This is a genomic window from Streptomyces nanhaiensis (genome assembly GCF_046614825.1).
GTDB classification, from domain to species: Bacteria; Actinomycetota; Actinomycetes; order Streptomycetales; family Streptomycetaceae; genus Streptomyces; species Streptomyces radiopugnans.
On the sequence record NZ_JBKJFM010000020.1, the window covers coordinates 1 to 55,511 of the forward strand.

Annotated in this window: 47 protein-coding genes and 2 tRNA genes; 28 read left to right on the top strand and 21 right to left on the bottom strand. The window is 70.5% G+C overall.

The genetic code is table 11. The annotated features are described in order from the left end of the window. Positions 1 to 383: DUF6597 domain-containing transcriptional factor (locus tag ACLIYP_RS07900; RefSeq protein ID WP_412712427.1), on the bottom strand; the 383-nt coding region annotated here is incomplete at its 3' end. A 208-nt stretch (positions 384 to 591) separates the two neighbouring features. Here ACLIYP_RS07900 and ACLIYP_RS07905 point away from each other — a divergent pair. Then, complete coding sequence (locus tag ACLIYP_RS07905) at positions 592 to 1,158, top strand: dihydrofolate reductase family protein (RefSeq protein ID WP_412712428.1); 567 nt, start codon at positions 592 to 594, stop codon at positions 1,156 to 1,158. Positions 1,159 to 1,428: 270 nt separating this feature from the next. Here the strand turns inward: ACLIYP_RS07905 and dnaB are convergent, their stop codons facing one another. Then, complete coding sequence (gene dnaB / locus ACLIYP_RS07910) at positions 1,429 to 2,916, bottom strand: replicative DNA helicase (protein ID WP_412712429.1); 1,488 nt, start codon at positions 2,914 to 2,916, stop codon at positions 1,429 to 1,431. A gap of 452 nt (positions 2,917 to 3,368) precedes the next feature. Here dnaB and ACLIYP_RS07915 point away from each other — a divergent pair, with 452 nt between their 5' ends. Beyond that, a complete protein-coding gene (locus ACLIYP_RS07915; RefSeq protein WP_412712430.1) occupies positions 3,369 to 4,715 on the top strand; it encodes an MATE family efflux transporter in 1,347 nt (448 codons plus the stop codon). A gap of 187 nt (positions 4,716 to 4,902) precedes the next feature. Here ACLIYP_RS07915 and rplI read toward each other — a convergent pair whose 3' ends face one another. The 4 genes from rplI to rpsF form a co-directional block, all read right to left on the bottom strand. Then, positions 4,903 to 5,349: a 50S ribosomal protein L9 gene (gene rplI, locus ACLIYP_RS07920; RefSeq protein WP_093657171.1), complete on the bottom strand. Its 447-nt coding sequence runs from the start codon at positions 5,347 to 5,349 to the stop codon at positions 4,903 to 4,905. Positions 5,350 to 5,367: 18 nt separating this feature from the next. Beyond that, positions 5,368 to 5,604: a 30S ribosomal protein S18 gene (gene rpsR, locus ACLIYP_RS07925; protein WP_027765513.1), complete on the bottom strand. Its 237-nt coding sequence runs from the start codon at positions 5,602 to 5,604 to the stop codon at positions 5,368 to 5,370. Between the two features lie 71 nt (positions 5,605 to 5,675). Beyond that, positions 5,676 to 6,134, bottom strand: a complete 459-nt coding sequence (locus ACLIYP_RS07930) for a single-stranded DNA-binding protein (RefSeq protein ID WP_412712431.1) — start codon at positions 6,132 to 6,134, stop codon at positions 5,676 to 5,678. A 110-nt stretch (positions 6,135 to 6,244) separates the two neighbouring features. Further along, entirely contained in the window at positions 6,245 to 6,535 is a 291-nt protein-coding gene (rpsF, locus tag ACLIYP_RS07935; RefSeq protein WP_093657167.1) for a 30S ribosomal protein S6, read from the bottom strand. A gap of 387 nt (positions 6,536 to 6,922) precedes the next feature. On the opposite strand from rpsF, the gene ACLIYP_RS07940 reads away from it, so the two are divergent. The 3 genes from ACLIYP_RS07940 (at position 6,923) to ACLIYP_RS07950 (ending at position 9,615) form a co-directional block, all read left to right on the top strand. Beyond that, positions 6,923 to 7,225: a hypothetical protein gene (locus ACLIYP_RS07940; protein WP_412712432.1), complete on the top strand. Its 303-nt coding sequence runs from the start codon at positions 6,923 to 6,925 to the stop codon at positions 7,223 to 7,225. A gap of 146 nt (positions 7,226 to 7,371) precedes the next feature. Further along, on the top strand, positions 7,372 to 8,490 hold the full coding sequence (locus ACLIYP_RS07945; RefSeq protein WP_412712433.1) for a lipid II:glycine glycyltransferase FemX: 1,119 nt from the start codon (positions 7,372 to 7,374) through the stop codon (positions 8,488 to 8,490). Positions 8,491 to 8,583: 93 nt separating this feature from the next. Continuing rightward, a complete protein-coding gene (locus ACLIYP_RS07950) occupies positions 8,584 to 9,615 on the top strand; it encodes an alanine racemase (RefSeq protein WP_412712434.1) in 1,032 nt (343 codons plus the stop codon). Positions 9,616 to 9,814: 199 nt separating this feature from the next. Here the strand turns inward: ACLIYP_RS07950 and ACLIYP_RS07955 are convergent, their stop codons facing one another. Both ACLIYP_RS07955 and ACLIYP_RS07960 read right to left on the bottom strand, forming a co-directional pair. Then, entirely contained in the window at positions 9,815 to 10,897 is a 1,083-nt protein-coding gene (locus tag ACLIYP_RS07955) for an inositol-3-phosphate synthase (RefSeq protein ID WP_412712435.1), read from the bottom strand. 75 nt (positions 10,898 to 10,972) lie between these two features. Next, positions 10,973 to 11,584, bottom strand: a complete 612-nt coding sequence (locus tag ACLIYP_RS07960) for a PadR family transcriptional regulator (RefSeq protein WP_093657156.1) — start codon at positions 11,582 to 11,584, stop codon at positions 10,973 to 10,975. A 450-nt stretch (positions 11,585 to 12,034) separates the two neighbouring features. Between ACLIYP_RS07960 and ACLIYP_RS07965 the strand changes: the two genes are divergently transcribed. From ACLIYP_RS07965 to ACLIYP_RS07975, 3 genes are all read left to right on the top strand, one after another. After that, positions 12,035 to 14,680 (top strand): transglycosylase domain-containing protein, encoded by a 2,646-nt coding sequence (locus ACLIYP_RS07965; protein WP_412712436.1) that lies wholly within the window; start codon positions 12,035 to 12,037, stop codon positions 14,678 to 14,680. A gap of 222 nt (positions 14,681 to 14,902) precedes the next feature. Beyond that, on the top strand, positions 14,903 to 16,384 hold the full coding sequence (locus ACLIYP_RS07970; protein WP_412712437.1) for a glycosyltransferase family 87 protein: 1,482 nt from the start codon (positions 14,903 to 14,905) through the stop codon (positions 16,382 to 16,384). A 132-nt stretch (positions 16,385 to 16,516) separates the two neighbouring features. Then, positions 16,517 to 17,866: an MFS transporter gene (locus tag ACLIYP_RS07975; RefSeq protein WP_412712438.1), complete on the top strand. Its 1,350-nt coding sequence runs from the start codon at positions 16,517 to 16,519 to the stop codon at positions 17,864 to 17,866. On the opposite strand, the gene ACLIYP_RS07980 is transcribed toward ACLIYP_RS07975, so the two are convergent. Further along, on the bottom strand, positions 17,838 to 19,322 hold the full coding sequence (locus ACLIYP_RS07980; RefSeq protein ID WP_412712439.1) for a CCA tRNA nucleotidyltransferase: 1,485 nt from the start codon (positions 19,320 to 19,322) through the stop codon (positions 17,838 to 17,840). The two genes, ACLIYP_RS07975 and ACLIYP_RS07980, sit on opposite strands and share 29 nt — an antisense overlap. A 225-nt stretch (positions 19,323 to 19,547) precedes the next feature. Here ACLIYP_RS07980 and ACLIYP_RS07985 point away from each other — a divergent pair, with 225 nt between their 5' ends. From ACLIYP_RS07985 to trxA, 7 genes are all read left to right on the top strand, one after another. Continuing rightward, complete coding sequence (locus ACLIYP_RS07985; RefSeq protein WP_412712440.1) at positions 19,548 to 21,959, top strand: DUF6049 family protein; 2,412 nt, start codon at positions 19,548 to 19,550, stop codon at positions 21,957 to 21,959. 55 nt (positions 21,960 to 22,014) lie between these two features. Beyond that, a complete protein-coding gene (gene murJ / locus ACLIYP_RS07990; protein ID WP_412712441.1) occupies positions 22,015 to 24,270 on the top strand; it encodes a murein biosynthesis integral membrane protein MurJ in 2,256 nt (751 codons plus the stop codon). 130 nt (positions 24,271 to 24,400) lie between these two features. After that, entirely contained in the window at positions 24,401 to 26,158 is a 1,758-nt protein-coding gene (locus ACLIYP_RS07995) for a protein kinase family protein (protein ID WP_412712442.1), read from the top strand. A gap of 55 nt (positions 26,159 to 26,213) precedes the next feature. Further along, entirely contained in the window at positions 26,214 to 26,945 is a 732-nt protein-coding gene (gene sigM / locus ACLIYP_RS08000; RefSeq protein WP_412712458.1) for an RNA polymerase sigma factor SigM, read from the top strand. Beyond that, positions 26,942 to 27,910, top strand: coding sequence for an anti-sigma factor family protein (locus ACLIYP_RS08005; RefSeq protein ID WP_412712443.1), 969 nt, complete (start codon positions 26,942 to 26,944; stop codon positions 27,908 to 27,910). The genes sigM and ACLIYP_RS08005 overlap by 4 nt, the downstream gene beginning before the upstream one ends. A 128-nt stretch (positions 27,911 to 28,038) precedes the next feature. Further along, positions 28,039 to 29,040: a thioredoxin-disulfide reductase gene (gene trxB / locus ACLIYP_RS08010; protein ID WP_412712444.1), complete on the top strand. Its 1,002-nt coding sequence runs from the start codon at positions 28,039 to 28,041 to the stop codon at positions 29,038 to 29,040. A 36-nt stretch (positions 29,041 to 29,076) separates the two neighbouring features. Continuing rightward, entirely contained in the window at positions 29,077 to 29,406 is a 330-nt protein-coding gene (gene trxA / locus ACLIYP_RS08015) for a thioredoxin (protein WP_101253988.1), read from the top strand. Between the two features lie 66 nt (positions 29,407 to 29,472). Here trxA and ACLIYP_RS08020 read toward each other — a convergent pair whose 3' ends face one another. The 9 genes from ACLIYP_RS08020 to rpmH all read right to left on the bottom strand — a co-directional run bounded on the left by ACLIYP_RS08020 (position 29,473) and on the right by rpmH (position 35,786). Continuing rightward, positions 29,473 to 30,090, bottom strand: coding sequence for a GNAT family N-acetyltransferase (locus ACLIYP_RS08020; RefSeq protein WP_412712445.1), 618 nt, complete (start codon positions 30,088 to 30,090; stop codon positions 29,473 to 29,475). Between the two features lie 65 nt (positions 30,091 to 30,155). After that, on the bottom strand, positions 30,156 to 31,268 hold the full coding sequence (locus ACLIYP_RS08025; protein WP_412712446.1) for a ParB/RepB/Spo0J family partition protein: 1,113 nt from the start codon (positions 31,266 to 31,268) through the stop codon (positions 30,156 to 30,158). After that, positions 31,265 to 32,338 (bottom strand): ParA family protein, encoded by a 1,074-nt coding sequence (locus tag ACLIYP_RS08030; RefSeq protein WP_412712447.1) that lies wholly within the window; start codon positions 32,336 to 32,338, stop codon positions 31,265 to 31,267. The genes ACLIYP_RS08025 and ACLIYP_RS08030 overlap by 4 nt, the downstream gene beginning before the upstream one ends. 250 nt (positions 32,339 to 32,588) lie before the next feature. Next, entirely contained in the window at positions 32,589 to 33,320 is a 732-nt protein-coding gene (gene rsmG, locus ACLIYP_RS08035) for a 16S rRNA (guanine(527)-N(7))-methyltransferase RsmG (protein ID WP_093657133.1), read from the bottom strand. Further along, a complete protein-coding gene (locus tag ACLIYP_RS08040; RefSeq protein WP_093657131.1) occupies positions 33,317 to 33,814 on the bottom strand; it encodes a Jag family protein in 498 nt (165 codons plus the stop codon). Before ACLIYP_RS08040 ends, rsmG begins: the two co-directional genes overlap by 4 nt. Before the next feature lie 11 nt (positions 33,815 to 33,825). Continuing rightward, on the bottom strand, positions 33,826 to 34,926 hold the full coding sequence (gene yidC / locus ACLIYP_RS08045; RefSeq protein ID WP_412697485.1) for a membrane protein insertase YidC: 1,101 nt from the start codon (positions 34,924 to 34,926) through the stop codon (positions 33,826 to 33,828). A gap of 12 nt (positions 34,927 to 34,938) precedes the next feature. Beyond that, complete coding sequence (gene yidD, locus ACLIYP_RS08050; RefSeq protein ID WP_093657129.1) at positions 34,939 to 35,226, bottom strand: membrane protein insertion efficiency factor YidD; 288 nt, start codon at positions 35,224 to 35,226, stop codon at positions 34,939 to 34,941. Next, positions 35,223 to 35,615, bottom strand: a complete 393-nt coding sequence (gene rnpA, locus ACLIYP_RS08055) for a ribonuclease P protein component (RefSeq protein ID WP_412697482.1) — start codon at positions 35,613 to 35,615, stop codon at positions 35,223 to 35,225. The genes yidD and rnpA overlap by 4 nt, the downstream gene beginning before the upstream one ends. A 33-nt stretch (positions 35,616 to 35,648) precedes the next feature. Next, positions 35,649 to 35,786, bottom strand: a complete 138-nt coding sequence (gene rpmH, locus ACLIYP_RS08060) for a 50S ribosomal protein L34 (RefSeq protein WP_003956500.1) — start codon at positions 35,784 to 35,786, stop codon at positions 35,649 to 35,651. 379 nt (positions 35,787 to 36,165) lie between these two features. Between rpmH and dnaA the strand changes: the two genes are divergently transcribed. From dnaA to ACLIYP_RS08120, 12 genes are all read left to right on the top strand, one after another. Continuing rightward, positions 36,166 to 37,992 carry a chromosomal replication initiator protein DnaA gene (dnaA, locus tag ACLIYP_RS08065; RefSeq protein WP_412712448.1) on the top strand — a complete coding sequence of 609 codons (1,827 nt, stop codon included), beginning with the start codon at positions 36,166 to 36,168 and terminating at the stop codon, positions 37,990 to 37,992. Positions 37,993 to 38,889: 897 nt separating this feature from the next. Beyond that, entirely contained in the window at positions 38,890 to 40,020 is a 1,131-nt protein-coding gene (dnaN, locus tag ACLIYP_RS08070) for a DNA polymerase III subunit beta (RefSeq protein ID WP_394635540.1), read from the top strand. A 211-nt stretch (positions 40,021 to 40,231) separates the two neighbouring features. Then, positions 40,232 to 41,167, top strand: a complete 936-nt coding sequence (gene gnd, locus ACLIYP_RS08075) for a phosphogluconate dehydrogenase (NAD(+)-dependent, decarboxylating) (protein ID WP_412712449.1) — start codon at positions 40,232 to 40,234, stop codon at positions 41,165 to 41,167. A 20-nt stretch (positions 41,168 to 41,187) separates the two neighbouring features. After that, positions 41,188 to 42,309: a DNA replication/repair protein RecF gene (gene recF, locus ACLIYP_RS08080; RefSeq protein WP_412712450.1), complete on the top strand. Its 1,122-nt coding sequence runs from the start codon at positions 41,188 to 41,190 to the stop codon at positions 42,307 to 42,309. Between the two features lie 41 nt (positions 42,310 to 42,350). Further along, a complete protein-coding gene (locus ACLIYP_RS08085; RefSeq protein ID WP_410537601.1) occupies positions 42,351 to 42,875 on the top strand; it encodes a DciA family protein in 525 nt (174 codons plus the stop codon). 369 nt (positions 42,876 to 43,244) lie between these two features. Continuing rightward, positions 43,245 to 45,341 carry a DNA topoisomerase (ATP-hydrolyzing) subunit B gene (gene gyrB, locus ACLIYP_RS08090; RefSeq protein ID WP_412712451.1) on the top strand — a complete coding sequence of 699 codons (2,097 nt, stop codon included), beginning with the start codon at positions 43,245 to 43,247 and terminating at the stop codon, positions 45,339 to 45,341. Between the two features lie 38 nt (positions 45,342 to 45,379). Beyond that, the gene (gene gyrA, locus ACLIYP_RS08095; protein ID WP_412712452.1) at positions 45,380 to 48,034 is read left to right on the top strand and encodes a DNA gyrase subunit A; all 2,655 of its coding nucleotides are present in this window, start codon (positions 45,380 to 45,382) and stop codon (positions 48,032 to 48,034) included. A 7-nt stretch (positions 48,035 to 48,041) separates the two neighbouring features. Next, complete coding sequence (locus ACLIYP_RS08100) at positions 48,042 to 48,719, top strand: DUF3566 domain-containing protein (protein ID WP_412712453.1); 678 nt, start codon at positions 48,042 to 48,044, stop codon at positions 48,717 to 48,719. A gap of 93 nt (positions 48,720 to 48,812) precedes the next feature. Then, positions 48,813 to 48,886: transfer RNA gene (locus tag ACLIYP_RS08105), tRNA-Ile, on the top strand. Between the two features lie 194 nt (positions 48,887 to 49,080). Next, entirely contained in the window at positions 49,081 to 49,215 is a 135-nt protein-coding gene (locus ACLIYP_RS08110; protein ID WP_217655894.1) for a DLW-39 family protein, read from the top strand. A 184-nt stretch (positions 49,216 to 49,399) separates the two neighbouring features. Continuing rightward, positions 49,400 to 51,403, top strand: coding sequence for a vWA domain-containing protein (locus tag ACLIYP_RS08115; protein WP_412712454.1), 2,004 nt, complete (start codon positions 49,400 to 49,402; stop codon positions 51,401 to 51,403). A gap of 20 nt (positions 51,404 to 51,423) precedes the next feature. Continuing rightward, positions 51,424 to 52,716: a hypothetical protein gene (locus ACLIYP_RS08120; RefSeq protein WP_412712455.1), complete on the top strand. Its 1,293-nt coding sequence runs from the start codon at positions 51,424 to 51,426 to the stop codon at positions 52,714 to 52,716. 42 nt (positions 52,717 to 52,758) lie between these two features. Here the strand turns inward: ACLIYP_RS08120 and ACLIYP_RS08125 are convergent, their stop codons facing one another. Together ACLIYP_RS08125 and ACLIYP_RS08130 are read right to left on the bottom strand one after the other, a co-directional pair. Further along, positions 52,759 to 54,177, bottom strand: coding sequence for a serine/threonine-protein kinase (locus ACLIYP_RS08125; protein ID WP_412712456.1), 1,419 nt, complete (start codon positions 54,175 to 54,177; stop codon positions 52,759 to 52,761). Between the two features lie 62 nt (positions 54,178 to 54,239). Then, complete coding sequence (locus ACLIYP_RS08130; protein ID WP_093657109.1) at positions 54,240 to 54,791, bottom strand: helix-turn-helix domain-containing protein; 552 nt, start codon at positions 54,789 to 54,791, stop codon at positions 54,240 to 54,242. Positions 54,792 to 54,919: 128 nt separating this feature from the next. On the opposite strand from ACLIYP_RS08130, the gene ACLIYP_RS08135 reads away from it, so the two are divergent. Beyond that, positions 54,920 to 54,992, top strand: a tRNA-Ala gene (locus tag ACLIYP_RS08135). A 135-nt stretch (positions 54,993 to 55,127) separates the two neighbouring features. Here the strand turns inward: ACLIYP_RS08135 and ACLIYP_RS08140 are convergent. Then, a partial coding sequence (locus ACLIYP_RS08140) for a DUF5324 family protein (RefSeq protein WP_412712457.1) occupies positions 55,128 to 55,511 on the bottom strand: 384 nt, incomplete at its 5' end.

The following is a 55,511-nucleotide window of genomic DNA, read 5'->3' on the forward strand; positions in this document are numbered from 1 at the left end:
ACCGCGGCCGCCTCCTCCAGCACCGCGGCCCCGTCCCGCGCCCCGGCCCATGCCCCGGCCACACGCTCGGCCAGCTCCCGCGCCTCGCGCCCCGGCCAGAGCGCCTCCAGCGGCACCCGCGCGTCGCGCAGCTCGCACGCCGGCACACCCAGGACGCGCGGCCCGGTGCCGGGCGGGAACCGCAACCCCACACAGCCGGTCCCAGGCGGATCGTCGGTCAGATGGGCTCCGGTGTCCGGCCCGGCCACCAGCAGCCCGCCGCCCGTCCAGATCAGGTCCATGCACCCGTCCGGCAGCACCCGCACCCGGTGCGTGCGCGCAGGGGCCTCCCGGCGCCACACCACCGTGCCGGCCACCCGCCGCGACCCCCGCTCCTCGTACATCTGCCGGCCTCCCACCGTGCCCGTACCCGTGCCCGTGCCCCGCCCGGCGGACGGACGCCTCACAGACCCGGCACCGGCGGCAGCGGGCCGAGTACACCACGCCGAGCCCCGAGCACGAGGACCACCGGCGAGCCCGGACCGCGCACCGATGAGTTTCCCGCGCCACGCTGGTCCACACGCCGGACACCCACGGACGGAAGGCCGGACCATGCGGAAACTGATCTACGCCATGAACCTGACCCTGGACGGCTACATCGCCGCGGCCGGTGACGACATCGGCTGGAGCGGACCGCCGAGCCACGAGCTGTTCCAGTGGTGGCTCGACCACGAGCAGGCCAGTGCCCTGTCGCTGTACGGGCGCAAGCTGTGGGAGACGATGAGCTCCTACTGGCCGACCGGCGACCAGCAGCCCGACGCCACCCCGGCCGAGATCGAGTTCGCGCGGAACTGGCGGGACACGCCGAAGGTGGTGTTCTCCTCGACGATCGACAAGGTCGGCTGGAACACCCGCCTGGTCACCGGCGACGCGATCGCCGAGATCACCCGGCTCAAGGCCGAGGACGGCGGCCCGATGAACATCGGCGGCGCGACGCTCGCCGGGGCGGCCATGCGCGCCGGGCTGATCGACGAGTACGTGATCGCCGCCCACCCGGTCCTGGTGGGCGGCGGCACGCCGTTCTTCACCGCGCTGGACAACTGGGTGAACCTGAACCTGATGGAGACGCGGACGTTTCCCGGCGGCGTGGTCATGACCAGGTACGAGACGAGGCGCTGAGCAGCTTCCCGCTGCCTCACGGCCTGGACGGGTGTTTCCTCTCACCGTCTCGGCGGTCTCCCCCACCGCACACCCCCCGGGCCCACGGGCGACGCCCCGTGAGCCCGGGGGTGTCAGCGGGCTTCCACCAGGGCACCGGCATCAGAGCCCGATCACCCGTACGTGTGGGCGGCTTGACCTGCCGGTCTCGGATTCGTGCCGGATATGCCGTCGCGTGGCCGTCGCTCGTGGGATTCGGCCGCGAAATCCGGGACCTCACACCAAGTCCGGTCAGGTCTGGGCCATGTCCACGAAGCGCGAGTAGTGCCCCTGGAAGGCCACGGTGATCGTCGCCGTCGGGCCGTTGCGGTGCTTGGCCACGATCAGGTCCGCCTCACCCGCCCGCGGCGACTCCTTCTCGTAGGCGTCCTCGCGGTGCAGCAGGATGACCATGTCCGCGTCCTGTTCGATCGAGCCCGACTCGCGGAGGTCCGAGACCATCGGCTTCTTGTCCGTGCGCTGCTCGGGGCCGCGGTTGAGCTGGGAGAGCGCGATCACCGGCACCTCCAGCTCCTTGGCCAGCAGCTTGAGGTTCCGGGACATCTCCGAGACCTCCTGCTGACGGCTCTCGGGACGGCGCGAACCGCCCGACTGCATCAGCTGGAGGTAGTCGATGACGACCAGCCGCAGGTCGTTGCGCTGCTTCAGGCGGCGGCACTTGGCGCGGATCTCCATCATCGTCAGGTTCGGCGAGTCGTCGATGTACAGCGGTGCGCCCGTGACCTCGGGCATCTGGCGCGCCAGCCGGTTCCAGTCCTCGTCCGTCATGCTGCCCGACCGCATGTGGTGCAGCGCCACCCGCGCCTCGGCGGACAGCAGGCGCATCGCGATCTCGTTGCGGCCCATCTCCAGCGAGAAGATCACGCTGGGCAGGTTGTGCTTGATCGAGCAGGCCCGGGCGAAGTCCAGGGCAAGGGTCGACTTGCCCATCGCGGGCCTGGCCGCGATGACGATCATCTGGCCCGGGTGGAGGCCGTTCGTCAGCGAGTCCAGGTCGGTGAAGCCCGTCGGCACGCCCGACATCTGGCCGCTGCGCGAGCCGATCGCCTCGATCTCGTCGAGCGCGCCCTCCATGATGTCGGCGAGCGGGAGGTAGTCCTCCGAGGTGCGCTGCTCGGTGACGGCGTAGATCTCCGCCTGGGCCGAGTTGACGATCTCGTCCACGTCGCCGTCGGCCGCGTACCCCATCTGCGTGATGCGGGTGCCCGCCTCGACCAGGCGGCGCAGGACGGCGCGCTCGTGGACGATCTCCGCGTAGTACTGGGCGTTGGCCGCGGTGGGGACGGCCTGGACCAGGGAGTGCAGATAACCGGGGCCGCCGACCTTGGCGATCTCGCCGCGTCTGGTCAGCTCGGCGGCGACGGTGATGGGGTCGGCCGGCTCGCCCTTGGCGTAGAGGTCGAGGACGGCCTGGTAGATCGTCTCGTGGGCCGGGCGGTAGAAGTCCTTGCCCTGGAGGGTCTCCACCACGTCCGCGATGGCGTCCTTGGACAGCAGCATGCCGCCGAGGACGGACTTCTCGGCGTCGAGGTCCTGCGGGGGGAGGCGGTCGAAGCCGCCCACCGGGCCCGAGGGCCAGGTGTCGGCGCCGCGGTCGTGGCGCTCGCCGTCCGCGGCCGCGTCACGGCTGCGGCGGGAGACGGGGAGGTGGTCCCCCGGGCCGGGGGCCCCGGTGGCGTATCCGGGTGCCGGGCTGTCGACGTGTTCGGACTGCGTCACCCCGCCACCTCCCTCCCGTTCCTCACGACCCGCGCCCCTCTTTCCTACGGCACGGCTCTGACACTGGGCTCGCCCGCTCTCCGGTCCGCGGCACGGCTGCGGACCGGGCGAAGAAGAGGGGAACAGCGGGCGGGCGCCGGACAACGGTAGGGCTACGGAAGCCTCCAGCCAATCCAGTTATCCACAGGGCGTGTGGATGAACGACCGCATCCTGTGGAGAACTCGGCGAATCCTGTGCACGGGGCGGGGGACAGCCCTGTGGAGAAGTCGGCCAGCCGACTTTTACACAGGCTCTGAGCTGCTGTTTTCTCGTCCACCGGCTGTGCAGGAGAAAAAGTTCGCGACTCGCGTCAAGATCACGACAAACGGCGCAGAGGATCTCACCCCAGGTGAGGAATGGTAATGGTCACACATCTATTGCAACTATTACTTGTGGATGTTTGGATCGGATCATGACACACGCTCCCCCGCCCGCCGGACGCACCGCGGCCCGCCGCCACGACCGCGAGATCATCGCGCTGGCGCTCCCCGCCTTCGGCGCGCTCGTCGCGGAGCCCCTGTTCGTCATGGCCGACAGCGCGATCGTGGGTCATCTGGGCACCCCTCAGCTCGCCGGACTCGGCGTCGCGGCCACCCTGCTGACGACCGGGGTGAACGTCTTCGTCTTCCTCGCCTACGCCACCACCGCCGCCGTCGCGCGCCGCGTCGGGGCCGGCGACCTGCCCGCCGCCATCCGGCAGGGCATGGACGGGATCTGGCTGGCCCTGCTGCTCGGCGCGGTGGTGGTGGCCGCCGTGCTGCCCACCGCGCCCGCGCTCGTCGACCTGTTCGGGACGTCCGCGACCGCGGCGCCGTACGCGGTGACGTACCTGCGGATCAGCGCGCTGGGCATCCCGGCGATGCTCGTGGTCCTGGCCGCCACCGGTGTGCTGCGCGGACTGCAGGACACCCGGACCCCGCTGTACGTGGCCGTCGGCGGCTTCTCCGTCAACGTCGTGCTCAACTTCGCCCTGGTGTACGGAGCCGGACTGGGCATCGCCGGCTCGGCCTGGGGCACGGTGATCGCGCAGTGCGCGATGGCGGCCGTCTACCTGGTGGTGGTCGTCAGGGGCGCCCGGCGGCACGGGGCCTCGCTGCGGCCGGACGCCGCCGGGATCCGGGCCGGCGGCCGGGCCGGTGCGCCGCTGCTGGTCCGCACCCTGTCGCTGCGCGCCGTGCTGGTGCTGGCGACCGCCGTCGCGGCGCGGCTGGGGGACGTCGAGGTGGCCGCGCACCAGATCACGCTGACCGTCTGGTCGCTGCTGGCCTTCGCCCTGGACGCCATCGCCATCGCCGGACAGGCGATCATCGGCCGCTACCTGGGCGCGGGGGACGCGGCGGGGGCACGGGCCGCGTGCCGGCGGATGGTGCAGTGGGGAGCCGCCTCCGGGGTGGTGCTGGGGCTGCTGGTGGTCGCGGCGCGTCCGCTGCTGCTGCCGCTGTTCACGACGGACACCGCCGTGCACGACAGGCTGACGCCCGCGCTGCTGGTGGTTGCGGTGACCTCGCCGATCGCGGGGGTGGTCTTCGTGCTGGACGGAGTGCTGATGGGCGCCGGCGACGGACCGTACCTGGCGTGGGCGGCGCTGGCGACGCTGGTGGTGTTCGCCCCGGCGGCGCTGGCGGTCCCGGCGCTGGGCGGAGGCCTGACCGCGCTGTGGTGGGCGGTCGCCGGACTGATGATGGGGATGCGGCTGGTCACCCTGTGGCTGCGGGCCCGCTCCGGCCGCTGGGTCGTCACCGGGGCGGTGCGCGCCTGAGGGGCACGCCGTGTGCGGCGGCTCCGCCGGGCCGGTCGGCTCCGTCGCGCCGGTCGGCTCCACCGGACACGGCACAGGGCCGCGGCCCCCTCGCGGGGACCGCGGCCCTGTTCAACGGCTGCGTACCGGCCGTACGCCGGCTGTGCGCCACCGCCGTACGGCCGGGGCCGTACCGCCGCGGGTGCCGTCAGGCGGCGCCGACCTCGACGCCGATCTTGGCGACGACCTCGGGGTGCAGACGCACCGAGACCCGGTGCGAGCCCAGGGTCTTGATCGGGGTGTCCAGCTCGATGCGGCGCTTGTCGACGTCCGGACCGCCCGCGGCCTTCACCGCCGAGGCGACGTCGGCCGGGGTGACGGAGCCGAACAGGCGGCCCTGGTCGCCGGCGCGGACCTTCAGGCGCACGGTGACGCCCTCCAGCTTGCCCTTGATCTCGTTGGCCTGCTCGATCGTGGCGATCTCGCGGATCTTGCGGGCGCGGCGGATCTGCTCGACGTCCTTCTCCCCGCCCTTGGTCCAGCGGATGGCGAATCCGCGGGGGAGCAGGTAGTTGCGGGCGTACCCGTCCTTCACCTCGACGATGTCGCCGGCGTTGCCGAGACCCGAGACCTCGTTGGTCAGGATGATCTTCATGAGTCGGTCATCCTTCCCTTATCGAGCGGTCGAGGTGTAGGGCAGCAGCGCCATCTCACGGCTGTTCTTCACGGCCGTGGCGACGTCACGCTGGTGCTGGGTGCAGTTGCCGGTGACGCGACGGGCACGGATCTTGCCGCGGTCGGAGATGAACTTCCGCAGCAGGTTCGTGTCCTTGTAGTCGACGTACTTGATCTTTTCCTTGCAGAACACGCAAACCTTCTTCTTCGGCTTGCGAGCAGGCGGCTTCGCCATTGTCTCTCTCCGTTTGGTTCAAGAAGTCTGTGCCTGTGAGCGCAGCCCTTCCCGGAACCCCTGGGGGTACCTCAGAAGGGGGGCTCGTCCGAGTAGCCGCCGCCGGAACCGCCGGAGCCACCGCCCCAGCCGCCACCGCCGCCGCCCTGCTGGCCGCCGCCGCGGCCGGTGGTCTTGGTGACCTTGGCCGTGGCGTTGCGCAGGCTGGCGCCGACCTCGTCGACGTCCAGCTCGTAGACCGTGCGCTTGATGCCCTCGCGGTCCTCGTAAGAGCGCTGCTTGAGCCGGCCCTGCACGATGACGCGGGTGCCCCGGGTGAGGGACTCGGCGACGTTCTCCGCCGCCTGCCGCCACACCGAGCAGGTCAGGAACAGGCTCTCGCCGTCCTTCCACTCGTTGGTCTGGCGGTCGAAGGTGCGGGGGGTGGACGCGACGCGGAACTTCGCGACCGCCGCACCGGAGGGGGTGAAGCGCAGCTCGGGGTCGTCGACCAGATTGCCGACGACCGTGATGACGGTCTCGCCTGCCATGGGTGAACCTCTCGGCGGGGTGCTGCTGGCTGCTGGTGATGCTGTGGTGCCGGTGCTTCCGGAGTGCCGGAGGCGCTACCGGTTCCCTGCGATCCGCTGAGCGGGAGCGCTCAGTGGGTCTCGGGGCGGAGGACCTTGGTCCGCAGAACCGACTCGTTCAGGTTCATCTGACGGTCGAGCTCCTTGACGACCGCGGGCTCGGCCCGCAGGTCGATGACCGAGTAGATGCCCTCGGGCTTCTTCTTGATCTCGTACGAGAGACGACGACGGCCCCAGGTGTCGACCTTCTCGACCTTCCCCTCGCCCTCGCGGACGACGGAAAGGAAGCTCTCGATCAGCGGGGAGACAGCGCGCTCCTCGAGATCGGGGTCGAGGATGACCATCACCTCGTAGTGACGCATGTGGAACCCACCTCCTCTGGACTCGGCGGCCACGGTCGTTCCGTGGCAGGAGGGTCGTGATGCGTGAGCAACGGTATCGGCCGGCACTGACAGTCCCGGTCCGTTCCCCGGAAAGTCCCCGGTCCGTTCCCGGATCCGGTCGCCGCCGGGGCAGACACCGCGCAGACGGTACAGAGTACCCGCACCGCCACTCGGGTTGAAATCCGGCGCCCGCTCGCCGCAACCTGGACACAGGGGACGTGATACGCGTCACCTGCCGCACCCCCGCGAGTCCGGCGGATGCGGCTCATCCGCCCTGTCCGGAGAAGCGGACGGGCCGAGCGGCCCCGGAGGGGCCACGGCAGCCCGCGGACCCGGCGGTCCGGACGGTCCCGCAGGAGGTTCCCCATGGCACAGGCGGTACGGAGGAGCCCGGTCTCCTCCCTCCTCAACACCGACGGCCGGCGGCACCCGGTCGAGAACCGGTTCGTCGCCGTGACCGCGGTGCTCGGTGTGGTCGCGTTCGTCACCGGCTTCTTCTCCGGTCTCAGCCTGCTCGCCTCCTGGGCCGGGCTGCTGGGGATCGTGTCCGGCGGCTGGGGGCAGATGATCTCCGCGACCACGGGCGAGCGGTTCGCGCTGGTCGTCAGCATGGGCTCGGCGGCGGTCGGCTTCTACCTGGGGATGTCGAACGGCGGGCTGTTCGGCTGACCCCCCGCCCGACGGGCGGGGCGCGGCGAGCCGCGGCGGGCCCCGCCCCGGCTCGCCGCGGCCCCGTACTGGCACGTCCGGGGCGCGTGCCTGCGCAGTAGGCTTCCGGCCAGACCCTGCGAAGTACGCCGGAGGAGCGCCCCGTAATGAGCCTGACCCTGAGGACGATCAGTCGCGAGCAGCACCTGGCGTATATCCGGAGCCTGCCATCGGCCAGCCACATGCAGGTCCCCGCGTGGGCGGACGTGAAGGCCGAGTGGGGCGCGGAGAACCTGGGCTGGTTCGACGCGAGCGGCGAACTGGTCGGGGCGGGCCTGGTGCTGTACCGCCAGCTGCCGAAGGTCAAACGCTATCTGGCCTACCTGCCCGAGGGGCCGGTGATCAACTGGTTCGCGCCGAACCTGGAGGAGTGGCTGCGCCCGATGCTGGCGCATCTGAAGGCCAAGGGCGCGTTCTCGGTGAAGATGGGCCCGCCCGTGGTGATCCGGCGCTGGGACGCCTCCGCGATCAAGGCCGGCATCCAGAACCCGGACGTGAAGCGGCTGCGCGACGTCGAGGCCACCCACATCGAGCCGCGCGCCTTCGAGGTGGCCGACCGGCTGCGCCGGATGGGCTGGCAGCAGGGCGAGGACGGCGGCGCCGGCTTCGGCGACGTCCAGCCGCGCTACGTCTTCCAGGTGCCGCTGGAGAACCGCTCGCTGGACGAGGTGCACAAGGGCTTCAACCAGCTGTGGCGGCGCAACATCAAGAAGGCCGAGAAGGCCGGCGTCGAGGTCGTGCAGGGCGGTTACGACGACCTTCCGGTGTGGCAGGAGCTGTACGAGGTGACGGCCGAGCGCGACCGCTTCCGGCCGCGCCCCCTCGGCTACTTCCAGCGCATGTGGAAGGCGCTGAACTCCGAGGACCCCAACCGGATGCGGCTGTACTTCGCCAAGCACGAGGGCGAGGCGGTGGCCGCGGCGACCATGCTGATCGTGGGCGGGCACGTGTGGTACTCCTACGGCGCCTCGGCCAACCACAAGCGCGAGGTGCGCCCCTCGAACGCCATGCAGTGGCGGATGCTGCAGGACGCGTACGCGCTCGGGGCGAGCGTGTACGACCTGCGCGGCATCAGCGACTCCCTGGACGACTCCGACCACCTCTTCGGCCTGATCCAGTTCAAGGTGGGCACCGGCGGCCAGGCCGCCGAGTACCTCGGCGAGTGGGACTTTCCGCTCAATAAGCTGCTGCACAAGGCGCTCGACATCTACATGTCGCGCCGCTGACGCCCTGCTCCACGCACGTCCGGCGGGAGTCGGCGGGACGGAAGACGGCCCGCCGGCGCACGCCGGGACCGATGAGAAAGGTTCCGTACGGCCATGGCGCTCTCCCTCTACGTCGACACCGAACGCTGGCGGGCGCACCAGCAGACGGTGCTCCGGCAGTTCCCGGGACTGGTCCCGGTCTGCAAGGGCAACGGGTACGGCTTCGGCCACGAGCGGCTGGCCGAGGAGGTGACCCGCTTCGGCTCGGACGTCATCGCCGTGGGCACGACGTACGAGGCCGCCCGGATGAAGGACTGGTTCAGCGGGGACCTGCTGGTGCTCACCCCGTTCCGCCGCGGTGAGGAGCCGGTGCCGCTTCCGGACCGGGCGATCCGCACGGTCTCCTCGGTCGACGGGGTGAACGCGCTGGTCGGAGCCCGTGTCGTCATCGAGGTGATGAGCTCGATGAAGCGGCACGGGGTGATGGAGGAGGACCTGGGCAAGCTGCGCGCCTCGATCGAGGACGTACGGCTGGAGGGCTTCGCGATCCACCTGCCGCTGGACCGCACCGACGGCACGGACGCGGTGGACGAGGTCATCGGCTGGATGGACCGGCTGCGGGCGGCCCGCCTGCCGCTGGAGACGATGTTCGTCAGCCATCTGAAGCCTCAGGAGTTCGCGCTGCTCCAGCAGCAGTTCCCGCAGACCCGCTTCCGGGCCCGGATCGGCACGCGGCTGTGGCTGGGCGACCACGACGCGACCCGGTACCGGGGCTCGGTGCTGGACGTCACGCGGGTGGTGCGGGGCGACCGCTTCGGCTACCGGCAGCAGAAGGCGCCGGGCGACGGCTGGCTGGTGGTGGTGGCCGGCGGCACCTCGCACGGGGTGGGCCTGGAGGCGCCGAAGGCCATGCACGGGATGACCTCGCGGGCCAAGGGCGTGGCGCGGGCCGGGCTGGCGACGGTGAACCGCAACCTCTCGCCCTTCGTGTGGGACGGCAAGCAGCGCTGGTTCGCCGAGCCGCCGCACATGCAGGTGTCGATCCTGTTCGTGCCGGAGGAGGCCGCGGAGCCGAGGGTGGGCGACGAGCTGACGGCGATCCTGCGGCACACGACGACGCAGTACGACCGGCTGGTCGACAACTGAGCGGACACGCGCGGCGGCCGGCGCCGGACCGCCCGGCCGTACGCGGCGCCGTACGACGGCCGCATCACGGCGAGGGGCCCGGACACGAAACCGTGTCCGGGCCCCTCGCCGTGATGCGCTGCCGGATGCGTCCCGGCCGTCCGGCACCGTGTCCACCGGATGCGTCCCGGGTGCCTCCCGGCGCTCTCCGGGTGGATTCCTAGCGCTCCACCTCGCCGTTGATGAACTTCTCCACGTTCTCCCGGGCCTGGTCGTCGAAGTACTGGACCGGCGGGGACTTCATGAAGTAGGAGGAGGCCGAGAGGATCGGCCCGCCGACACCGCGGTCCTTGGCGATCTTCGCGGCGCGCAGGGCGTCGATGATGACACCGGCGGAGTTCGGGGAGTCCCAGACCTCCAGCTTGTACTCCAGGTTCAGCGGGACGTCGCCGAACGCGCGGCCCTCCAGGCGGACGTAGGCCCACTTGCGGTCGTCCAGCCAGGCCACGTAGTCCGACGGGCCGATGTGGACGTTGTCCTCGCCCAGGTCCCGGTCGGGGATCTGGGAGGTGACGGCCTGGGTCTTGGAGATCTTCTTGGACTCCAGGCGCTCGCGCTCGAGCATGTTCTTGAAGTCCATGTTGCCGCCGACGTTGAGCTGCATCGTGCGGTCGAGGACGACGCCGCGGTCCTCGAAGAGCTTGGCCAGCACGCGATGCGTGATGGTCGCGCCCACCTGGGACTTGATGTCGTCGCCGACGATCGGGACACCGGCCTCGGCGAACTTGTTCGCCCACTCCTCGGTGCCGGCGATGAAGACCGGCAGGGCGTTGACGAAGGCGACACGCGCGTCGATGGCGCACTGCGCGTAGTACTTCGCGGCGTCCTCGGAGCCCACCGGGAGGTAGCACACCAGGACGTCGACCTCGCGGTCCTTGAGGACCTGCACGACGTCGACCGGCTCCTCGGCCGACTCCTCGATGGTCTGGCGGTAGTACTTGCCCAGGCCGTCGAGGGTGTGGCCGCGCTGGACGGTCACGCCGGTGGTGGGCACGTCGCAGATCTTGATGGTGTTGTTCTCACTGGCGCCGATGGCGTCGGCGAGGTCCAGGCCCACCTTCTTGGCGTCCACGTCGAACGCGGCCACGAACTCGATGTCCGAGATGTGGTAGTCGCCGAACTGCACGTGCATCAGACCCGGCACGCGGCTCTTCGGGTCGGCGTCCTTGTAGTACTCGACGCCCTGCACCAGCGAGGCGGCGCAGTTGCCCACGCCGACGATGGCTACGCGAACCGAACCCATTGGCGGTTGCTCCCTGTGTTTGTTCCGTGTCGTTTCCGACGGTGGTCTTGGTGCCTGCCCGCTCGGTGCGGACCTTCACGCGGTGTCATCGGACGGATCGGGCGGGGTCTCCCCCCGATGCTGATCACGCCCCGCCCGCTCGCTCTCGATGAGTTCGTTGAGCCAGCGGACCTCGCGCTCCACGGACTCCATGCCGTGTCGCTGCAGTTCGAGGGTGTAGTCGTCCAGCCTCTCCCGGGTGCGGGCCAGGGCGGTGCGCATCTTGGCGAGGCGCTCCTCCAGGCGGCTGCGGCGGCCCTCCAGCACCCGCATCCGCACATCGCGCGAGGTCTGGCCGAAGAAGGCGAAGCGAACGCCGAAGCCCTCGTCCTCCCAGGTGTCCGGCCCGGTCTGGGAGAGGAGCTCCTCGAAGCGCTCCTTCCCTTCGGCCGTGAGCCGGTAGACGATCTTGGCCCGGCGGCCCGCGAGCGGTGCCGCGAGGGAGTCCTCGGGCTCGTCGCCGGGCTCCTCCGCCAGCCATCCGCGCTGGACCAGCGTCTTCAGGCAGGGGTAGAGGGAGCCGTAGCTGAAGGCCCGGAAGACGCCCAGCGAGGTGTTGAGCCGTTTACGCAGCTCGTAACCGTGCATGGGTGACTCACGGAGCAGTCCGAGGACGGCGAACTCCAGGATTCCCGAGCGTCTGCCCATCGCCGTCACTCCTTCCGCCGGTGTCCGCCGGCCGGCCCGTCCCCGGGCGGCCGCCTCGGGCTCGTGCCCCGTCGTCCTGTGCCATTGTCTCTCGCCGATGTATCGAGTCGATACATCGGGGTGATAGCGAAGACGATAGAGCGCCTTCGGATGCGCGACAAGGGGGGGTGGGCGCGGGAGAGAGTGAGCGGTTTCACATCGCTCCTTCACTACAGCTCAGTAGCCCCTGTTTCTCCCGAATGCCGGAGATGGGGTTTTTGGGGCTGCGTAGTCTGTCCGCTGTGCAGAAGGCGACCGGGAACCAACGAGGCGTCGGACGCGTCCTCGTCCCGGGTGCAGTGCGGCCAGTTCTGGGAACGTGGGCGGGCCGCACTTCGGGGGACTGGAAGTACCTGGAAGTACACTGCCGCCTTCCGGCGCGAGCGCCTGCCCGAGGAGTAGCTGTTCCACATGAGCGAGCACCGTCGTAAGCCACCGCAGTCACGTGGCCGGCGCGCCGCACAGCCGCCGTCAGGCGGTCGGCGCGCCGCACAGTCGTATGGCTCCACCGCCTCCCACGGCATGTCCTCGGACCGCCCCCACGGCGGCCGGGCCGAGGCGCGGCGCGCGGCACAGCGCGCCGGTGCCGGCGGCGGCAGACGCCGGGCGGCCGACTCCGCCGGGGACGTCACGGTCGTCGGCCGGAGGCGGGGGCGCTACGAGCCCGAGAAGAAGCGCCTCATCGACTACCCCAGGTCCGGCAAGTACGGCTGGCGGCGCTGGACGCCGTCCTGGAAGCTGGTCACCGGCCTTGCCCTGGCCTTCATGGGGATGCTGATCGGCCTCGGCGGACTGGCGCTGGCCATGGTGGAGGTGCCGGACGAGAAGAACGCCCTGGCCCTCCAGCAGAACAACGTCTACTACTGGGACGACGGCACGGTCATGGCCAGGGCCGGCAAGACCAACCGGCAGAACATCAAGATAGAGGATGTCCCCGAGTCGATGCAGCAGGCGGTCGTCGCCGCCGAGAACGCCACCTTCTGGGAGGACAAGGGCGTCGACCCGATCGGTATCGGCCGGGCGGTGTTCAACATGGCCACGGGCGGTGACACCCAGGGCGGCTCGACCATCACCCAGCAGTTCGTCAAGAACACCTATCTGAGCCAGGACCAGACCATCACCCGCAAGGCGCGGGAGCTGTTCATCTCCATCAAGGTCAACGCCCAGATGGATAAGCAGGACATCCTTCAGGGGTACCTCAACACCAGCTACTACGGACGTGGTGCGCACGGTCTCCAAGCCGCCGCCCAGGCGTACTTCGAGAAGGACGCCGAGAAGCTCACGCCCGCCGAGAGCGCGCTGCTCACCACCGTCCTCAAGGGCGCCGACCTGTACGACCCGGCCGGCGGTCTGGGCCCCAACTCCTCCCCCAAGGAGAACCGCGAACGCGCTGTGAAGCGCTGGAACTGGGTGATGGACCGGCAGGTCGATCTCAAGCTGATGAGCCAGAGCGAGCGGGACGGATACGAGTTCCCCAAGATCGCTCCGCGCAAGGCACAGGCCGGGCTCAACGGGCAGACCGGCTATCTGGCCGCCCTCGCCGAGGCCGAGGTCAAGAAGACCCTGGGCCTCAGCAAGCAGCAGTTCGACCAGGGCGGCTACCAGATCTACACGACCTTCGACAAGAAGAAGACCGCCGCGATGGAGAAGGCGGTCAACAAGATCACCAAGCAGTACATCGATCCCGAGGGAAGCCCCAGGACCGACAAGTTCGTCCAGTTCGGCGCCGCCTCGGTGGAGCCCGGCACGGGCAAGGTCGTCGCCATCTACGGCGGTCCGGGCTTCGACAAGGGCCACTTCACCAACAACGCGGACACCCTCGGTGTCCCGGTCGGTTCGACATGGAAGCCGTTCGTGCTGGCCGCGGCCATGGAGCACGGCACCTACAGGAGCGACGGCGTGGGCATCGCGCCGAGCAGCGAGTACAACGGCGACAACAAGCTGAAGGTCAAGCAGCAGGACGGCACCGACTACCTGGACAAGGAGGGCAACCCCTTCTACCAGGTGAACGACGCCGACAAGGACCACGGTTACGTCACCCTGCGCCGAGCCATGGAGGTCTCCGCCAACACGCCGTTCGTCCAGCTCGGCATGGACGTGGGCATGAGCAAGGTCCGGGACATGGCGGCGAGCGCGGGCATCGAGAAGGACAGCTTCGACCCGAACCTCAACCCGTCCTTCGCGCTGGGCACCTCCACCCCGGGCGCCATCGAGATGGCCAACTCCTATGCGACCTTCGCCGCCTCGGGGACCCATGTCGACACCTACACGGTGAAGAAGGTGGAGCACGAGGGCGATGAGAAGCCCGGCTTCGAGAAGCCCCAGAAGGAGACGGCGATGGACTCCGACATCGCCGACAACATCACCGACGTGCTGCGCGGCGTCATCGAGAAGCAGCACGGCACGGGCACCAGGGCACAGGGGCTGGGCCGTCCCGCGGCGGGCAAGACCGGTACGACCGACAAGAACAAGTCCGCCTGGTGGGTGGGGTACACCCCGCAGCTGTCCACCGCGGTCACGCTGTTCCGCACGGACCCGGACGAGGGCACCCTGCTGTCGATGAACGGTACGGGCGGCTTCGAATCCATCCACGGTGGCCGGCTGCCCACCGAGGTGTGGACGGCATACATGAAGACCGCCCTCAAGGGGGTGCCGGTGAAGGACTTCCCCGAGGCCGGTCCGATCGGCAAGAAGATCGACCAGGTCGGCGCCCCGTCTCCGACGCCGTCGCCGTCGGAGAGCGAGGAGCCCGAGCCGTCGCCGTCGGAGAGCGAGGAGCCCGAGCCCAGCACGGAGCCGTCTCCGTCCCAGGAGACTCCGTCCGGGCCTCCGTCGAACACCTGCCGTCCCAACGACTGGTTCTGTGACGACACCGGGGGTACCGACACCGGAGGCACGGACACAGGAGGCACGGACACCGGCGGAACCGACACCGGAGGCACGGACACCGGAGGCACGGACACCGGCGGAACCGACACCGGAGGCACGGACACCGGTGGGAACGGCAACGGCGGGAACGGAAACAACGGCGGGATCTGGGGCCAGGACGGCACCTGAGGCAGTTCTCGGGACAGTGACCGCCCTCTGCCGGGACTCCGGGAGGGAACACTGAGGAAGGTCTGAGAGAGGCCTGGGGAAGCGGCGTCGGAAACGGCGCCGCTTCCGGCTTTCCCGGGCCCGGCCGGTCGGGCCGGTCGGAACGGACGGGCCGGCGGAGCCCAGTGCCCCGCCGTCTCGTGTACCGCATGCCCTGATCCGCCATACGGCAGGATGTGGCCCATGACGAGCGCGCACCAGGAGCAGCAGGCACCGGTACGGCCTACCGCCCAGGACGAGATCGCCGCCGCGGGCAGCGAGCTGATCGGTGGACCGATCGGCAGGCGCGCACTGGCCGGAGGGTCCTGGTGGACGCCGGTACGGGTCGTGCTGCTGGTGATGCTGGGCATGTTCGCCCTCGGCATGGTGCAGAAGCTGCCCTGCTACGAGAGCGGCTGGTTCCGCGGGGCGACCAGCCAGTATGTGCATGCCTGCTACTCCGACATCCCGCACCTCTACACCGGCCGCGGCTTCGCCACCGATCTCACGCCGTACTTCGATCGCATCCCGCAGGAGATCTCCGGGGGGATGGAGTATCTGGAGTACCCGGTGCTGACGGGGGTGTTCATGGAGGTGGCGTCCTGGCTCACACCGCAGGGCGGCGAGATGGTGGAGCGGCAGCAGATCTACTGGATGGTCAATGCCGGGATGCTGATGGCCTGCGCCGCCGTCCTGGTGGTGTGCGTCGCCCGTACACACCGGCGGCGCCCATGGGACGCGCTGCTGGTCGCGCTCGCCCCGGCCCTGGCGCTCACCGCGACGATCAACTGGGATCTGCTGGCGGTGTCCCTGACCGCCGCATCGATGCTGATGTGGGCGCGCAGCCGTCCATTCGCCTCAGGGGTGCTGCTGGGGCTCGCGACCGCCGCCAAGTTCTATCCGTTCCTGCTGCTGGGACCGCTGCTGGTGCTCTGCTGGCGCGCGGGCCGCTGGAAGGCGTTCGGTACGGCGCTGGTCGGGGCTGTGGCCGCGTGGCTGGCGGTGAACCTGCCCGTCATGCTGCTCGCCCCGGAGGGCTGGGGGAAGTTCTACGCCTTCAGCCAGGAACGGAACATCGACTTCGGATCCTTCTGGCTGATCATCTCGCAGCGCACCGGCAACCCGCTGGAGCACGCCAACACCTATGCCACGCTGCTGGTACTGCTGGGCTGCGCGGCGATCGCCCTGCTCACCCTGCGCGCGCCGCGTCGTCCGCGCTTCGCACAGCTCGCCTTCCTCGTGATCGCCCTGTTCATCGTGACCAACAAGGTCTACTCGCCTCAGTACGTGCTGTGGCTGATCCCGCTGGCCGTCCTGGCCCGGCCCCGCTGGCGCGACTTCCTGATCTGGCAGGCGTGCGAGGTGATGTACTACCTCGGCATCTGGTTCTACCTGGCCTACACGGGCAGCGGTGATGACCACCATGGGCTGCCCGCCGAGGGCTACCAGTTCGCGATCATGCTTCATCTGCTGGGCACGCTGTATCTGTGTGCCGTGGTGGTGCGCGACATCCTCCTGCCGGAACGCGACGTGGTCCGCCACGATGGCTCGGACGACCCCTCCGGGGGTGTCCTCGACGGCGCGCCCGATGTCTTCGCCCTGGGCTTCCGAAAGGATCTGCAGCCGATCCTCCCCGCCCCTCAGGAGCAGACGGCGCGGTGGGAACCTCGCCCCGGAAGTGAGTGACCGGAGGTGAGTGACCGGAGGTGAGTGATGCCCACCGGATCCGGTCGGTGTTTCACGTGAAACACCGCTGGAACCGACCGTGTCCCGAGGGCGCTGCGTCTCCCTCCTGGGCGAGTGTGTGAGGCTGACCGCATGGCTGTTGTGCGTGATCTGCGCGTACTCCTGCGTTTCTCCGGTTTCCGCCGACTGCTGGCGGTACGGCTGCTGTCCCAGTCGGCCGACGGGGTCTTCCAGGTCGCGCTCGCCGCCTATGTGGTCTTCTCGCCCGAGCAACAGACCTCCCCCGCCGCCATCGCCTCCGCAATGGCCGTTCTGCTGCTGCCGTACTCGCTGCTCGGCCCCTTCGCCGGGGTGCTGCTCGACCGGTGGCAGCGGCGGCAGGTGCTTTTGTTCGGCAACCTGCTGCGCGCCGTACTGGCGACCACGACCGCGGCACTGGTGCTGACTTCGGCACCGCTGTGGCTGTTCTACCTCGCCGCACTCTCGGTCACCGCCGTCAACCGTTTCGTCCTCGCCGGACTCTCGGCCTCCCTGCCGCATGTGGTGGACGGTGAACGGCTGGTGATGGCGAACTCCTTGTCCCCCACCGCGGGCACCCTGGCGGCCACCGCGGGAGGCGGACTCGCCTTCCTCGTGCGGATCCCCGCTCCGGACGGCGCGGGTGCGGATGCCATGGTGGTGGTTCTCGGCGCCGGGCTCTATCTGCTGGGCGCCCTGGCGTCGCTCCGGATCGGCCGTGTCACGCTCGGGCCGGACACAATCACAAGGTCCCGGCTTGGCGCCACGTTGGCCGGTGTCGCACGCGGTCTGATCGCGGGGCTGCGCCATCTGAGGGAACGGCGCAGGGCCGCCCAGTCGCTCGCCTCGATGGCCGTGCTGCGATTCTGCTACGGCGCACTGACGGTGATGGTGCTGATGCTGAGCCGGTACGCCTGGGACAGCGGTGGCGGGGGAGGCAGCGGCGGCAACGGAGGTCTTCTGGGAGGGATGGCGCTTCTGGGGCTGGCCGTTGGCGTCTCCGGACTGGGCTTCTTCGCTGCGGCCGTCATCACCCCCTGGGCCGTACAGCGCGTCGGCCGGTTCGGCTGGATCGCGCTGTGCGCCGCGGGGGCAGCGGCGCTGGTGCCCGCCCTGGCTCTGCCGTTCCTGCCCGCGCCCGTGCTGGGCGCCGCCTTCGTGGTGGGGCTGGCAACTCAGGGCGCGAAGATCACTACGGACACGGTTGTGCAGTCGTCGGTGGACGATGTCTTCCGGGGGAGGATCTTCTCCCTGTACGACATGCTCTTCAACGTCGCCTTCGTCGGTGCCGCCGGTGTGGCCGCCCTGATGCTTCCCCCGGACGGCCGTTCACCGGCTCTGGTGATGACGGTGACGGCACTGTACGCCGCGGTGGCCGTTGCGGTGTTTCACGTGAAACACCGCAACGGCCACCGCGGAGGAGACAGCGGTACGGTCAGCCCCGATCGGCCCACCACTGCCTGAGGGCCTCGGTCGCGGCTTCACGCCCCATCGGGCCGTGCTCAAGCCGCAACTCCATCAGATGCCTGTAGGCCTCGCCCACCTCGGGACCGGGACGCAGCCCGAGGATCTCCATGATCTCGTTGCCGTTGAGATCCGGGCGGATGGAGTCCAGCTCCTCCTGCTCCTTCAGCCGCGCGATGCGATTCTCCAGACCGTCGTACGCACGCGACAGAGCGTTGGCCTTGCGCTTGTTGCGGGTGGTGCAGTCCGACCGCGTCAGCTTGTGCAGCCGCTCCAGCAGCGGGCCGGCATCGCGGACGTAGCGCCGTACGGCCGAGTCGGTCCACTCCCCGGTGCCGTAGCCGTGGAAGCGCAGATGGAGCTCGACCAGACGCGAAACGTCCTTCACCATCTCGCCCGGGTACTTGAGCTTGGTCATCCGGGACTTGGTCATCTTCGCTCCCACCACCTCGTGGTGGTGGAAGGAGACACGCCCGTCCTTCTCGAACCGGCGTGTCCTCGGCTTGCCGATGTCGTGCAGCAGGGCCGCCAGCCTGAGAGTGAGGTCCGGGCCGTCCTCCTCCAGATCGATGGCCTGCTCCAGCACGGTCAGGCTGTGCTCGTAGACGTCCTTGTGCCGGTGGTGCTCATCCCGCTCCAGACGCAGCGCGGGCAGCTCGGGAAGGACCCGATCGGCCAGCCCCGTCTTCACCAGCAACTCCAGGCCGCGCCGGGGGTGATCGGCGAGGATCAGTTTGTTCAGCTCATCCCGCACCCTCTCGGCCGAGACGATCTCGATCCGCTCGGACATCGCCGACATCGCGGCCACGACGCCGTCCTCCACCTCGAAGCCGAGCTGGGCGGCGAAGCGGGCGGCCCTCATCATCCGCAGCGGGTCGTCGGAGAAGGAATCCTCGGGGGTGCCGGGCGTACGCAGCACCCGGCGCGCGAGGTCGTCCAGACCTTGGTGCGGGTCCACGAAGGCCTTCTCGGGCAGCACGACCGCCATCGCGTTGACGGTGAAGTCCCGGCGGACGAGGTCCTCCTCGATCGAGTCGCCGTAGGAGACCTCGGGCTTGCGCGAGGTCCGGTCATACGCCTCCGACCGGTACGTCGTGACCTCGATCTGGTAGTCGTCCTTGCGGCAGCCCACCGTGCCGAAGGCGATGCCCACCTCCCACACCGCGTCCGCCCACGGTCGGACCAGGGCCAGGATGTCCTGCGGCCGGGCGTCGGTGGTGAAGTCCAGGTCGTTGCCGAGCCTGCCCAGCAGCGCGTCGCGCACCGAACCGCCGACCAGGGCCAGGGTGAATCCGGCATCCTTGAAGCGGCCGGCCAGATCGTCGGCGACGGGGGACACCCGCAGAAGTTCACTCACGGCTCTGCGCTGGGCTTCCCCCAGAACCGCTGGAGGAGCCCCTCGGGTGGGCCCGTGGGCCTGCTGCTGGGGATGGCTGTCAGTGTTGGCATTCGGCACAGCAGAACAGGGTACGTGGCCCGTCTCCCCCGGTCCTCCCCGTTACCTCCTCAGCCCTTCGGCCCTTCGGCCCCTGGCCGACTCCGTGGCACTCACGGCCGGCAGGGATCGTTAGCATCTGAGTGCGTCACAGCAGCGGCAGACCAGTAGCAGGCCAGCGGCAGACCATTGGCAGATCGGCAGCGCACCGGTACGGACGACCGGCGGACAGGATGGACGAGGCACGTGGCCGAGGCGGCACAGACCCCAGGGACCCCCATCGCTCCTGCCCTCCGCCGATGGCCGGGGCGCTGCGTGGCCGTGCTGGCCGCCTCCCTGCCGCTGCTGGCGGGAATGGTCGTCCAGCCTCATGCCGAGGCCGTCGCCGCCCCCTCCGCGCTCTCAGCGGCCCCTTCCGTCCAGGCAGCGCCTGCCACCCCGACCGCCGACGAGTCCCGTACGGTCTCGGTGTCCATCACCGGGCTCACCCCCTCGGCGCCGGGCAAGGGCGACACGGTCACCGTCTCCGGCCGCGTCAGCAACAGAACCCCGTCCGACATCGTCGAGGCCAAGGTCGCGCTCCGGCCCGGTGCCCGGCTGACCACGCGCAGCGCGATCGACCGCGCCGACTCGCGTACCGCCTACGTGCCCGGGGTCGACGGTGAGGAGATCGGCGGCAAGGGCACCGTGAAGATCGGTGACCTCCCCTCGGGAGCGGGTTTCTCCTTCACCCTGAGCGTGCCGGCCGACAAGCTGCCGTTCGACGAGCCCGGGGTGTACCAGCTCGGTGTGTCACTGTCGGGCCGGATGGCCGGCGAGGCGTACGGACGCGTACTGGGCATCGAGCGGACCGTCCTGCCATGGCAGCCTTCCGCGCCCGAGCAGACCACACAGCTGACCTTCCTGTGGCCGCTGATCTCCTCCACCCATGTCACCGCCCGCACCGAGTCCGGGGACCAGCGGCGGACGCCGGTGTTCGAGGACGACGACCTCGAAGCCGAGATCGCACCCGGCGGACGGCTCCAGCAGATGGTCGCCCTGGGCAGGAAGCTGCCGGTCACCTGGGTGGTCGACCCGGACCTGCTCGCCTCCGTCGAGGCGATGACCAACAACTACAAGGTGCTGACCGAGGACGGCCGGGAGGTCGCCGGCAAGGGCCAGGCCGACGCCCGGAGGTGGCTGCACGAACTGCGGCAGGCCGTGGAGGACGGAGAGGTCGTGGCCCTGCCCTTCGGCGACCCGGACCTCGCCTCCCTCGCCCACCGGGGAAAGAAGATCTCCGGCGCGCTCAGCCACCTGGGTCCGGCCACCGAGCTGGGCCGGATGACGGTGGAGACCACCCTGCTCACCGAGCCCAGCACCGACTTCGCCTGGCCGGTGGAGGGCGCCGTCGACCCCTCCATCGTCTCCGTGGCCACCTCGGCGGGCGCCCACAGCGTCATCGCCCGCAGCGACAGCCTGCGCGAACCCGACTCCCTGAACCACACCCCCACAGCCGCCCGGCCGATCGGCAGCGGCACCACCGCGATCGTGGCGGACGCCCGGCTGTCGAAGCTGTTCCAGGGGGACATGACCCGGGCGGACGACTCCACAGAAGCCGTACAGCGGTTCCTGGCCCACACCCAGTCGATCACCGCACAGCAGCCGGGCCGGCAGCGCAGCATCGTGGTGGCTCCCCAGCGGATGCCCACGGTCAGCCAGGCCCAGGCGATGGCCGGTGCACTCGACACGCTCCAGCTCGACGGGCGCTGGGCGGAGTTCGTGAGCCTGTCCGAGGCCGCGGAGGCCGATCCGGACCCGCAGGCCGGCCGGAAGGTGCCGGGCCAGGGTTCGTACCCGGCCTCGCTGCGCAAGCGGGAACTGCGGACCGAGGCCTTCGAGGAGATCCGCACCATCCGGAACACCCTGGACGATTTCAAGAGCATCCTGTCCGAGCCGGCGCGGGTCGAGACGCCCTTCAACAGCGCGCTCCACCGCTCGATGTCCGTCTCCTGGCGCGGTGACCGCGAGGCGGCGGCGGAGTACCGGGACTCGGTGGGCGGCTATCTGGAGGAGCTGACGGACGGTGTCCGGCTGATCGAGAAGTCGGACATGAAGCTGTCCGGCCGCAGTGCCACCATCCCGGTGACCGTCCAGAACAAACTCCTCCAGGACGTGGAGAACCTGGAGCTGCGGCTGGTCTCCGGGCGCCGGATCGGCCTGGACGTCGGTGGGGCACAGCCGGTCACGGTGGAGGGCGGGCACAGCCAGTCGGTGAAGGTCCCCACCACCGCCAAGGCCAACGGCCGCACCTGGGTCGAGGCCCGGCTCTACACCGAGGACGGCGAGCCCTGGGGCGAGGCCATGAGGTTCCAGGTGGAGGTCACCGAGATCACCTCCGCGGTGATGCTGGTGATCTCCGGCGGGGTGCTGCTCGTGGTGCTGGCCGGAGTGCGGATGTACACCCAGCGCAAGCGCATCGGCGAACAGCCGGACCCGGACGCCCCTCTGGTACGGCGGTCCGAGGAGCCGGAGGAGCGCGATGCTTCGGAAGGCCCCGCGGAGTCCGGTGGAGGCTCCGCGGTGGAGGCCGGGGGCGGGCAGGCGGGTGACCCCGCCGAGAACACCGGGGCCGGACGTCGCGACCCCTCCGGTGCGGGTGAGAAGGTGAAGCGTTGAGCGAGCTGTCGGGGCCGGGGAAGACGGCCGCGGACGATGAGGTGGGGTTGCAGCGATGAACGCGCCGTACGACCGTGACCGCGGTGATGCACCCGGCGGCGAGGGCCCGGCCGCTCCGGGCGGCCAGGACGCGCAGGAGCGGTACCCGTACCGGCAGTACCCGTACGGCCGGAACACCTCACACCCCGCCCCTCACGGCACCCACGGGCAGGGCGGCGACTCGGCGACCGTGCGCTTCACGGGCGTGGACGACATGCTGAACAGGGGGGCGCAGGAGGACGGAGGCCGCACACGCGACGACGCCTTCGCCCACCTCTTCCACGACCAGCAGGCGTCCCCGTCCCAGGAGCACCGGCAGCAGTACCAGCCGCCCGGGCAGTCGGCCGGGCCCCAGGGACAACCGTACGAGCAGGACCGGCCGTACGAGCGGCACCAGGCCTCGGCACCGTACGGACCGCAGGAACCCTACGCACCGCGAGAGGCCCAGGGGGCCCAGAGGGCCCAACCGCCGTACGGACAGCAGGAGGCCTACGGGCAGCCCCCGCAGCCCGGCCCGCAGCAGCCTCCTTCCCCCGCCGTCTCCGCGCCCCAGCCGCCACCGCCACCGCAGTCGACGGCGGAACCGGAGGACGCCACCGCGGGCCCGCCTCCCTCGACGGCGGGCAAGGCCTCCCGCAGGGGCGGCGGCATACTGAAGTCCAGCGCCATCATGGCTGCGGGCACGATGGTCTCCCGGCTCACGGGTTTCGTCCGCACCCTGGTGATCACCGCCGCACTCGGCGCCGCGCTCCTCGGTGACGCCTACACCGTGGCGTACACGCTGCCGACGATGATCTACATCCTGTCCATCGGCGGCGGTCTGAACTCCGTCTTCGTGCCACAGCTCGTACGCGCCATGAAGGACGACGAGGACGGTGGCGAGGCGTACGCCAACCGCCTCCTCACCCTGGTCATGGTCGTCCTGGGCGGCCTGGTCGCCCTCACCGTGCTGGGCGCGCCGCTGCTGGTCCGGGCGCTGTCCGTGCAGATCGCCGACGACCCGGACGCCAACAACGTGGCGGTCACCTTCGCCCGTTACTGCCTGCCGACGATCTTCTTCATGGGCATCCACGTCGTCATGGGCCAGATCCTCAACGCCCGGGGCCGCTTCGGCGCGATGATGTGGACCCCCGTCCTGAACAACATCGTCATCATCACCACCTTCGGCCTCTTCATCTGGGTGTACGGCACCGCCCGGACCTCCGGCATGAGTGTGGAGACGATCCCGCCCGAGGGGGTTCGGCTCCTCGGCGTCGGCACCCTGCTGGGTCTGGTCGTCCAGTCGCTGGCGATGATCCCGTATCTGCGCGCCACCGGCTTCCGCATCCGCCCGCGCTTCGACTGGCGCGGCCACGGCCTGGGCAAGGCAGCCCGCCTCGCCAAGTGGACCTTTCTGTTCGTCCTGGCCAACCAGGCGGGAGTCCTGGTCGTCACCCAGCTCGCGACCTGGGCGGGCAAGGCCGCCGACGCCGACGGCCACCCGGGCACCGGAATCCTCGGCTACAGCAACGCCCAGCTGATCTGGCAGATGCCGCAGGCCATCATCACCGTGTCGGTGATGGCCGCTCTGCTGCCGAGGATCTCCCGAGCCGCCCACGACGACGATCCGGCCGCCGTCCGCGACGACATCTCGCACGGGCTGCGCACCTCGGCCGTCGCCATCGTGCCCGTGGCCTTCGCCTTCGTGGCCCTCGGTGTACCGATGTGCCTGCTGATGTACTCCTCCGCGACCGTCGACGCGGCCACCTCGATGGGTTACATCCTGATGGCCTTCGGCCTCGGCCTGATCCCCTACTCCGTGCAGTACGTGGTCCTGCGTGGCTTCTACGCATATGAGGACACCCGCACCCCCTTCTACAACACGGTGATCGTGGCCGCCTGCAACGCCGTCGGCTCCGCGCTGGCCTTCCTGCTGCTGCCCAGCCACTGGGCGGTCGCCGGAATGGCCGCCGCCTACGGCCTCGCCTACGCGGTCGGTGTGGGCGTCGCCTGGAAGCGGCTCCGCAGGAAGCTGGGCGGCGATCTGGACGGCCCTCGCATCGTGCGCACCTACGCCAGGCTCTGCGGCGCCGGCATCCCGGCCGCCCTGGCCGGCGGCGCGATCGCCTACGTCATCGTCCGGGCCCTCGGCCCCGGTGTCGTCAGCGGCGCCGCGGCCCTGGCCGCGGGCGGTCTGGTGCTGGGTGCGGTCTTCGTTCTGGCGGCCCGGCGTATGCGGGTGGAGGAGCTGACCGCCATGATGGGCATGGTCCGCGCGAAGCTCGGCCGCTGACGGCCTTCCGGGGTCCGTCGCACAACCTTCGGCCCCACCCGTGTGTCGTGCACAGCGGCGGACTGTGGGCACAATTGTCTCTGGCTGTGTTGGGAAACAGGCTGCAACGGATGGGGAGGCAGGAGCGACGGTGGCGGAACGGAGCACGGCTGCCGTCGACGTGGCCGACGAGAGCGGCGGGACGGACGGCAAGGACAAGCCGTCGTCCACCGCTGTCGAGCGGACCACGGCCGACGGTTCCACGGATCACGACGGCGATGACGGCGCAACGGCGGACGTCCCCGGCGCCTCTGATACCACCGACGCGGTGACACCGGCGTCCCAGGCATCCCAGTCCCCGCAGCCGCCAGAGCTGCACAGCGGTCACAAGCTCGCGCGGCGCTACCGCCTGGAGGAGTGCATCACCCGCCTGGACGGCTTCAGCAGTTGGCGAGCCGTCGACGAGAAACTGCGCCGCGCCGTCGGCGTCCACCTCCTCACAGCCGACCACCCCCGCGCCCGGCCGGTCCTGGCCGCCGCCCGCTCCGCAGCCCTCCTCGGCGACCCCCGCTTCGTGCAGGTCCTGGACGCGGTCGAGGAGAACGACCTCGTCTACGTCGTCCACGAGTGGCTCCCGGACGCCACCCCCCTCACAGCCCTCCTCGCCTCCGGCCCGCTGCCCACCCACGAGGCCTACCAACTCGTCACCCAGATCACCCAGGCGATGGCCGCCGCCCACCGCGAGGGCCTGGCCCATCTGCGGCTGACTCCCGGCTGCGTCCTGCGTACCGCCTCCGGCCAGTACCGCATCCGCGGCCTCGCCGTGAACGCCGCCCTGCGCGGCATCACCTCCGACCACCCTCAGCGCACCGACACCGAGGCGATCGGCGCCCTGCTCTACGCCTCCCTCACTCATCGCTGGCCGTACGGCGAGGACGCCTACGGCCTCAGCGGCATGGCCGAGCTGACCGGCGACTCCCTCGTCCCCCCGGACCAGGTACGTGCCGGGGTGCACCGCGGGCTCTCCGAGCTGGCCATGCGCGCGATGGTCAACGACGGTGCCACCGCCTCCCGCCAGGAGCAGCCCTGCACCACTCCCGAGGAGCTGTCCAAGGCGATCGCCGCGCTGCCGCGCATCAGGCCGCCCGAGCCCGAGTTCACCGCTCCGTCCCCCTACCAGAGCCCCGGCTACCGGCAGGGGAGCTACGGCGGTCCCGCCACCCGTCCCCCCGCAGGGCCCGTCGGCGCACCCACCGTGGCGGCGCCGACGGCACCTCCCGCACTGCCCGGCCGTGCCGGCAAGGTGTTGAAGTGGAGTGTCTCCGCTCTGCTCATCGCCGCTCTGGGGCTGGGGAGCTGGCAGTTGGCCGACACCCTCCTGAACGGCGGCGAGTCTCCGGCACCGAACCCCGGACAGAGCGGTATCGAGCAGCAGAAGCAGCCGGAGACCGCTCCCACGGGCAGGCCGGTCGAGATCTCCCTCGCCAAGGACTTCGACCCGTTCGGTAGCGACCCTTCCGAGAACAGCGACCGGGTCGGCGATGCGATCGACGGTGATGCCGGCACCTTCTGGCAGACCATGTACTACAACAACGCGAAGTTCGGGAATCTCAAGGACGGAGTGGGGCTGATCCTCGACCTGGGCGAGTCCCAGCAGATCAGCACCGTCAAGGTCGCCTTCAAGGGCGGCACCTCCGTCGACTTCCTGGCGGCGGACGAGGACACCGCGCAGATGCCCGGCTCGCTGAACGGCTTCAGCAAGGTCAGCAGCGGCTCCGGAACCGACGTGGAGCTCAAGGCCAAGAAACCGATCAGGACACGGTACGTCCTGGTCTGGCTCACCGAACTCCCCCTGACCGAGGAAGGCAACTACCGTGGCCGCATCACGGAGGTCAAGGTCCTCAGCTGACCTGCCACCCGTGGAGACTGCGGATTGAGGAGGGGATAGGCGGGTGGGCGACAAGGTGACGGGCGGCGCCGTCGACGGCGCCGGGGACACGAACGGTCCCGGCGGTGCCGGCAGAGTCGACGACCGGGAACTCCTCGCCCGCCATGTCGCCGGCGATCCGCACGCCTTCGGTGAGATCGTACGCCGCCATCGCGACCGGCTCTGGGCCGTCGCCCTGCGTGTTCTGAGGGACCGGGAGGAAGCCGCCGACGCCGTCCAGGACGCTCTCGTCTCCGCCTACCGGAGTGCCCACACCTTCCAGGGCCGGTCCGCCGTCACCACCTGGCTGCACCGCATCACCGTGAACGCCTGCCTGGACCGCGCGCGCAAGGCGGCCAGTCGCCGCACCTCGCCGATCGCCGAACCCGAGCGCCTGGAACAGCTTCTGGAGCCGCACGAGTCCGCCGCCGTACCCGCCGAGCGCCGGGATCTCCACCGTCAGCTCATCGCCGCGCTCTCCCAACTCCCACCGGAGCAGCGGGCGGCACTCGTCCTCGTCGATATGCAGGGCTATCCGGTCGCCGAAGCGGCCCGCATCCTCAACGTCGCCGTCGGGACCGTCAAGAGCCGTTGCGCCCGGGGCAGAGCCCGGCTGCTGCCGCTGGTCGGCCATCTACGCTCGGAGGGTCCAGCTGGAGGAAGCCGGACGGACACCGGTAGAAGGAACCGGACACAGGGGGCATCCGTCCCACCGGCAAGAGGTAAACCAGGAACCGGGGCCGTGAAGGGCGGAGGTGAGCACGCATGACGTCCATGTCTTCCGCGTCGTTCGGCGCTGATGGGCATCCCGAGGTCGACGAGATCTCCGACCTCACCGAAGGGCTGCTCTCCCCGGAACGCTCGGCCGATGTACGCGCCCATCTGTCAGGCTGCGCGCTGTGCGCAGACGTGCGGGCGTCCCTGGAGGAGATCCGCAACACGCTGGGCACCCTTCCGGAGCCGGCCCCGATGCCATCCGATGTGGCAGGCCGCATCGACGCCGCCCTGGCCGCCGAGGCTCTGCTTGATGCCTCCCGTCCGTCCGGCAGGGAAAGCCGGGGCGCTTTCCCCTCGACATCTCCGGTGGATGCACCGAGCGCTGTTTCACGTGAAACGGTCCGCTCCGGTCGGCCCTCCGACCGCTCTGCCGGCCGGCCCGCAGGCCGACCGCAAGGCACCAGGGGCCCGGGGCGGGCCGATGGCAGGCGACCGCGTCGCTGGCGCACCGCTTTGCTCGGCACCGCAGGCGCTGCAGCCCTCCTCACCCTTGGCGCAGTCTTCCTGCCAGACATGGGAGGAAGCTCCTCCGGAGGCATGGACAAGAGTGCGGCCTCTGATGCGGGCGCACAAAGCGACCGGAGCGATCAGGCTCTGGAGGCCCGCGTACGGTCTCTGCTGGCCGACAGCAAACCGGGGAAGCCGGAACAGGAGAGTCAGGGGAGTCTGAAAGAGACGGACCCCGGCTCTCCCGACTTCAGCCTCAAGGCGAGCCCCGGTTCTCCGAGCGCACCCGCGGCCACCATGCCGCAGTGCATCCGTGAGGGCGTCGACCGCGACGAGGCGCCCCTGGCCGTCGGTATGAGTGACTACGAGGGGCGCCAGGCGTACATCGTGGTCCTGCCGCATGAAGCCGACGGCTCCCGGGTGGACGCCTATGTGATCGACGCCGACTGCGTCGGCAAGGTGCCTCCCACCACAGGCACGGTGCTGACCATTCGCACCTACCCTCGCTGAGCGGTCCGCGCGCGCAATACCACGGCCGGGAATGCCTGGCTCCTAGGATTCGTTGGGTGGGGTAAGCCTCCCCGAGGCGATGCTCCAGACAGGCATCGGTAAACCCATCGGCAGACAAGGAAGACTCCGTGAGCGACGTCCGCAACGTGATCATCATCGGCTCCGGGCCGGCGGGATACACCGCAGCGCTCTACACCGCCCGCGCCGCCCTGAAGCCGCTGGTCTTCGAAGGCTCGGTGACCGCCGGCGGCGCGCTGATGAACACCACCGAGGTGGAGAACTTTCCCGGCTTCCGCGACGGTGTCATGGGCCCGGACCTGATGGACAGCATGCGCGCCCAGGCCGAGCGGTTCGGTGCCGAACTGGTCGCCGACGACATCACCGCCGTCGACCTCGAGGGCGAGATCAAGACCGTGACCGACTCGGCCGGTACCGTCCACCGGGCCCGCGCCGTCATCGTCGCCACCGGCTCGGCCTACCGCAAGCTCGGTCTGCCCCGGGAGGAGGAGCTGTCCGGCCGCGGGGTGTCCTGGTGCGCCACCTGCGACGGGTTCTTCTTCCGCGGACAGCACATCGCGGTGGTAGGCGGCGGCGACACCGCCATGGAGGAGGCCACCTTCCTGTCGCGCTTCGCCGAGAAGGTCACCGTCGTCCACCGCCGCGACACCCTGCGGGCGTCCAAGGCGATGCAGGAGCGGGCCTTCGCCGACAACAAGATCGAGTTCGTATGGAACAGCGAGGTGGCCGAGCTGCACGAGGACGGCGGCAAGCTGTCCGGGGTGACCCTGCGCGACACCACCACCGGTGCCACCTCCCGGCTGCCGGTGACCGGGCTGTTCATCGCCATCGGTCACGACCCGCGCAGCGAGCTGTTCCGCGGCCAGCTCAACCTGGACGGCGAGGGCTACCTGACCGTCGACGCGCCGAGCACCCGCACCAACATCCCCGGTGTCTTCGCCGCCGGTGATGTGGTCGACCACACCTACCGCCAGGCCATCACCGCCGCCGGCACCGGCTGTGCGGCCGCCCTGGATGCCGAGCGCTACCTGGCCGCCCTAGTCGACGCGCCCGAGAAGCACCACGCCGAGCCGGAGAAGACCGGCGAGGCCGCGGCCGCCGCCGCCCTCTGAGACCACCGTCACCACCCCTACCCGAGGAACAAGGAGATCGTTATGGCCACTGTGACCGCCACCGACGCCACCTTCGAGGAAGTCGTCCTCAAGAGCGACAAGCCGGTTCTGGTTGACTTCTGGGCGGCCTGGTGCGGTCCGTGCCGTCAGATCGCCCCGTCGCTGGAGGCGATCTCGGAGGAGCAGGCCGACAAGCTCACCATCGTCAAGCTCAACATCGACGAGAACCCGGCGACGGCCGCCAAGTACGGGATCATGTCCATCCCGACGATGAACGTCTACCAGGGCGGCGAGGTCGTGAAGACCATCGTCGGCGCCAAGCCCAAGGCCGCCATCGAGCGCGACCTGGCCGACTTCATCGGCTGACGTTTCACGTGGAACGGGCCCGCCCCTTCTCGGGGCGGGCCCGTCGCCTTTCTGCCACCACAGTAATCACAACGGTCTGAGGGCGGGCTCCTTCTGCACCGCCCCCAGCAGTCGGTCGATCGCCAACTCCACATCCTGTTTCCAGGAGAGAGTCGTACGCAGCTCCAACCTCAGCCTGGGATAGGCGTAGTGCGGCCGGACCGTCTTGAAGCCCACAGCGAGAAGATGATCGGCGGGGAGCAGACAGGCGGGCTCCTTCCAACGAGCGTCCCCGAACGCTTCGACCGCCTTGAACCCTCGTCTCAGTACATCCTTGGCCACGGTCTGCACCATCACCCGGCCCAATCCCTGCCCCTGATACCCGGGCATCAGCCAGGCCGTGATCAGCTGTACCGCATCCGGCGAGACGGGACTGGTGGGAAAAGCCGTCGAGCGCGGCACATAGGCAGGTGGCGCGTACAGCACGAAACCCACCGGTACATCGTCGACGTAGACAAGCCGCCCGCAGGAGCCCCACTCCAGCAGCACCGCCGATATCCAGGCTTCCTTCTCCAGCTCGGGTCGGCCCGCCTTCACCGCGGCATCACCGCTGACGGGGTCGAGTTCCCAGAAGACGCACCTGCGGCAACGCTTCGGCAGGTCCGGCAGGTTGTCCAGGGTGAGCGGAACGAGTTGACGCCCCATGGAGACATGGTATCCATGGGGCGTCGTACAGCGATGTTCTTGGCCGTGTCCTCGGGTCCTCGGAATCACTCGCCGCTTTCGTCGTCTCCCTGGGTGAGCTGCTGCTCCAGGAGCTGGTTCTCACCAGGCGCGAACTGACTCAGAATCCTCTCCAGATCCTCCATCGAGGCGAACTCAACGACGATCTTCCCCTTCTTCTGCCCAAGATCCACCTTGACCCGGGTCTCGAAGCGGTCCGAGAGGCGGCTCGCCAGATGGTCCAGCGCGGGGGAGACCCGCTTGCCGGCCCGTGGCCCCCGAGCCCTGCTCTTCCCCTTCGGCTTGGTGTCCATCAGGGTCACGATCTCCTCGACCGCCCGCACCGACAGCCCTTCGGCCACGATGCGGTGGGCAAGACGGTCCTGCTCCTCTGAGTCCTCCACCGACAGCAGGGCACGCGCATGCCCTGCTGAGAGCACCCCGGCCGCCACACGGCGCTGCACCGACGGCGAGAGACGCAGCAGCCGGAGCGTATTGGAGACCTGAGGACGCGAGCGGCCGATACGATCCGCCAGCTGGTCATGGGTGCAGTTGAAGTCCTTCAGCAGCTGGTCGTAGGCCGCCGCTTCCTCCAGAGGGTTCAGCTGCGCCCGGTGCAGATTCTCCAGCAGAGCATCCAGAAGAAGCTTCTCGTCCTCCGTGGCCCGGACGATCGCCGGAATCCGTTCCAGGCCTGCTTCCCGGCAGGCCCGCCAGCGCCGCTCCCCCATGATGAGCTCGTACTGCTCCGGGCCCGTCTGCCGAACGACCACCGGCTGCAGAAGGCCCACTTCCTGGATGGAAGTCACCAGCTCTGCCAGAGCGTCTTCGTCGAACACCTCGCGCGGCTGCCGAGGGTTGGGGGTAATCGCGTCAACAGGCACTTCGGCGAAGTGGGCACCTGCCGCCTCACCGCCCACGGCGTCGCCCATGGCGTCGGTTTCACGTGAAACGCCGCTGCCGTGCTGCCCATCACCATCGGGCAGGCTGGTCACCTTGGCGGCCGCCACACCACGCCCCGGGGTCAGCACCGGAACAGCGGTCGGCGAAAGCGCGCCGTTCTCTCCCACCACCGGGCTGACACTGTCGTCCGGCCCCGTCGGCGCTGCGGGAATCAGCGCGCCGAGTCCTCGACCCAGGCCTCTACGTCGTTCCGTCACTGAGTCCCCTCCACCATGTGCTGTTCCTGCTGCTTGCCGGCGCCTCGCAGCGCGATCTCCCGGGCCGCCTCCAGGTAGGAGAGCGAACCGCTGGAACTCGGATCGTAAGTGAGTACCGTCTGCCCGTAGCTGGGCGCCTCCGAGATGCGCACCGACCGCGGGATATTGGTCCGCAGGACCTCCTTGCCGAAGTGTCCTCGCACCTCCTCCGCCACCTGGGAGGCCAGCCGAGTACGGCCGTCGTACATCGTCAGCAGAATCGTCGAGACATGGAGCTTGGGGTTGAGGTGTCCCTTCACCAACTCGACGTTCCGCAGAAGCTGCCCCAGACCTTCGAGCGCGTAGTACTCGCACTGGATCGGGATGACCACCTCCGCGCCGGCAACCAGCGCATTGACGGTCAGCAGACCGAGCGAGGGCGGACAGTCGATGAAGATGTAGTCCAGCGGCTGCTCGTAGGCGGAGATCGCCTTGTGCAGCCGGCTTTCCCTCGCCACCAGCGATACCAGCTCGATCTCCGCACCGGCGAGATCGATCGTGGCCGGGGCACAGAAAAGCCCCTCCACCTCCCTTACCGGCTGGACGACGTCGGAGAGCGGCTTGCTGTCCACCAGAACGTCGTAGATCGACGGCACCTCGGCGTGGTGGTCTATCCCCAGGGCGGTGGACGCGTTGCCCTGCGGGTCCAGGTCGATCACCAGGACCCTGGCGCCATGGAGGGCCAGAGATGCGGCGAGGTTGACCGTGGTCGTGGTCTTGCCCACTCCGCCCTTCTGGTTGGCGACTACCATCACCCGGGTCTCCTCGGGCCTGGGAAGGCCCTCACCGGCACGGTTCATCGCCTCGACCGCCTGCTGAGCGGCACGGCCGACGGGGGCGGAGACATCCCCTTCGTACCGGGGGGAGGCGTCCATCGGAGGCGGTGTCTCACTCATCGTTTCACGTGAAACATCCGCCGTTTCAGAACGGGGACCCGGGACCGGATCGGTCATCGGTCCCGCGATATGGCCGTCGGACCGCAACGGTTCACTCTCCTCGACGTCAGGCTCGCAATGAGAAGAGCCTGCCATGCTCTCCCGGTCGGGAACCAGCGAGCCCCGCTCACCTGTGGACGAATCCACCTCTGAGCGGGGCTCGGATGGGTCTGACGCGTCAGCCGCGCGCCCTCGACGGATGAATCCATGCAGAAAGCGACGTTTCACGGGAAGCACGATGCATCCACGCCCGCCCCCGTTCGTGACGACACTCCGCATGACCTGTCTTTGGCGACTCTACGGAGTAACGGAATTCCTCATAGGAGGCACCGTCGACCTCCGGAAATCACCGTCGGCGGCGCGCGCTCCGGGAGCGTCCCGTCCTGGCGGCCTTCGCCCTCTTCGCTGCGAAGCGCACTCCACCCGGGCTCTCACCGACCTCGACGCGCACCACGGTGGCCGCCGGCTCCACCAGGCCCTCACCGATACGGAGCACCGAGGAGTCCACCGCGCCGAGCTTCTGAAGCGCGGACCGCGCAGCCTTCAGCTCCTCTTCGGCCGTGTCTCCCTTGAGAGCCAGCATCTCGCCGTACGGCCTCAGCAGCGGTACGCCCCAGCCGGCGAGCCGGTCCAGTGGAGCCACGGCCCGGGCCGTCACCACATGCACAGGAGGGAGCGAGCCAAGAACCTCCTCGGCCCGGCCCCGCACCACCGACACATGGTCCAGTCCCAGCAGCTCGACGATCTCCTGAAGGAAGGTCGTACGCCGCAGCAGCGGCTCCAGCAGCGTGATCTTCAGGTCCTGCCGGACCAGTGCGAGCGGAACACCCGGCAGGCCGGCGCCGGAGCCGACGTCGCAGACCGTCACTCCGTCGGGCACGACCTCGGAGAGCACCGCGCAGTTCAGCAGATGGCGCTCCCACAGCCGGGGCACCTCGCGCGGCCCGATCAGCCCGCGCTTGACCCCGATCTCCGCCAGCAGTTCCGCGTACCGGACGGCGTCGTCGAAGCGGTCACCGAAAACCTCCCGCGCCACCTCGGGCGCGGGAGGAAGGGGCGACGACACGGCGTCCGTCACGGCAGCACGACCACGCAGCGCTGCGGCTCCTCGCCCTCGGACTCGCTGCGCAGCCCCGCCGCGGCCACCGCGTCGTGCACCACCTTGCGCTCGAAGGGCGTCATCGGCTTCAGCTTCACCGGCTCGCCGGTGCGCTGCACCTCCTTGGCCGCCTTGGTGCCCAGCGCCGACAGTTCCTCGCGCTTGCGGGCCCGGTAACCGGCGATGTCCAGCATCAGCCGACTGCGGTCGCCGGTCTCGCGGTGCACCGCGAGCCGCGTCAGCTCCTGCAGGGCCTCCAGCACCTCGCCGTCCCGGCCTACGAGCTTCTGCAGGTCCCGGCTGTCACCGTCGCTGATGATCGACACGGCGGCGCGGTCGCCCTCGACGTCCATGTCGATGTCGCCGTCGAGGTCCGCGATGTCGAGGAGCCCCTCGAGATAGTCGGCCGCGATCTCACCCTCCTGCTCAAGGCGGGTCAGGGTGTCGGTGCCCTCTGCGGTCGTGTCCGTCACGAGTGGACTCCTTACTTCTTGGACGGGTGCTTGGGACGCTGCGAGCCCTTGCGCTGCCCGGGCTTCTTCTTGGACTGCTGCCCGGGCCGCGCCGACGGGGAGTCCTCGGAGGCCTCCTTGCTCAGCGAGGTCTTCTGCCCGGCCGCCTTCTTCGCCTTGGCATCCGCCTCCGCCTGGGCCGCGGCGGCCTGGCGCTGCGCCTTGGTCATGCGCTTGGGCTGCTGGCGGTTGGCCCGGGCGGCCTCGACGGCCTTCTTGGCCTCGACCTCCGCCGGGTCCTCCTTGAGCTTGCCCTTGGCCCGCAGCTTCTCCTGACGCTGCTTGTAGGCCAGCGATCCCGGCGTCGGGTTGCGCTTGATGATGTACATCTGCTGCCCGAGGGTCCACACGTTGGTGGTCAGCCAGTAGACGAGGACACCGACGGGGAAGTTGATGCCGAAGACGGCGAAGATGATGGGGAAGACGTACATCAGCATCTTCTGCTGCTGCATGAACGGCGTCTTCACCGTCAGGTCGACGTTCTTGGTCATCAGCTGGCGCTGCGTGTAGAACTGCGACGCCGACATCAGCAGGATCATGATGACCGTGACCACACGCACGTCGGTCAGCGTGGCGTGCAGCGCCTCGACCTTCTCGGCGCTGTCCATGAACCGGGCCGCGATCGGGGCGCCGAAGATGCTCGCGTTACGGGCGCTGTCCACCAGCCCCGCGTCCATGACACCGACCGGCTGATTGTTCGCGATCTTGTTCAGCACCTGGTAGAGCGCCAGGAAGAACGGCGACTGCGCGAGAATCGGAAGGCAGCTGGAGAGCGGGTTGGTACCCGTCTCCTTGTACAGCTTCATCATCTCTTCCGACTGGCGCTGCCGGTCGTTCTTGTAGCGCTCCTGGATCGCCTTCATCTTCGGCTGGATCGCCTGCATGTTCCGCGTCGCCTTGATCTGCTTCACGAAGAGCGGGATCAGGGCGATGCGGATCACGATCACCAGCGAGACGATGGACAGACCCCAGGCCCAACCGCTGTCCTCGTCGAACGCGAGGCTGTACAGCTTGTGGAACTGGACGATGATCCAGGAAACAGCGGTATAGAGAGGACCGAGGATCGTGTCGATCGTGTCCACGAGTCAGGCTCCTTGGGCATTGGACTGGGACCGGTGCTGCCAGCGGTCACGCATCCGCTGGTGCCAGACCGGATGCTTCCGGGCGGGAACGTGGTCGACCCCGCCGGGCGACCACGGATTGCAGCGCAGAATGCGCCAGGCGGTCAGCGCCGTCCCCTTCACCGCGCCGTGCCGTCGGATGGCTTCGTAGCCGTAGTGCGAACACGACGGGTAGTACCGGCACACCGGACCGAGCAGCGGGCTGATGGTCCACTGGTACAACTTGATCAACCACAGCAGCGGGTATTTCACGACGGGCCTCCAAGCAGCCGCTGCAGTGCGGTGTCCAGATCGCGGGCCAGCCTGTCGTGGTCCGCCTCGCCCGCACCGGGCAGCGCCCGTATGACCATCAGGCTACCGGGCGGCAGGACGTCAAGCCTCTCCCGGACCAGATGACGCAGTCGCCGCTTCACACGGTTGCGAACCACCGCGTTGCCCACTGCCTTGCTCACGACGAAACCCGCACGCGCCGGGGGAACGACTCCCTCGGCGGCGTGCGGGTCCGTACGCTCCCCGGATTCGCTCCGGGGCGACGCCCTGCGCAGATGGACGACGAGGAACGGGCGTCCGGCCCGGCGTCCTCGGCGTACCGCGGCCGCGAAATCCTCGCGCCGCCTCAGCCGGTTCTCGGTGGGCAGCACGTCACGGATCCGCGGTCTGACTTACCGGGTCGGTCAGGCCGACAGACGGGCGCGGCCCTTGCTGCGGCGGGACGCGAGGATCGCGCGGCCGGCACGGGTCCGCATGCGCAGCCGGAAACCGTGGGTCTTCGCACGACGGCGGTTGTTCGGCTGGAAGGTGCGCTTGCTCACTCGGGGCTCCAGGAATGCTTGTGTCTCTCACGAGACGTGTGGGGCGCCGACTGGCTGTCACCGTGCGCCCACGAGTAGCTCGCAACGCCCGAGTGCACCGCTTCTATGATCACCAGGATCTTGCCCATCGGAGGCAGGCGGCAGCAGCCATCGACAACTCGACCTGGTTACGGTACGCGCGCCCGCACCATCAGGTCAAACCAGGGCCGGCCGGGGGGTTCTGTACACAGCCTGTGGACAACGACTTGAACCACGCACGCCGCGCTGACTACCGTGGCCGAACTTCCGTTTCCTCCCGACCGTCCCAAGCACCACACATGGGTGGGACTGTCGAAGGCCGAACGAACCCACCCAGCGAGTGAGTGAGAGAGCGTGCCCCGTGGCTGACCTACCTGCCGATCTTGCCGCAGTGTGGCCACGCGTGCTGGAACACCTCCTCGCCGACGGCCAGGGAGTGGAGGCCAAGGACCAGCGGTGGCTCAAAGACTGCCAGCCCCTGGTGCTGGTCTCCGGCACCGCGCTGCTCGGCGTGCCCAACGAGTACGCGAAGGGCGTACTGGAGGGGCGGCTCTCCCCGCTGATCACCGACGCGCTCAGCCGCGAGTGCCAGCAGCCGATCCGTCTCGCGATCACCGTCACGGGGCCGGTCCCCGAGCACCAGGCCCCGGCGCCCCCCGCTCCGCCGGCCTCCCCGGAGCCGCCGCAGCACCGCCGGCCGGCACCGCACCAACAGCCGCCGCTGCACTTCGACGAACCGCACTACGACGCTCCGCAGCACGGCGGCCGGCACGCCCGGCAGCACGGCCCCCAGCACGGTGGTCCCCAGCACGAGGACCGGCAGCAGGAACTCGAGCTGCCCAGCGCACGACCCGCGTACCCGGACTATCCGCACGCCCCCCAGCAACACCAGCACCAGCCGGGCGCCTGGCCCCGCCCCCAGGACCCCGACGCCTGGCAGCCGCCGCGCGACCCGTACCAGTCGCAGAGCCCGTCGTACGAGCCGCCCTCCTACGACGGCCGGCACCGCGCCTCCCCCTACGACCAGCCGCCGGTGCCGCGCTACGACGGCGCCCGGGGCACCGGCCGCCCCGACCCCCAGCACCTGCCCGCGCCCAGCGGCGCCCCCGGCCCGCTCGCCGCGCAGCCCGCGCCCGCGACCGGCCCCGGTGAGCCGACGGCCCGGCTGAACCCGAAGTACCTCTTCGACACCTTCGTCATCGGCGCCTCCAACCGCTTCGCGCACGCCGCCGCGGTGGCCGTGGCCGAGGCGCCGGCCAAGGCGTACAACCCGCTGTTCATCTACGGTGAGTCCGGGCTGGGCAAGACGCACCTGCTGCACGCCATCGGGCACTACGCCCGCAGCCTCTACCCGGGCACCCGGGTGCGGTACGTGAGCTCGGAGGAGTTCACCAACGAGTTCATCAACTCCATCCGCGACGGCAAGGCGGACGCGTTCCGCAAGCGCTACCGCGACATGGACATCCTGCTGGTCGACGACATCCAGTTCCTCGCGAGCAAGGAGTCGACCCAGGAGGAGTTCTTCCACACCTTCAACACCCTCCACAACGCCAACAAGCAGATCGTGCTCTCCTCCGACCGGCCGCCCAAGCAGCTGGTGACCCTGGAGGACCGGCTGCGCAACCGCTTCGAGTGGGGGCTGATCACCGACGTCCAGCCGCCGGAGCTGGAGACGCGCATCGCGATCCTTCGGAAGAAGGCCGTCCAGGAGCAGCTGAACGCCCCGCCGGAGGTGCTGGAGTTCATCGCCTCGCGGATCTCGCGCAACATCCGCGAGCTGGAGGGCGCGCTGATCCGGGTCACGGCCTTCGCCAGCCTCAACCGGCAGCCGGTCGACCTGGGCCTGACGGAGATCGTGCTGAAGGACCTCATCCCCGGCGGCGAGGACGCCGCCCCGGAGATCACCGCGGCCAACATCATGGCGTCGACGGCCGACTACTTCGGGCTGACGGTGGACGACCTGTGCGGCTCCTCGCGCAGCCGCGTCCTGGTCACCGCCCGGCAGATCGCCATGTACCTGTGCCGCGAGCTGACCGATCTGTCGCTGCCGAAGATCGGCGCCCAGTTCGGCGGCCGGGACCACACCACCGTCATGCACGCCGACCGCAAGATCCGCGCGCTGATGGCCGAGCGGCGGTCCATCTACAACCAGGTCACCGAGCTGACCAACCGCATCAAGAACGCCTGACGCGGCCGCGGGCCTGTGCGGCCGGCACAGCGCCCTCGGCGCCGGTCGCACGGGCCCGCGGCCGGTCGCACAGGCCACAAGCAGGCCCGCAGCAGGCCGCACGGACAGTGAGAAGCCCCCGGGAGCCGTCTCCCGGGGGCTTCTCACTGTTCGAATCCACAGCCCGGACGAAGAGTGATCCACAGATTCACCGACTTTCTTCCGTCCACACGCTGGGGAGCATCGGGTTGTCCCGATAGCGTCCACAGGCACACCGCTTGATGATCGAATGGGCCTGGTCAGGTGCCTGGGGATCTGTGGTCAGAAGTTTTCCACAGGCTGTGGACCGTGATTCCGCCCACAAGCGGCAGATCGGATTGTCCACTGCCCGCCCACAGCCCCGGCCGCGTTGTGCACAGCTTTCACCAGCTTCTCCACAGGGCTGTCCACTGTTCGACAACATGGCGCGCGATGTCACCGGTCCGTGTGAAAGGCGTCACACGGAGGGGCTGGGTTGGACTGTTGAGAAGGTGGGTAAAACTGTGGGCGGCCCTGGGGAGAAGTCCCGGACCGCTGTGCACGGGATGTGCAGAACTTTCCGGCGTCCACAGGAGCCCCCTCTCCGTCCACGTCCCCACCCACAGGGCCGGTGGACAAAACTTCCGGCCTGACCTGCGCGGATCGAGTTATCCCCGGTTTCCACAGGCCCTACTACTACGACCACGGAGATAAAGAGCGGACTTCGATCGGAAACGGGCCCTGTGCACAACTCGGCCCGACCGGGCTGCGCGTTCCTCCCCGCGACTTGACCCCGACCCGACCCGGCTGTCAGCCGGGTGCGTCAGACTGGTCCCCGGCGACAAGCCGACGACGAAGACCAGCAAGGCGAGCAGCCAGCAACAGCGGGAGGCGGCTTAAGTGAAGATCCGGGTGGAGCGCGACGTCCTCGCGGAGGCGGTGGCCTGGGCCGCCCGCAGCCTGCCGGCCCGGCCCCCGGTGCCGGTCCTCGCGGGGCTGCTGCTGAAGGCCGAGGAGGGCTCGCTGAGCCTGTCCGGCTTCGACTACGAGGTCTCGGCGCGGGTCTCGGTGGAGGCAGACGTGGAGGAGGACGGGACGGTCCTCGTCTCCGGCCGCCTGCTGGCCGACATCTCGCGGGCCCTCCCCAACCGCCCGGTGGAGATCTCCACAGACGGTGTACGGGTGAGCGTCGTCTGCGGATCCTCGCGGTTCACGCTCCACACACTGCCTGTGGAGGAGTACCCGGCGCTTCCCCAGATGCCGAGCGCGACCGGCACGGTCCCCGGCGAGGTCTTCGCCGCCGCCGCGGCCCAGGTCGCCATCGCGGCCGGACGCGACGACACCCTGCCGGTGCTCACCGGCGTGCGGATCGAGATCGAGGGCGACACGGTCACCCTGGCGTCCACCGACCGCTACCGCTTCGCGGTCCGCGAGTTCCTGTGGAAGCCGGAGACGCCGGACGCCTCCGCGGTGGCCCTGGTCCCGGCCAAGACGCTGCTGGACACGGCGAAGTCCCTCAGCGGCGGTGACAACGTGACGCTGGCGCTGTCGGGCTCCGGCGCGGGCGAGGGCCTGATCGGCTTCGAGGGCAACGGACGGCGGACCACGACGCGGCTGCTCGAGGGCGACCTGCCGAAGTACCGCACGCTCTTCCCGACGGAGTTCAACTCGGTCGCGGTGATCGAGACGGCTCCCTTCGTGGAGGCGGTCAAGCGCGTGTCCCTGGTGGCCGAGCGGAACACCCCGGTGCGGCTCACCTTCGAGCAGGGCGTCCTGATCCTGGAGGCGGGATCCAGCGACGACGCACAGGCTGTGGAGCGGGTGGACGCCCAGCTGGAGGGCGACGACATCTCGATCGCCTTCAACCCCGGTTTCCTGCTGGAGGGCCTGAGCGCCATCGACGCCCCGGTCGCGCAGCTGTCCTTCACCACCTCGACCAAGCCCGCGCTGCTGAGCGGCAAGCCGGCGACGGACGCGGAGGCGGACGAGGCGTACAAGTACCTGATCATGCCGGTGCGCCTGTCGGGCTGAGGCCGGGGAGCCGGAGGGCCGCTCCTCACGGGCCTCGGCGGGCCGGTGCTCCGGTGTGCCGGCGCGGCAGCCGGGCCGGGGCGGCGGGGGCGGTTTGCGGGCTCCGACCGCGCGCATACGAGCGGAGTGTGCCCGCAGTTGTGCGCCACCCCCTCCGTCGTAGGCTCGTACCCGGGTACGCAACACCAGGACACCGAAGAAAGGCCCCCTGATGGAGCTCGGTCTCGTCGGTCTCGGCAAGATGGGCGGCAACATGCGCGAGCGCATCCGCCGCGCAGGCCACACCGTCGTCGGATTCGACCGCAACCCGGACCTCGCCGACGTCCACAGCCTCGAGGAGCTCGTGGACTCGCTCAAGGCTCCGCGGGTGGTGTGGGTCATGGTCCCGGCCGGCGGCCCGACGCAGTCGACCATCGACGCACTGGGCGAGCTGCTCTCCCCCGGCGACGTGGTCGTGGACGGCGGGAACTCCCGCTGGACGGACGACGAGCGGCACGCCGAGGAGCTGGCGGCCAAGGGCATCGGCTTCGTGGACTGCGGCGTCTCCGGCGGTGTGTGGGGCCTGGAGAACGGCTACGCGCTGATGTACGGCGGTGACGCCGAGCACGTGGCGAAGGTGCAGCCGGTCTTCGACGCCCTCAAGCCGGAGGGCGAGTTCGGTTCCGTGCACGCCGGCCGGGTGGGCGCGGGCCACTTCGCGAAGATGGTCCACAACGGCATCGAGTACGCGATGATGCAGGCCTTCGCCGAGGGCTGGGAGCTGCTGGAGGCGGCCGAGGCCGTCACCGACGTCCGCGAGGTCTTCCGCTCCTGGCAGGAGGGCACCGTCATCCGCTCCTGGCTGCTGGACCTGGCCGTCCGCGCGCTGGACGACGACGAGCACCTGGGAGCGCTGCGCGGCTACGCGGCCGATTCCGGCGAGGGCCGCTGGACGGTGGAGGCGGCGATCGACCACGCCGTGCCGCTGCCGGCGATCACCGCGTCGCTGTTCGCCCGCTTCTCCTCGCGCCAGGACGACTCGCCCCAGATGAAGATGATCGCCGCGCTGCGCAACCAGTTCGGCGGCCACGCGGTGACCGCCGCGGCCGGCGCCGAGAAGGGCGCCGACGCGCCGGGCGCGGACGTCGAACCGCCCGTCGGCGGCTGACCGGCCCCGAAGCGGATCCGATGCACGTCACGCATCTGTCGCTGGCCGACTTCCGGTCCTACGCCCGGATCGAGGTTCCGCTCGATCCGGGCGTCACCGCTTTCGTCGGTCCGAACGGCCAGGGCAAGACCAATCTCGTCGAGGCGGTCGGCTATCTCGCGACGCTGGGCAGCCACCGGGTCTCGTCCGACGCGCCGCTGGTGCGGCAGGGCGCCGACCGCGCGGTGGTGCGGGCGGTGGTGCGGCAGGGGGAGCGGCAGCAGCTGGTGGAGCTGGAGCTGAACCCGGGGCGGGCCAACCGGGCGCGGATCAACCGCTCCTCGCAGGTCAGGCCGAGGGACGTGCTGGGCATCGTGCGCACGGTGCTGTTCGCCCCGGAGGACCTGGCGCTGGTGAAGGGCGACCCCGGGGAGCGCCGCCGTTTCCTGGACGAGCTGGTGACGGCGCGCTCGCCGCGGATGGCGGGGGTGCGGTCGGACTACGACCGGGTGCTCAGGCAGCGCAACACCCTGCTGAAGACGGCGGCGATGGCGCGCCGGCACGGCGGGGGCTCCGGTGGCGGGGCGCTGTCCACCCTGGACGTGTGGGACCAGCATCTGGCCCGTGCCGGGGCGGAGTTGCTGGCGCACCGGATGTCGCTGGTGGCGGCGCTGGGGCCACTGGCGGACAAGGCGTACGAGCGGCTGGCCCCGGGCGGCGGGCCGGTGGTGCTGGAGTACCGCTCGCCGGTGGAGGGCGGTACGCGCGAGGAGCTGTACGAGGGGCTGCTGGCCGCGCTGTCCGGGGCGCGCCGCCAGGAGATCGAGCGCGGTGTGACGCTGGTGGGTCCGCACCGCGACGATCTCGTGCTGAGGCTGGGGGAGTTGCCGGCCAAGGGGTACGCGAGCCACGGGGAGTCGTGGTCGTACGCGCTGGCGCTGCGGCTGGCGTCGTACGACCTGCTGCGCGGTGAGGGCAACGAGCCGGTGCTGATCCTCGACGACGTCTTCGCCGAGCTCGACGCCAGGCGGCGGGAGCGGCTGGCGGAGCTGGTGGCGCACGGCGAGCAGGTGCTGGTGACGGCCGCGGTGGAGGAGGACGTCCCCGAGCTGCTGGCGGGGGCGCGGTACGCGGTCGGCGACGGGGAGGTGACCCGGCTGTGAGGCGGGAGGATCTTCCGGACGGGGCGGCGGGTTCCGCTGAGGTGCGGATTCCGGGGCCGGCGGCCGAGCCGTCGGGCGTCGACCTGGCCAGGGTGGCGCTGCGGGCGGCCCGGGAGCAGGCGCGGGCGCGCGGCGGTGCGGCGCGGCAGAAGCGGCAGGCGCGCACCGAAGGCGGCCTGCGGTCGGGGGCGCGGCGGGACGGCCGTGACCCGCTGCCGCTGGGGGCGGCGATCGAGCGGCTGAAGACCGAGCGCGGCTGGGAGATGCCGATGGCGGTCGGCGGTGTGATGGGCCGCTGGCCGGAGTTGGTGGGCCCGGAGCTGGCGCGGCACTGCGTACCGCAGTCCTACGACGAGCAGGCGCGGGTGCTGTCGGTGCGCTGCGACTCGACGGCGTGGGCGACGCAGGTGCGGCTGCTGGCTCCGCAGCTCGTGGCGCGGCTGAACGCCGATCTCGGGCAGGGGACGGTGAAGTCGATCAGGGTGCGGGGGCCGGAGGCGCCGGACACCCGGCACGGTCCGCTGCGCGCGCCGGGCAGCCGGGGACCGGGCGACACCTACGGCTGACGAGACCCTCCGCCGGGCCCGCGGACAGGCCTCTGACCGGCCCGGATCCCCGGCTCGGGAAGAGGGGCGGAACACCTCGTTCCGTGAGTGCGCTCACAGTGACGGTCCATTGACATGCCGAGGCGCTGAGGGCCGTCGTGAGCGTCCTGGGGGGCCCGTCCGCATATGGGGAGTCGGCGGATGCCGGTTCAGGGCGGCACATGCGGCCCCAGGTACCGGCAAACCCCCATCGATGTCAGTGGTACCGGTAGACTGGAGACACACCCGCCTTACTGCGGAACATGTCGAACGACGCAGCCGCTCCTGCCGTGCGGACAGGGTCTCCGGGAGGTCTCCCGGGCTCTTCCCTCCGGCCGCAGGGGAAGGCTTGTGCTGTGCCAGAAAGGGCGCTTCGTGGCCGATTCCGGCAACTCCAACGAAACCATCCCCGTTTCCGGCGGGGAGTCCCCTGTCCCGTCCGCGACCCCGCCCGTCTCCGGAGCCGGTGGCGGCGAGCCGTCGTACGACGCCAGTGCGATCACGGTCCTGGAGGGCCTGGACGCGGTCCGCAAGCGGCCCGGCATGTACATCGGTTCCACCGGTGAGCGCGGCCTCCACCACCTCGTGCAGGAAGTGGTGGACAACTCCGTCGACGAGGCGCTGGCCGGCCACGCGGACACCATCGACGTGACGCTGCTGGCCGACGGCGGCGTCCGGGTCGTGGACAACGGCCGTGGCATCCCGGTCGACATCGTGCCCTCCGAGGGCAAGCCGGCCGTCGAGGTCGTGCTGACGGTGCTGCACGCGGGCGGCAAGTTCGGCGGCGGCGGCTACGCGGTCTCCGGCGGTCTGCACGGTGTGGGCGTCTCGGTGGTCAACGCGCTGTCCACCAAGGTCTCGGTCGAGGTCAAGCGGGACGGCTACCGCTGGACGCAGGACTACAAGATGGGCGCGCCCACCGCGCCTCTCCAGCGCAACGAGGCCACCGGCGAGACCGGCACGACGGTCACCTTCTGGGCCGACGGCGACATCTTCGACACCACCGACTACTCCTTCGAGACGCTCTCGCGGCGCTTCCAGGAGATGGCCTTCCTCAACCGCGGTCTGACGATCACCCTGACCGACGAGCGGGAGGCGGCCAAGCAGACGGCCGGCGCCGACACCGCGGACACCTCCGAGGACGACAAGCCGCGCCACGTCCGCTACCACTACGAGGGCGGCATCTCGGACTTCGTCCGCCACCTCAACTCCCGCAAGGGCGAGCCCGTCCACCCCTCGGTGATCGACATCGAGGCGGAGGACGGGGAGCGCAAGATCTCGGTGGAGATCGCGATGCAGTGGAACACCCAGTACACCGAGGGTGTCTACAGCTTCGCGAACACCATCCACACCCACGAGGGCGGCACCCACGAGGAGGGCTTCCGCGCCGCGCTGACCGGTCTGGTCAACCGCTACGCCCGCGACAAGAAGCTGCTGCGCGAGAAGGACGACAACCTCACGGGCGAGGACATCCGCGAGGGTCTGACGGCGATCATCTCGGTGAAGCTGGGCGAGCCGCAGTTCGAGGGCCAGACGAAGACGAAGCTGGGCAACACAGAGGCCAAGACCTTCGTCCAGAAGATCGTCCACGAGCACTTCGGCGACTGGCTGGACCGCAACCCCAACGAGGCCGCCGACATCATCCGCAAGAGCATCCAGGCGGCCACCGCGCGCGTGGCGGCCCGCAAGGCGAGGGACCTCACCCGCCGCAAGGGCCTGCTGGAGACGGCCTCGCTGCCGGGCAAGCTGAGCGACTGCCAGTCCAACGACCCGGCCAAGTGCGAGATCTTCATCGTCGAGGGCGACTCCGCGGGCGGCAGCGCCAAGTCCGGCCGCAATCCGCAGTACCAGGCCATCCTGCCGATCCGCGGCAAGATCCTGAACGTGGAGAAGGCGCGGATCGACAAGGTCCTGCAGAACCAGGAGGTCCAGGCGCTGATCTCGGCCTTCGGCACCGGGATCCACGAGGACTTCGACATCGCCAGGCTCCGCTACCACAAGATCATCCTGATGGCCGACGCCGACGTCGACGGCCAGCACATCAACACCCTGCTGCTGACGCTGCTGTTCCGCTTCATGCGGCCGCTGGTCGAGGCCGGCCACGTCTACCTGTCCCAGCCGCCGCTCTACAAGATCAAGTGGTCGCGCGACGAGTTCGAGTACGCCTACTCCGACCGCGAGCGCGACAGCCTGATCCGCCTGGGCCGCGAGCAGGGCAAGCGCATCAGGGACGACTCGGTCCAGCGCTTCAAGGGTCTGGGCGAGATGAACGCCGAGGAACTGCGCGTCACCACCATGGACCAGGCCCACCGGGTGCTGCGCCAGGTGACGCTGGACGACGCGGCCGCCGCCGACGACCTGTTCTCGATCCTGATGGGCGAGGACGTGGAGGCGCGGCGCTCGTTCATCCAGCGCAACGCCAAGGACGTCCGCTTCCTCGACATCTGAGTCGGCCGTACGCCGCTCAACGAAGGGATTGACCAGTAATGGCCGACGAGACCACCCCTGCCCAGGTCGAGGGCGACGCCGCCCCCGGTCCCCTGGTGCCGCCTCCGGGCACCCCCGTGGTCGACGAGAGCGCCGGACTCCGGGTGGAGCCGGTCAGCCTCGAGACCGAGATGCAGCGCTCGTACCTCGACTACGCGATGAGCGTGATCGTCTCGCGTGCGCTGCCGGACGTGCGCGACGGGCTCAAGCCGGTGCACCGCCGGGTGCTGTACGCCATGTACGACGGCGGCTACCGGCCCGAGAAGGGCTTCTACAAGTGCGCCCGCGTCGTCGGCGACGTGATGGGCACCTACCACCCGCACGGCGACACCTCCATCTACGACGCCCTGGTCCGGCTGGCCCAGCCGTGGTCGATGCGGATGCCGCTGGTCGACTCCAACGGCAACTTCGGCTCGCCGGGCAACGACCCGGCGGCGGCCATGCGCTACACCGAGTGCAAGATGGCGCCGCTGGCCATGGAGATGCTCCGGGACATCGACGAGGAGACCGTCGACTTCCAGGACAACTACGACGGCCGCAACCAGGAGCCGACCGTCCTGCCGTCGCGCATCCCCAACCTGCTGGTCAACGGATCGGCGGGCATCGCGGTCGGCATGGCCACCAACATCCCCCCGCACAACCTGCGCGAGGTGGCCGCCGGCGCCCAGTGGTACCTGGAGCACCCCGAGGCCACGGGCGAGGAGCTGCTCGAGGCGCTGCTGGAGCGGATCAAGGGCCCGGACTTCCCCTCCGGTGCGCTGGTGGTGGGCCGCAAGGGCATCGAGGAGGCGTACCGCACCGGCCGCGGCTCGATCACGATGCGCGCGGTGGTCGAGGTGGAGGAGATCCAGGGCCGTCAGTGCCTGGTCGTCACCGAACTGCCCTACCAGGTCAACCCGGACAACCTGGCGCTGAAGATCGCCGAGCTGGTCAAGGACGGCAGGATCGCCGGCATCGCGGACGTCCGCGACGAGACGTCCTCGCGCACCGGCCAGCGGCTGGTGATCGTCCTCAAGCGGGACGCGGTCGCCAAGGTCGTGCTGAACAACCTGTACAAGCACACCGATCTGCAGACCAACTTCGGCGCCAACATGCTGGCCCTGGTCGACGGGGTGCCGCGCACGCTGTCGCTGGACGCCTTCATCCGCAACTGGGTCACCCACCAGGTCGACGTCATCGTCCGCCGCACCCGCTACCGGCTGCGCAAGGCCGAGGAGCGCGCCCACATCCTGCGCGGCCTGCTCAAGGCGCTGGACGCGATCGACGAGGTCATCGCCCTGATCCGGCGCAGCAACACCGTCGAGGTGGCGCGCGGGGGCCTGATGGAGCTGCTGGCCATCGACGAGATCCAGGCGAACGCGATCCTGGAGATGCAGCTGCGCCGCCTGGCCGCCCTGGAGCGGCAGAAGATCACCGCCGAGCACGACGAGCTCCAGGCGAAGATCGACGAGTACAACGCGATCCTGGCCTCGCCCGAGCGGCAGCGGCGGATCATCGGCGAGGAACTGGCCGCGATCGTCGACAAGTACGGCGACGACCGGCGCAGCAAGCTGGTGCCCTTCGAGGGCGACATGTCCATCGAGGACCTGATCGCCGAGGAGGACATCGTCGTCACCATCACGCGCGGCGGCTACGTCAAGCGCACGAAGACCGACGACTACCGCTCGCAGAAGCGCGGCGGCAAGGGCGTGCGCGGCACGAAGCTCAAGGAAGACGACATCGTCGACCACTTCTTCGTCACCACCACCCACAACTGGCTGCTGTTCTTCACCAACAAGGGCCGCGTCTACCGGGCGAAGGCGTACGAGCTGCCGGACGCCGGGCGGGACGCGCGCGGCCAGCACGTGGCGAACCTGCTGGCGTTCCAGCCGGACGAGACGATCGCCCGGATCCTGGCGATCCGGGACTACGAGGCCGCGCCGTACCTGGTGCTGGCCACCAAGTCGGGCCTGGTGAAGAAGACGCCGCTGAAGGACTACGACTCGCCCCGCTCCGGCGGCGTCATCGCCATCAACCTCCGGGAGCTGGAGGGCGGCGGCGAGGACGAGCTGATCGGCGCGGAACTGGTCTCGCCCGACGACGACCTGCTGCTGATCAGCAGGAAGGCGCAGTCGATCCGGTTCACCGCCACCGACGACGCGCTGCGCCCGATGGGGCGCGCGACATCCGGTGTGAAGGGCATGAGTTTCCGCGAAGGGGACGAGCTGCTCTCGATGAACGTGGTGCGAGCCGGTACGTTCGTTTTCACCGCCACCGATGGCGGGTACGCGAAGCGCACGGCCGTGGACGAGTACCGCGTGCAGGGCCGTGGCGGTCTGGGCATCAAGGCGGCCAAGATCGTGGAGGACCGCGGTTCGCTGGTGGGGGCCCTGGTGGTCGAGGAGACGGACGAGATCCTCGCCATCACCCTCGGCGGCGGCGTGATCCGTACGCGGGTCGCCGAGGTCAGGGAAACCGGACGTGACACGATGGGCGTCCAGTTGATCAACCTCGGCAAGCGCGACGCCGTGGTCGGCATCGCACGCAATGCCGAGGCCGGCCGCGAGGCCGAGGAGGTCGATGCGGAAACCGGTGCCGGGGACGGCACCGGGGAGCCCGCACAGGCGTCCTCCCCGGAGACGGCCGCCGAGGCGGCTTCGGAGAACGAGGAGTAGACAGACCGTGAGTGGAACCGCGGGCGCCGCCAGGGGCGGCGACGATGACGGCGGCGCCCGTGGACCGGCCGCTGACGACGCTCGACGACAGGGCGAATCCCACCGTGGGGGAACAACCGTGACCAGTGCCCACCCGCAACCGCAGCCGCAGGCCCAGCAGCACGCGGGCGCGCCGCAGCCGCACCAGCCACCGCAGGCTTACCCGCCGCCCCCGCCGGGCGGCACCCCGCCGCCGCGGGCCGCCCAGGACGAGCGGGGCGACCTCCGGCAGGACGTCATGCGACGTCCGCGCACCGGAGCCCGTACGGTCCCCAGGACGCGCAAGGCGCGGCTGAGGGTGGCCAAGGTCGACCCGTGGTCGGTGATGAAGGTCGGCTTCCTGCTGTCGATAGCCCTCGGCATCTGCACCGTCATCGCGGTGGCCGTGCTGTGGATGGTCATGGACGCCATGGGGGTGTTCGCGGCCGTCGGCGGTACGGTCAGCGAGGCGACCGCCACGGACGGGGGCGGGGGCTTCGACCTCCAGGGCTTCCTGTCCCTGCCCCGGGTGGTGACCTTCACCTCGGTCATCGCCGTGATCGACGTGGTGCTGATGACGGCCCTGGCCACGCTGGGGGCGTTCATCTACAACATGTCGGCCGGCCTCGTCGGCGGCGTCGAGGTGACCCTCGCGGAGGACGAGTGACCCCGGGAGCATCCCGGACGCCGCACCGGAGCGGCCGCGGACCGACGCGATTTTGGCGAGCGGCTGAAGTGCGCTAATCTTTCGGTGCAGCGCGGGGCTATAGCTCAGACGGTTAGAGCGCTTCCCTGATAAGGAAGAGGCCACAGGTTCAAGTCCTGTTAGCCCCACACGGCGGATCGAACGCCCGGACCCTCCACGAGGGTCCGGGCGTTCGGCGTTGCGGTCCCGCCGGCGCGGAAACCGGCGGGACCTGCGGTGACGGCGGGCGCCGGCCGCCCGGGTCGGTCGCTCTGCCGGGACGCCCGCTTGGGTATCATCGGGCGCCAGTAGGTCCCAACGTCTAGAAGGACGAGGTAGCGCGGTGAAGAAGCTTCTCCTGATCGCACTGGCCGCCGTCGGCGGGCTCCTCGTGTACCGCCAGATCCAGGCGGACCGCGCCGAGCAGGATCTGTGGACGGAGGCGACCGACTCCGTGCCCGCAGGTTCGGGCGTCTGAGAGCAACCAGTACTTCGCGCGAAGCCCCGGCCGGTCTCCGGCCGGGGCTTCGCCGTTCCCGCGCACCCGGCCGGGGAGCGTGTTGCGGGACCGTGACGGCAACCGCCTTGATATGCGCTTTAGCAAATATATACGATGCTTCCGCAAAGTCACCGGAGAGGCGCGTCCGAGGGGGACAAGGCACATGGCAGCACTCCACCGCCGTATGACCGCGGTGTTGAGCGGCGGGGTACTCCTCGCCCTGATCGCGGCACCGCTCGCCGCCGCGGCTCCCGCGGCACCACGGACGATTGCGGAAGGCAACGGCTCGCTGGTGATGGTGCTGGACTCCTCCGGCTCGATGGCCGAGGACGACGGCTCGGGCAGCACTCGTATCGAGTCCGCCCGCCGCGCCGTGGGCACGGTCGTCGACGCGCTCCCCGACGGACACCCCACCGGTCTGCGGGTCTACGGCGCCGACCGGGCGCGGGGGTGCACCGACACCCGCCTGGTGCGGCCGGTGGAGCCGCTGGACCGCGCCGCGGTCAAACGCGCCGTCGCCCAGGTGGAGCCCAGGGGCGACACCCCCATCGGCCTGGCGCTGCGCAGAGCGGCCGAGGACCTGCCCGAGGCCCCCGAGGGCTCCTGGGGCCGCCGCACGATCCTGCTGGTCTCCGACGGCGAGGACACCTGCGGCACCCCCGACCCGTGCGAGGTCGCCGGGGAACTCGGCGGGCGGGGACCCTCCTCGGAGTCCTCGGGGACGCTGCGGATCGACGCCATCGGCTTCCAGGTGGACGGGAGGGCCCGCGAGCAGCTGGAGTGCATCGCCCGGGCCGGCCACGGCTCGTACCACGACGCGCCCGACGCGGAGGCGCTGGCCCGCCAACTCCAGCGCGCCTCGCGGCTGTCCGCCGACGGCTACCGCATGGAGGGCGAGCGGATCACCGGCGGCCGGACGGCGGGTGACGCCCCCCTGATCGCCCCCGGCCAGTACACGGACACCATCGGCCCCGGGGAGAAGCGCTGGTACGCCGCGGAGCTGGGCGGCCCCGCCGACTCCGCCGCCGACGACCTCGCCGTGACGGCCGTGCCCCAGCCCGGGGTGCCGGTCGCCTCCATGGACGGCCTCCGGCTCACCCTGGTCCGGGACGAGAAGTACCGGCCGCAGTGCGGCAGCACCTGGCGGTACTTCGGCCGGAGCGCCGGGGCCATGCCGATCACCGCCGCCGTCAGCCGGATCCCGTCGGCCGACGGCGACCGCGCCTGCGACGGGGCCGGCCGCTACCTGCTGACGGTCGAACGGCGCTCCCACGCCGACTCCGACCGGGGCCGCTGGCCCGTCGAACTGCTCCTCGCCACCGAGAAGCCCCTCGCGCAGGGCGCGGTGCCGGCGCACTCCGAGCCCGACTACGGCGCGGGCGGCAAGGCCGCGCCACTGCCCACCGATCCGCCGCGCGACGTCGAGGGCGGCACTGGCTTCAACGACGCCCGCGGCATCGGCCCCGGCGTGTGGCGCGACGAGCTGATCCCCGCGCAGACCCGCTGGTACCGGGTGAGGGTCGGCTGGGGCCAGCAGCTGCGCTACGACGTGGAGTTCGGCAACGAGCCGACCGTCGACGGCCCGACCGGGAAGCCGACGCGCGTGAGCACCGAGGTGTACGGCCCCACCCGGGTGCCCGTCCAGTCCGCCGGCGAGTTCGGCACCGGCGCCCTCTACCGCGGCGAGCCGGCGGCGGTGTCCAACGGCACGGTGCCGGTGGCGTGGACGAACCGCTGGGAGAGCGCGGTCCGTGCGGTGCCGGTGCGGCGCGCGGGCGAGTACCACATCGGCGTCGGCCTCGACCCGGACGCCGCCGAACTCGCCGAGAACGTGGCCGTCGGCTTCGTACTGCGCGTGGCGGTGATCGGCGAGGAGAAGGCCGGACCGGAGCACGGCGCGCCCGCCGTGCGCGAGCGGGACGGCGAGCGGGACGGAGGGGCCCGCCGGCAGGAAGCGGGGGCCGCCCGGGACGGCTCGGACCCCGGCGGTGCAGGATGGTCCGGTCCGGCCGTCGCCGCGGCGGCCGAGGCGGCGACGCTGCTGGCGATCGCGCTGGCGGCCGTGTACACGCGGTCGCGCGGGCGCCCGGCGGCGCGTACGCGAGCGGCGGAGGACGGCGGCGCCGACAGGGCGCCCGACGGCACGACGGAGGGTGGCGCGTGGTGATGGGGCGGGCGGGACGCACGATGAGGAGCTCACTGGCCGCCGCGGCGGCGCTGTGCGCGGTCGCGGCGCTGCCGGGAGCCGCCGCGGCCGCACCGTCGGCCGGGCCGGAGGACCTGCCCGCGTACGAGACGGCTCCGGACGCCCGGCGCGTCGAGGGCCAGGAGAGCAGCGCCCACGGCCCGGCCATCGAACCGGGCTTCTACACCGACGACATCGGGCCGGGCGAGCGGAGGTACTACAGCGTCACGCTGGACGGCGAGTCCAACGCCTGGATCTCCGCGACCGCCCTGCCCGAACCGGGCAGCCGGGTCAAGAGCATGGACGGCATCGAGGTCGTCCTGGAGTCGGCGGACGGCATCAACTGCGGTGACGGGGACGTGAGTTTCGGCTCCGACGACTCGGCCCGGCCGATCGCCGACCTCGCCGGGCGCATGATCAGGAAGGACGGCTACTGCCAGGAGCCCGGCGTCTACCACTTCTCCGTGGAGCGGGACAGCGACGAGACCGCCGACGCCGGCCGCTGGCCACTGGAGATCTCCTTCATGCGGGAGCCGGGGCTGCGGAAGCAGGCCTCCGGCGGCCCGTCCGAGGCCGCACCCGACGCCGCGACACCGAGCCCGCCGGGGGCGCCGAAGGGGGAGACCAGGCCCATCGGGGGCGGCACCGGCTTCAACGACGCGCCCGGCATGGGCGAGGGCAACTGGAGCGACCGGCTGCGGCCCGGCGAGACCCGCTTCTACAAGGTGCCGCTCGACTGGGGCCAGCGGCTGTACACCCAGGTGGAGTTCGGCACGGCCAGGGCCAGGGGCGACAACGCCCCGTACGTCAGCGGCGCCTTCCGGGTGGACTTCTACAACACCGCCCGCGGGCGGATCGGCACCGACGGCGTGGGTTACCGGCCCGACAAGCCCGCCGCGTACCTGCTGGACGGTCAGCGCGTCGCCTTCGCCAACCGCTTCGACGGCGGTACGGAGCTGGGCGAGACGCGCTTCGCCGGCTGGTACTACATCGCGGTGCACGCGAACGGGAAACTGGCCGAGTCCGTCGACGGCACGGTGCCGGTGGTGCTGCGCACCACCGTCGTGGGGGAGCCGGAGGCCGGTCCCGAGTACGACGGGGACGCCCGGGAGGCCGGCTTCGGGGTCACCGAGGACGACCGCGAGGCCGCGGCCGAGGGGCTGAGCCGGTCGGCCGCGGAGAGCGGCGACACCCTGCGGCTGCTGGGCTGGGCCGGAATCGGCACCGGTACCGCGCTGATCCTGGGGCTCGGCCTGTGGACACTCCTCGCCCGGCGGAGCGCGGGCCGCGCCTGAGGGCCGGGAAGCGAGGACCGGGTGCGGTTCAGGGCGCCTGGGTCAGGGCGCCTGGGTCAGGGCCCAGACGCCGACGGCGATGAGGAGCAGGGCGAGCACCAGCAGCGGGGCCGCCACCTTCGGGGACGGCCCCGGCCCGCGCGCCGCGGGGGCGCGGTGCTCCCCGCCCGCGGACCCTGCCGCCGGTCCCGCGGGGGAGAGCGGCCGGGCGGCCGTGTAGGGCCGCGTCGGGGCCGTCGGTGCCGGTGCCGGGGTCGGTGTCGCCGGGGTCTGCGGCGTGCCGGCCAGGGGCGGCTGCGGATACGGGTGCGGCTGCGGGTACGGCTGGGCGGGGCCCCCGGGAGACGTCTGCGTGGTCTCCTGCGCCAGCGCCGGTGCGTGGGCGGGCGGATGGGCCGGCGCCGGGAAAGGCGGGGCCTGCGGCGGCTCCTGGGCGTACGCCCGCACGGGCGGGGGCAGGTGGAAGCTCCCGGTGTCGGACGCCGGGAACGCCGAGGACGCCGGGGAGCCGGTGCCCTCCCGGCCCTCCTCGCCCGCCGGCCCCTGCCAGGGGTCCCCGGGCTCCTCCGGGCTCCCGGGGTTCTCCGGCCCCTCCGGTCCGAACCCCGGCGGCAGCGGACCGATCTGGTCGAAGACCTCCACCACCTCCTGCTCGGCCGTGGCGTCCGCCGACAGCAGCTCCGCGGCGGACGCCAGCGCCCTGCGTACGCCCGTAGCAGTACGGAAGCGGGCTTCCGGATCGGGGTGCAGCAGGGTGCCCAGCACCTGCCACAGCGGTTCGGGCAGGCCCTGCGGCGCGGGCGGCACCCCGTGCACGTACGCCTCCACCAGTGCCTGGGAGTCCGGCTTCTGACCGGTCAGCAGATACAGCGCCACCAGCCCGACCGCGTACAGGTCGGCGGGGAAGTCCGGTTCGGCGCCCATCAGCTGCTCGGGGGCGAAGTAGCCGGGCGTGCCGACCACGTAGTCGGCCTCGGTCAGCCGTGGTTCGCCCTTGCGCATCGAGATGCCGAAGTCGGACAGCCGCAGATGGGGCCGGCCGGTGCCGGTGGCCTCCAGCAGGATGTTGGCGGGCTTGATGTCGCGGTGCACCACGTCCTCGGCGTGCACCGCGGAGAGCCCCGACAGCAGCTGGTCGAGCAGCGTGCACACGTACGCCGGGGGCAGGGGGCCGTAGTCGCCGATGAGGTGCGCGAGCGACCCGCCGCGGACCAGGTCCATGGTGAACAGGACCTTGTCGTCGTCGGCGGCCCAGCTCGTCGGGGCCAGTACGTGGGGGTGGTCGATGCGCAGCGCCTGCTCGCGCACGAACCGCAGCAGGGTGTGCGCGTCGCTCTGCTGGAGGACCTTGGCGGCCACGTAGCGCCTGCGCCGGTGGTCCCAGGTGCGCCAGACCGCGCCCACGCCGCCGCGTCCGATCGGGTCGACCAGTTCGTACCGACCCGCGAAGACCTCACCCATCGCGCTGTGCCCGCCTCGTCCCTGTCCCCGCCGGTTGCCGCCGGCGGCCGTCGCCGCCGTCCTCAGGCCTGGTGCGCCTCGTAGTGCCGGACCGCGTCGGCGGTCTTGCCCGCGCCGTACACCCTCAGGAACTCTGCCAGCTCCGGGTGGCTTCCGGCGAGGGAGTCGGAGGCGTCGATGATGTCGGCCGCGTCCGCGACCGAGCGCAGCAGCGCCTGGATCTCGCGTACGACGCGCTTGACGGTCGTGGCCTGGCCGCCGGAGGGGGTGACGTGGGTGGAGGAGGCCAGCACGTTGCCGCCCGCGGTGCGGCGGATCTCGTCCATGCGCTGGGTGGCCTCGGCCGCGGTGACGGTGCCCTTGCTGACCTCGGCGGCCAGTTCCTGCAGCGCCTGGACCCGCTGGACGACGGCGGGGTTGCCGATCTTCGCCCGCTGACCGCTCATCAGCTGGGAGAGCATGGGGGCCGAGAGGCCGAGCACCGTGGCCAGCCGCGCCTGGTTGAGGCCGAGGTCGTCGATGAGCCGGCGGAAGAGGGTGCCCAGCGGTTCGCCGTACCACTGGCTCTGCAGTTCCCTCGCCCTGGCGGTCGCCTCCTGCTGTGCTGCGTCCATCGCTCTCTCCCCTGTCTCCCCGAGCCCGCTTCGCTGGAGCGAACTTCCGAGCATCCTACGGAGGCGGCGCACGCGGAGCGATACCCGGTCGGAACCAACCCGGTGCATTGGGTACTCTGGTCCATGGCGGGGCTTTAGCTCAGTTGGTAGAGCGCTGTCTTTGCATGGCAGATGTCAGGGGTTCGACTCCCCTAAGCTCCACACCACACAGGCCCGGTGCCGCGGAATCCCTGGATTCCGCGGCACCGGGCCTGCTGCGTGCCGTGTCGCTCCGGCGGTTCGCGCGAAGGCGGCGGACGGGGCCGGCCGGAGGGCGGGCGCCGGGCGCCGGAACCGTCAGCGCTCCTCGTCCGACGGGGCGGCCTCGGAGGGGGTGCCCTGGGTGTCGGTCTGAGCGGCCGTCGCCCCGGCCTTCGGCTCGGCGGACCCGGTGCCCTCCATGACGGACGCCTCGTCGCCGACCTCGGTGGCGGCCGGGGGCTCGACCAGCCAGTCGGGGTTGGACTGCTTCTCCCACCACTTCCAGACGGCCGCCACGCCGCCGGCGACGACACCGACGACCATCAGCCGCTTGAACGCCCGGCCCCGGCTCGCCCGGCGGGCCTTGCGCCGCGCGAGCTTGCGGATGTCCTCGGCGGTCAGCTCGCCGCGCAGCGCGGCGACGGCCGCGGTGGAACGGGCCACCGCCGCCTCCCGGACCGGGCCGGCCGCGGCGCGGGC

What these genes read in the sequence shown, in the direction of transcription:
- recF (WP_412712450.1), top strand. Translation starts at nt 41,188, where the DNA reads ATGCACGTCACGCATCTGTCGCTGGCCGACTTCCGGTCCTACGCCCGG.
- ACLIYP_RS08030 (WP_412712447.1), bottom strand. Translation starts at nt 32,338, where the DNA reads ATGGCAGGCTCTTCTCATTGCGAGCCTGACGTCGAGGAGAGTGAACCG.
- ACLIYP_RS08115 (WP_412712454.1), top strand. Translation starts at nt 49,400, where the DNA reads ATGGCAGCACTCCACCGCCGTATGACCGCGGTGTTGAGCGGCGGGGTA.
- rpsF (WP_093657167.1), bottom strand. Translation starts at nt 6,535, where the DNA reads ATGCGTCACTACGAGGTGATGGTCATCCTCGACCCCGATCTCGAGGAG.
- ACLIYP_RS07970 (WP_412712437.1), top strand. Translation starts at nt 14,903, where the DNA reads ATGACGAGCGCGCACCAGGAGCAGCAGGCACCGGTACGGCCTACCGCC.
- ACLIYP_RS07975 (WP_412712438.1), top strand. Translation starts at nt 16,517, where the DNA reads ATGGCTGTTGTGCGTGATCTGCGCGTACTCCTGCGTTTCTCCGGTTTC.
- rplI (WP_093657171.1), bottom strand. Translation starts at nt 5,349, where the DNA reads ATGAAGATCATCCTGACCAACGAGGTCTCGGGTCTCGGCAACGCCGGC.
- ACLIYP_RS07940 (WP_412712432.1), top strand. Translation starts at nt 6,923, where the DNA reads ATGGCACAGGCGGTACGGAGGAGCCCGGTCTCCTCCCTCCTCAACACC.
- rpsR (WP_027765513.1), bottom strand. Translation starts at nt 5,604, where the DNA reads ATGGCGAAGCCGCCTGCTCGCAAGCCGAAGAAGAAGGTTTGCGTGTTC.
- ACLIYP_RS07950 (WP_412712434.1), top strand. Translation starts at nt 8,584, where the DNA reads ATGGCGCTCTCCCTCTACGTCGACACCGAACGCTGGCGGGCGCACCAG.
- ACLIYP_RS07955 (WP_412712435.1), bottom strand. Translation starts at nt 10,897, where the DNA reads ATGGGTTCGGTTCGCGTAGCCATCGTCGGCGTGGGCAACTGCGCCGCC.
- gyrA (WP_412712452.1), top strand. Translation starts at nt 45,380, where the DNA reads ATGGCCGACGAGACCACCCCTGCCCAGGTCGAGGGCGACGCCGCCCCC.
- murJ (WP_412712441.1), top strand. Translation starts at nt 22,015, where the DNA reads ATGAACGCGCCGTACGACCGTGACCGCGGTGATGCACCCGGCGGCGAG.
- ACLIYP_RS08125 (WP_412712456.1), bottom strand. Translation starts at nt 54,177, where the DNA reads ATGGGTGAGGTCTTCGCGGGTCGGTACGAACTGGTCGACCCGATCGGA.
- ACLIYP_RS07965 (WP_412712436.1), top strand. Translation starts at nt 12,035, where the DNA reads ATGAGCGAGCACCGTCGTAAGCCACCGCAGTCACGTGGCCGGCGCGCC.
- ACLIYP_RS08120 (WP_412712455.1), top strand. Translation starts at nt 51,424, where the DNA reads ATGAGGAGCTCACTGGCCGCCGCGGCGGCGCTGTGCGCGGTCGCGGCG.
- ACLIYP_RS07960 (WP_093657156.1), bottom strand. Translation starts at nt 11,584, where the DNA reads ATGGGCAGACGCTCGGGAATCCTGGAGTTCGCCGTCCTCGGACTGCTC.
- gnd (WP_412712449.1), top strand. Translation starts at nt 40,232, where the DNA reads ATGGAGCTCGGTCTCGTCGGTCTCGGCAAGATGGGCGGCAACATGCGC.
- ACLIYP_RS08020 (WP_412712445.1), bottom strand. Translation starts at nt 30,090, where the DNA reads ATGGGGCGTCAACTCGTTCCGCTCACCCTGGACAACCTGCCGGACCTG.
- ACLIYP_RS07930 (WP_412712431.1), bottom strand. Translation starts at nt 6,134, where the DNA reads ATGGCAGGCGAGACCGTCATCACGGTCGTCGGCAATCTGGTCGACGAC.
- ACLIYP_RS07945 (WP_412712433.1), top strand. Translation starts at nt 7,372, where the DNA reads ATGAGCCTGACCCTGAGGACGATCAGTCGCGAGCAGCACCTGGCGTAT.
- ACLIYP_RS07905 (WP_412712428.1), top strand. Translation starts at nt 592, where the DNA reads ATGCGGAAACTGATCTACGCCATGAACCTGACCCTGGACGGCTACATC.
- ACLIYP_RS07915 (WP_412712430.1), top strand. Translation starts at nt 3,369, where the DNA reads ATGACACACGCTCCCCCGCCCGCCGGACGCACCGCGGCCCGCCGCCAC.
- ACLIYP_RS08005 (WP_412712443.1), top strand. Translation starts at nt 26,942, where the DNA reads ATGACGTCCATGTCTTCCGCGTCGTTCGGCGCTGATGGGCATCCCGAG.
- ACLIYP_RS08130 (WP_093657109.1), bottom strand. Translation starts at nt 54,791, where the DNA reads ATGGACGCAGCACAGCAGGAGGCGACCGCCAGGGCGAGGGAACTGCAG.